Here is a 54,682-nt window from a genome sequence, read left to right on the forward strand (position 1 = left end):
TCCTCATCGACGGCCAGCCGGTTCGCTCCTGCATCACGTTCGCCGTCGCCTGCGAGGGCCGCGACGTCACCACCGTCGAGGGCTATGACGACGACCGGCTGATGCAGTTGCTGCGCGCGGCCTTCACGCGCCACCATGCCCTGCAGTGCGGCTTCTGCACCCCCGGCATGCTCGCCACCGCGCGCGACATCGTGCTGCGCCTGCCGCAGGCCGACGAGGCGCGCGTGCGGCTGGAGCTGGCCGGCAACCTGTGCCGCTGCACCGGCTACCAGGGCATCGTGAACGCCGTGCTCGACGTCCTGCAGCAGCAGCGCGACGAGCCGGACGCCGAGGTGCTTCGGCTGCGCGAGAACCTCCGATCGGCCCCCGAGGCGGGTCCACGCCCCCGCGTGGTGGCCCGGGCCGAGGCGGCCGACGCCGTCGCTTCGGCGCAGGTCCAGGCGCCGTCGGCGTCCGTCGGCATCCCGGTCACCACGTCCGCCATCGGCGCTGCGCACCAGATGGTCGGCCAGGCCCCGGCCAGCGCTCCCGCGGCCTCTCCAAGCGCGGGCGCGAGTGCGGGCGCGAAGCCCAAGGGCAACCAGATCGAGGCCGCCTTCGACGTGCCGTTCCCGCTGGACGACGTGTGGCGTTTCATGGGCGACCTGCCCGCCGTCGCCTCGTGCCTGCCGGGTGCGTCGATCGAATCGCAGGAAGGCGACAAGGTGAAGGGGCGCATCGCGGTCAAGTTCGGCCCGATGGCCGCGGCCTTCGCCGGGGCGGCCCGCCTCGAACGCAACGATGCGACCAAGGAGGCCGTCCTGCGGGGGGCGGGACAGGACACGCTCAGCCAGTCACGCGCCCAGGGCGACATCGCCTACCGCCTCGAAGGCATCTCGGCCGACAACACCCGCGTCCACGTGGACATGGTGTATTCGCTGCAAGGTCCGCTGGCGCAGTTCTCCCGCTCGGGGCTGGTGAAGGATTTCGTCCGCCGCATGGTGGCCGACTTCGGCCGGCAAGTGACGGTGCGGATGCGCGGCGGCGACGGCGCCACCGAACCGCCGCGACCGATTCCGATGGCGCGCATGGTCTGGGAGCTGCTGTGGGGGCGGCTGCGGTCCCTGTTCGGCGCCCGCCGCTAGCGCCCTGCCTTCGAGCCGACACCCGTGCCGCCCCCTGCCCGATCCTTCGGCACATGCCCGCCCGGGTGGGCAAGGAGCGGGGGGACCGCCCTTCCTGCGCACGCCTTCAGCCACGACCGTCCAGCCCAGCTGCCAGATCGACGATGCAATTCCTACTGAAGCTTTCAAGACTCATCGACCGCGTGAACCAGCGCATCGGCCGATGGGTGGCCTGGGCCATCCTGGCGGCCGTGATCGTGAGCGCCGGCAATGCCATCGCGCGCAAGTTCTTCGGCAGCGGCTCCAACGCCTGGCTCGAACTGCAGTGGTACCTGTTCGGCGCGATCTTCCTGCTCTCGTCGGGCTACACCCTGCTGAACAACGGCCATGTGCGCGTCGATGTGCTGGCCACCAAGCTGACCCGGCGCACGCAGGTCGGCATCGAGGTCTTCGGCACGCTGTTTTTCCTGCTGCCAGCCGCGGTGTTGATCATGGTGCTGGGCTGGCCCATGTTCTGGGAATCATTCACCTCGCAGGAGGTCTCGTCGAACTCCGGTGGCCTGATCCGCTGGCCGGCGAAGTTGCTGGTGCCGATCGGGTTTTGCCTGCTGATCGCCGCGGCGTTGTCGCACCTGGTCAAGTGCATCGCCTTCCTGCGCGGGCAGGGTCCGGACCCGGTGCCTGGCCATGCCGCCACGAGCGCGGAGGAACAACTCGCGGCTGAATTGCGCGCGCGTGCCGAGGCCGAAACGGCCAAGGTCGCCCGCACGCCGCTCACCGACAAAGGGGAGCGTTCCTGATGGAATTCCTGGCGCAAAACCTCGCCCCGGTGATGTTCGCGACGCTGATCGCGATGCTGCTCCTCGGCTATCCGGTCGCCTTCGCCCTGGCTGCGAACGGCATCTTGTTCGCCCTCATCGGCATGCAGCTCGACCTGCTGACCCCCGCGCTGTTCCAGGCCTTGCCCCTGCGTGTCTTCGGCATCATGACCAACGACACCTTGCTGGCCCTGCCCTTCTTCACCTTCATGGGGCTGATCCTGGAGCGCTCGGGCATGGCGGAGGACCTGCTCGACACGGTGGGCCAGCTGTTCGGCCCGGTGCGCGGCGGCCTCGCGTTCGCCGTGGTGGGCGTGGGCGCCCTGCTGGCCGCCACCACGGGCGTCGTCTCGGCCTCGGTCATCTCCATGGGCCTGATCTCGCTGCCCATCATGCTGCGATACGGCTACGACCGGCGCATCGCCACCGGCGTCATCGCGGCATCGGGAACGCTCTCGCAGATCATCCCGCCCTCCTTGACGCTGATCATCCTGGCCGACCAGCTCGGACGATCCGTGGGCGACATGTACCGGGGCGCCCTGGTGCCGGGGCTGCTGCTGACGGGCCTGTACATGCTGTACGTGGCCCTGCTGGCCTGGAGCCGACCCCACCGGCTGCCGGCGCTGCCGCCGGAAGCCCGCCAACTTCGCGAGCCCGACGGCTCCAGTGGCGTCTCGTCGCTGCTGGTGCTGATGTCGCTCAGCCTGGCGGTCGCGATCGCCACCAACGAGGCCATCGCCGGCAGCCGGGCCGCCGTCGACGAGAAGTTCGTGGTGGGCATGCTGACCTGGGGGCTGGTGGCCTTCGTCGCGGCGGGCGTGAACCGCGTCTTTCGACTGGGGCTCCTGTCCAAGGCCGCCGAGCGCGTCACCTTCGTCATGTTCCCGCCCTTGTTCCTGGTCTTCCTGGTGCTGGGGACGATCTTCATCGGCATCGCCACACCGACCGAAGGCGGTGCGATGGGCGCCGCCGGCGCACTGATCCTGTCGCTGGTGCGCCGGCGCATGAGCCTGAAGCTGCTGCGCCAGGCCATGGAATCGAGCACGCGCCTGACCTGCTTCGCACTGTTCATCCTGGTCGGATCGACGGTCTTCGCGCTCACCTTCCGCGCCGTCAACGGCGACCTGTGGGTCGAACACCTGCTGTCCAGCCTGCCGGGCGGGCAACTCGGCTTCCTGATCTTCGCCAGCATCTTCATCTTCGTCGCCGCCTTCTTCCTCGACTTCTTCGAACTGGCCTTCATCGTGGTGCCGCTGCTCGGGCCCGTGGCCGACAAGATGGGCATCGACCTCATCTGGTTCGGCATCCTGATCGCCGTGAACATGCAGACCTCGTTCATGCACCCGCCGTTCGGCCTGGCGCTGTTCTACCTGCGCTCGGTGGCGGCCAACCAGGACTACCGCGACCCGGTCACCCGGCAGATGATTCCCAGGGTGACGACCGGCCAGATCTACTGGGGCTCCATCCCCTTCATCGTCATCCAGCTGGCGATGGTGATCGTGGTGATGAGCTTTCCCGGGATCGTGCTGCACTACAAGGACGACGGTCCGCAGATCGACCCGTCCAAGGTACGCATCGAGGTGCAGGGCGGCGGCAACGGCGACCCCTACGGGATCAGCTACCCGGGTGGCCCGGCGCCAAGCGCCCCGCCCAACGACGTGCCGGGTGGACCGCAGGGCGCACCCGCCGGCGGCAATCCCTACGAGCTGGCGCCGACCTCGCCCGCGGCGCCGGCCCCCACGCGGTAGCCGCGTGCCAACCCGTTTCATTTCAGCAGGAAACCAGACATGAAGAACTACCGAGTCGGGCAGATCGTGCCCAGTTCCAACACCACCATGGAGACCGAGATCCCGGCGATGCTGCGTGCGCGCGAGGCGATCGCTCCCGAGCGCTTCAGCTTCCATTCGGCGCGCATGCGGATGAAGCACGTGACCCAGGAAGAACTCGCCAGGATGGACGGCGACTCCGGCCGCTGCGCGCTGGAGCTGTCGGACGCCAACGTCGACGTGCTGGGCTATGCGTGCCTGGTCGCGATCATGAGCATGGGCCGCGGCTACCACCGCAGCTCCGAGCAGAAGCTGCACGCGCTCACCGTCGAGAACGGCCACCCGGCCCCCGTCGTCACCAGCGCCGGCGCGCTGATCCAGGGCCTGCAAACCCTGGGCGCGCGCAAGATCGCGGTGCTCACGCCCTACATGAAGCCGCTGACGGCACTGGTCGTCGACTACATCGAGCACGAAGGCTTCGAAGTGCTCGACGCCGTGTCGCTGGAGATCGCCGACAACCTGGCCGTCGGAGCGCGCGACCCCCTCGCGCCGATCGAGCTGTCGAAGAAGCTCCATACCGCCAACTGTGACGCCGTGGTGCTGTCGGCCTGCGTCCAGATGCCCTCGCTGCCCTCGATCCAGCCGGTGCAGGACCGCATCGGCCTGCCGGTCGTGTCGGCCGCCGTCTGCACCGTGCACAGCATGCTGCGCAGCCTCTCGCTGGACCCCGTCGTGCCGAACGCCGGCGCCCTGCTGTCGGCGCCCTACGCGCGCCCGGGGGCTGCCGCCCGATGAGCGCGCCCTTGTACGGCTACCACGTTCGCGCCAATGGCGTGCGGCTCCACCTTCTGCGCTACGGCGGCAGCGGGCCGACGATGCTCCTGCTGCCTGGGATCACCAGCCCGGCGATCACCTGGGGATTCGTGGCGCAGCGGCTGGCGCGCCACTACGACGTGCACGTCCTCGACTTCCGGGGACGCGGACTGTCGCAGTCGGGGCCCGGCCTCGACGCCAGCCTGGACGCCATGGCCGCCGACGTGATCGCCTTGCTGGAGGCGCAGGGCTGGCAGGACACCTGGGTGCTCGGCCACTCCATGGGCGCCCGCGTGGCCATCCGGGCCGCGGCGCGCCAGGCGCAGCGCATCGCACGGCTGCTGCTGATCGACCCGCCGGTCACCGGTCCCGGGCGGCGCAGCTATCCGGCCCCCCTGTCCTGGTATGTCGATTCGATCCGGCTGGCGACCCAGGGGACCGACGCCGAGGGCTTGCGCGCCTTCTCGCCGACCTGGACCGAGGAGCAGCTGCGGCTGCGTGCCGAATGGCTGCACACCTGCGACGAGGCGGCCATCGTGCAGGCCTACGACGGCTTCCACGAGGATGACATCCATGCCGACCTCGCCCGCCTGGACACGCCGGGGCTGCTGATGGCCGCCGGCCGCGGCGGCGTGATCCTGCCCGAAGACCTCGCCGAGATCGCGCGGCTCGCCCCCGGCCTCGTGCAGTGCACGGCCGACCATGCCGGACACATGGTCCCGTGGGACGACGAAGAGGGCTTCTTCGCGTTGCTCGGGCGATACCTCGGCTGCAGCTTCCCCGCTGCATGAACGCACCGGGCAAGGTCAAGGCGGGAGCAAAGGTGGCCCAAGCCAGGACGAAGTCGACCGAGGCACCTGCGGCATCGCGCCGAAAGGCGGCGCCACGGCCCGCCAGCGCCGGTGCGGCCGGCGAGCCGCAGGCGACATCGGCGGCCGCGGCGGCCCGAACCCGCACCCGCGCGGCATCGCGCAACGTCAACGGTTCGGCGCGCGGCGGCTTCAATCCCCTCAAGCAGGTGCTCTGGGCGCGGCCGGGCTTCCTGATCCGGCGCCTGCACCAGGTCCACGACGCGCTGTTCTTCCGCGAATGCCAGACCCGCAACATCACGCCGGTGCAGTACGGCATCCTCACCGCGCTGTCGATGAACCCGTGGCTGGACCAGAAGGCGATCGGCCAGGAACTGGCGCTGGACCGCACCACCACGGCCGACGTGCTGAAGCGCCTGGAAGAAAAAGGCCTCATCGAACGACGCGTCAACCCGGACGATCGCCGCTCCCGCTTGTCGGTCATCACCAAGGCCGGCCTGAAGACGCTGGAGAACCTGGGCCAGGGCATGCAGACGGCGCAGGAGGACCTGCTCGCACCCCTGTCCGAACTGAACCGCCTCGCCTTCTCGAAACTGCTCGGGCTGCTGGTCGAAGCCCACGAAAACGTCGACGCGGACGAAGCCTGAGCTGCCGGGCGGCCTGCCGCCGTGTCGGTGAAGCGGCCGGTACACTGCGCGGCGCCGCCACGACGATCCTGCAGAAATTGACCACCAAGCGCGCCCCAGCGACCAAGAAACCGTCCGCACCAGCTCCCAGATCGTCGCCACCCGAGGCGCTCGGTTCGCTGCGGCAGGTGATGTGGTCACGTCCGGGGTTCCTGATCAGGCGGCTGCATCAGATCGCGGACTCGTTGTTCTTCGAAGCATGCCGGACGAAGAGCATCACCCCCGTGCAGTTCGGCATCCTCACCGCGCTGTCGACCAACCCCTGGCTCGACCAGAAGGCGCTCGGGCGTGAGCTGGCCCTGGACCGCACCACCACCGCCCAGGTGCTGAGGCGGCTGGTCGAAAAGGGGCTGGTGGAGGTGCGCGTCAACCCGGATGACCGGCGTTCACGCCTGTCGGTCATCACCAAGGCGGGGTTGAACGTCATGCGCGGCCTGCAAGACAGCATGTGGGACTCGCAAGCCCGGTTGTTGGAGCCCCTGTCCGAAGCTGATCAGAAGAAGTTCATGAACCTCGCGGCGAGCATCGTGCAAGCCCATGAGGACATGGACCGGGAGAGTTGAAGGCGGGGTTCGCATCGCGGCCAGTCACACGAGGCGGAACGAACCCGATCTCGGCGAAGTCTCTGGCGGACAGCACCGCTTGCATCCAGCGCCACAGAAAGCGGCGCAGGCGCACGGCCAGCGACGAGTCCAGCACTTCTAAACGCCGTTACTCATCGTCCATGCCAGATCTCCCTTCCAATCTGGCTTGCGCAGCGTGCCCGCTCAGCGGCGTGTGCGCAGGGCCGCCTCGTAGAAGCTGCCGTCGTAGTAAGCGGCCGCGGGCTTCAAGGTGACGCCAGGGGAGGCGAACTTCTGGCGAAGCTTGACGACCGTCTCGGCGCCACGGATGTCGAGACGCGCCCGGCGCTGGAAGCCGTCGCCGTCTGTCAGCAGGACCCGGTAGGCAGTTTCCGCAGATTGCTGGCTGGTATTGGGCGGCATGTTGGCAAGGTAGATGCGGATCGCTTCGGCCTTGTTGGCTGGGTCGTGGATCCATTCCACGGCATCAGCGTAGGCCCGGATGTAGCCCTGAAGTCGGGGCGCGTTGGATCGGGCCCAGCCTTGCCGGACCGCCGCGACATACCCCTGGTAGCTCCCGAGTGCCTGGGTGGCGTTGGCCAGCACACGGAAGCCCTGGGCCTGCGCGGCGATGTCCAGCGGCGAAATCAGCATGGTTCCAGCGTGTTTGCGCTCCATCAGTGCGTTGAACCGCTGCATGCCACCGCCAGCGCGTTCGGTCTTGTAGTCCCGGTCCAACACCAGGCCATTGCGCTCCAGCATCTCGCGAAGCACGAACGCGTAGCCGGTGGTCAGGGCATCGACCGACAAGGTCTTGCCGCGCAAGTCCGCCGGACTGCGAATTTCAGGGGCTGCCACCAGCCGCAGGAATCCGTTGTCGCCCCCCATGACCACCACAAGATCAGGCCCGTCGATGCCGGCTTCTCCCTGGCCTTCACGATAGGCAATCACGTTGTCCATGGCGGTCATCGCAAGGTCGAATTCCCCCTGGATCAGACCTTTCATCTGGAAGGTCGAATTCGGAGTCGGAGTGACTTTCACGGCAAGGCCTTCGCGGGCGAACAGGCCCTTGGCCTCCGCCACCCACAGCGGCCAGTTCCAGCCGCCCGGGAAGACGATCACGCTCAGGGGCTGCGGCGTTGGTGGCGAAGCCGTGGATGCCGTGGGGGACGCGGCGCAGCCGGCCAGCAAGGCTGCCATGGCCAGGACAAAAACCGATCTTCTAAGCAATGTTGTCTCCTCGTCGGTGTATCGGGATCACCATTTCCATCCGCATCAGTCGACCGACATGCCTTGGCGGCTTTGCAACGTCGACTGCCGGCCCGCCCTTTGCGGGGATGCGGAACTCGCGGGATTATTCGTCCCGCTGCGCGACGCCTTGCATCAAAAAACGCAATTGCCGGCATTCAGCACAGTGATGCGGACACGAGGATCACGCGATTCCCACGGCACTACCGTGCAGCGAGTCACGGCCCCCTTTGGCCCGCCATCAGCTCAGGCACGCCCTGCCTGAACAGGTGTCCGCAGGGGCCGTTCCCACGGCCCGTCGGCGGCCCGCCAGGCGTAGCAGGTCAGGAAGGCTGGAAGCCACCCGGTTCGTTCGGCACTGTGGGCCCACACGCGCCCATTCCGGGTGAACCACCTACTGAGACATCACAACTAGTCCAGCAGATCCGGCTGCTCGGCAATGACCTTGTCGACCAACGGCTGCAGGCCAAACCAACCCGCCTTGGGCGAGCCGACCTGCTTGACGGTCATCTGTGCGGTGGCCGGGTCGACTTCGATCGGGTTGCCTGCCATCCATGCGGTCAGCGTCTGTTCGAATGCCCGCTCCATTCGCAGGAACCAGAACACGGCTTCCTCGACGGTGCGGCCCACGGTGAAGTGGCCATGGTTGCGGCAGATGACCGCCTTGCGCGGACCCAGCGCATTGGCGATCGCTTCCCCTTCAGATAACTCGCTCGCGATGCCGTTGTAGGCCTGCATGACCGCGTGGTCGTTGTAGAAAGCGCGGGCCGAGCTCAGTCCGGAGTGTGTGCCGACACGGGCAGGCACATGCCGGCCAACTAATCGCGCCGATGGAATTCGCCATCTGGTCCACGCTCGTAGGCGTGTTGCTGATCCTGATGGCGCTCAGCGCCACCGTGCTGGCGCGCTCGCCGCTCTCGACGGCACTGCTCGATCTACTAGTAGGCGTGGCTGTAGGCCCGATCGGCTTCGGCCTGACCCTCAGTCGGAGGTTAAGCGACCGCAGTTGGCTGCTTCCGCTTCGGCCTGCCGTTTCCTCGATGGTGATCACCGTGGCTAGCGTGGGCATGTTGGTCATCTGCCAAGCATTGCCCCCGCCGTCAAGGCGTGGCGCCATGCGGATCTGCAGCAATGGCACGCAGCCTCTAGCGCGTCGACCTGCCCTAACCAGGATCGTCCTCCAAGAGCAGGTGAGCGGCAGTGACATTACCATCGAGAAAGGGAGCGGTATGCGTAAGGTGAGTCACTTTTGCGAGCACGGCGATGGGATTGGTGCCCGTTAAGTGCAACCCCAGGTAAACCAGCGACACCCTCCTAGACCATGAAACTGAACCAGCTCCAGATGGTCCTCGCGATCGCGAGCAAGGGCAGCCTGCGCGCAGCGGCCCGCGAACTCGGCGTCCCTCAACCTTCACTCACCCGCAGCATCGGCGAACTGGAGCGCGAACTCGGCGGCACGCTGTTCGAGCGGTGTGCGCGCGGAATGGTGCCCACTCCGGTGGGGAGAATCTTCCTGCGCCGGGCAGCGGTGATCGACAGCGAAGCGCGCCGCGCCCGCGAGGAGGTGTCGCAGTTCCTGGGGACAGACGAAGGTGAGGTGGTGATCTGTCTATCGGTGGTGGCCCATCTCGCGCTGCTGCCGATGGCGCTGCCACTGTTTCGCAAGCGCTTTCCCGGCGTGCGACTGCGTATCGTCGAAGGTGCCTTTCCCGCGGTGGAGCCCCGGCTGCGCGACGGCGGCATGGACTTCTATATCGGTCCTGCCCCGGAACCGACCCCTACCAGCGAGTTCTTGGTGGAAAAGCTGATGGACAACACGCGTGCCGTCTTCGCGCGGCGTGATCACCCGCTGGCGCAGGCCCAGTCTTTGTCCGAATTGAAGGACGCCAACTGGATTACCACCGGGATCACCGACAAGGCCGAAGCTGAGCTGCGAGAGCTGTTTGCGACGCATGGGTTGCCACCCCCAAAGGCAATTGTGCAAGCCGAGTCGATGCTCACGATGCTCACGATCCTGATGTCATCGGACACGCTGGCGATCACGGCGCGGCAGTATGAGGAGTCCCCATTGACGCGCAATGCGCTGCAGCGCGTCAATGTGCGTGAACGACTCGAGGCTCCGCCGATCGTGCTCGTCCGGCGCGTCGCGTTGCCGCTTGCGCCGGCGGCAGACTATTTCAGCGACATGTTCCGGCGGGCGACGTTGGCGTACCGGGGGCGCGTTGCGGCACCAACGCACAGTGACAGTGAACGTTTCTGACGCATGGGGCGTCCAGAGCTCGTTCAGACCTCCAGCTTGGTGGTGAACGCCGCGAAGTGATCCAAGTCGTCAGGCGCGATCGCCTGGGCTGGCGTCCGGTTGATCGACTCGCGCCGCAGACTCCCCTGCCCCCCACCATGCCCGCGACATCGTAACGGGACATCCTTGACCAGGCGCTCAGCCTTCTTGCGCCAGCCAAGCGGCGCTAGCGGCTTCGAGATGGACCAATGCGGTGCTGTCGGGTGTCGGCAGGCCGGGCGTGATGGCGGCACCGACTTGCGACTGCAGGTAGGCCAGGTGACGATAGCCCACAGGGTTGCGGGCCAGCAGGTCAGGATCAAGGTGCAGCGTGGCTGCGGGATTTACCGGGTCGAGCCGATCCTTCTCGTACACCGGCACGCGCTGCTTGATGCGCCACACCCCGGCGTCGCGCACGAAGCGGTCGTGAAAGCGCCCCCAGCAAGTGGCGTCCACCTCCTCGCCGGCCAGCATTGCCCGCAACATGAGGATCATGCGCGTCTCCACGACCGCCTTGTTCCCACGCAGTGTGATGGTGGCGGCTCCAATGAAGTGCTGCGACCGCACCCCGGCCAGCGCGGCCTGGATGGACCGTTCGACGAACTCGGCGGCACTTCCGACGAACCAGGTGGTGTGCATGGTGGCATCGGCTGTGAAGCAGGCACGCAGCTGGCTCCAACGACCGGCGTCGCGCGCAAGGCCCCAGTCCTGCACCACCCGGGTAATGGCCGCCCGGTCCAGCAGCTCCTGCAGTGCGGCGGCCTGGGTCGCACCCACCCCGTCCGAAAGTAACGTGCTCATGTTCAGTCCATCTTGATGCCGAGTCTGCGGATCTCCGGCGGCCACTTCTCAAGTTCGGCCTTGATGAACCGGTCGGTCTCGGCGCCGCTCATGACCATCGGCCGGGTGCCGGACGCTTCGAGGCGTTGGCTCACATCCGGGTTGCGCACGACCTTTTCCATCGCCATCCTCAGCCGCTCGATCGCGGCGTCAGGCGTCTTGGCCGGTGCGAACACGCCGATCCACGTTTCCAGCACCAGCGCCGGCACGCCGGCTTCCTGCGCAGTCGGCACCGTCGGCAGCATCGGCTCGCGCTTGGAGCTGGAGATCGCCAGGGCCTTCACTCGGTCACTGTCCACGAGCGGCCGCACCGTGGACGTCGCGTCGAAGAACAGGTCGATGCGCCCGCCGAACAGGTCGCTGTACGCGGGCTGGGCGCCCTTGTAGGGCACGACCACCAGGTCGATGCCGGCCTGCTTCATCAGCATCGCGGCCGCAATGTGCTGGCCGGAGCCGGGACCGGCCGTCGCCACCGCCAGCTTGCCGGGATTGGCGCGGGCGAAAGCCACCACCTCATTCAGGCTGGACTGCGCCAGGTCCTTGCGCGCGACCAGGGTGTAGGAGAACACTCCGACCAGGGCAACCGGGCGGAAGTCGGTGGCCGGGTCGTACGGCAACTTGCTGTATAGCCCGGGGTTGAAGGCCATGTTGGCCATGCCGCCCATGACCAACGTGTAGCCGTCCGGCGCCGCGTTGGCTACCAGCTGGGTTCCGACGACGCTACCGGCGCCGGTGCGGTTCTCGACCATCACGCTCTGGCCCAGTTCGGCGCTGAGCTTCTCCGCCACCAAGCGGCCGACCGTGTCGTAGCCGCCGCCGGCCGCGCTGGGCACGATCAGACGAATCGGCCGCGACGGATAGGTCTGGGCGTGGGCCGGAACGGCGGCCACGATCGCAGCTAGTAGTGCCGCGCCGAAAAAAGCAGAGGCGAGGAATTTCACGTTGTCTCTTCCGTGGGTTTGAACGAGCATGCACTGTAGAAAGAAGGTGGCCCGAAACGAAGATGGCAAGTGCGCACCAGCGATAGCGTGCGCTGATCACATGCAAGCCGCGCACGCAGCGAGTTCACTGTCGCAGTGCTACAGCAGGCGGACCTGGTCGCGACCTTTTAGCCCGAGCATTGCCCGCGCTTCAGCCGGCGATGCGATATCGAACCCGAGCGACTCGAGCACGGCGCGGATCGTGCGCACCTGTTCGGCGTTGGAGGTCGCGAGACGCCCGCGGCCAAGCGAAAGCGCATCCTCGAGGCCGACGCGCACGTTGCCGCCCATCAGCGCGGCTTGCGTCACCAGCGGCATCTGATGGCGTCCCGCGCCCAGCACCGACCACTAATAGCTGCTCCCGAACAGCTTGTCGGCGATCCGCTTCATGTGCATCAAGTTCTCCGGATCAGCGCCGATGCCACCCAGGATGCCCAGAACGAACTGCAGAAAAATCGGGCCGTTCACCAGGCCGCGCTCGACGAAGTGCTTTAAGTTGTACAGGTGGCCCACGTCATAGCACTCGAATTCAAACCGGGTGCCTATTCGGACATGCTCGGCGTGTGCACCAAACCTGTCACCGCGCAGGTGATGATGACTTTGCGTGCTGGCATGGCTTCAGACGGTTTCGGCGACGACGGGGTTCTCGATGTGGCCGATATTGGCGATCCCGACGCACACGTTCAGGAACTGCGGCGGCTGCCTCGCGGCAACCAACGCCAGGGGCATGCTGGTGGCGATTCGGCCGCCCGGCTCCAGCGTCATCACCGTGGGCTGGTAGGCGATCTGGTCCCAAAGGTTGTAGATCATGAGGTTGGAGTCGACCTGCTGGCGCACCTCACCGTTGACCTGCGGATCTCCAGCATCGGTCGCGCACTCGTCGTTGGGTCTCATCGATCGGCGTCTGCTAGAAATTCGCGCCCGGCCAGTCCAGGATCGCGGATCGCAACGGCGGCAAGGATCTGACGCGCTCGGCGAAGCTGGCGACGGCGGGGCGTTTGCCATTTGTCCAGAAGCTTTGCGCTCCCAAGTTCTGCATCCGTAGCAATTCGATGGCCCAGTACAGGTCGGCCATGGTGAAACGGTCGTCGAGCAGCCATTCCGTCGACCGTCCGCGCAACAGCTGTTCCAGGTCGGCGCACGCTGACTCGGCCTTGTCGTATGCGGCGCGCATCGCGTCGACACCGAACAGCCGTTCGGCTGCGGTCAACTCCTTGGCCCGTTTGGCCGAATAAGCGCGCACCATCGTCGGGTCGTCCGGATACTCGGCCAAATACCGTTCACAGCGTGCAACCTTGCCGCGCGCCAACTCGATGCCGGTCTTGCCATGCTGTGACGCAGGCCGGGTGTCTATTCCCGGCGGCTTACCGCCCAGCATCTGGTAGTTGGGCAGGTTGTCGACAATGCCCAGTTGTGCGTCTATCAGGTCCTCCAGGTGACGCGGGCGCAATTGCCGACTTGGTTCGATTTCGGCGTCGAGGTATAGGCAGATGCGTTTCGAATCCACGATCACCTGGCGGGTTTGCCAGTCGACCAATGTGGGTACCACGGCGGGGTCGCAACCGCCGTGCGATACGGATGTGCTACCGGTGTGGACCTCCATCAAGGGTCCGCCCAAAGAGTCGCAACCATGCATGCGCAAACGCACGTATGGGGGAAGATACGTCTGCCCAGCAAACATGTCCATCGAATGGCTGAGGTACGGAATCTGGTGCTGCGCCAGCACCGCTCGTACCTTTTGCGAACAGATCGAATTGGGGCCGTTGAAGAGCTCGAAGCGCGGTGCCGCGTCGGTTCTAGGCCCGATGCGATCCGCTGGGGTACCCAGTGCATTGCGGGCATCGGCAACGAGTGATTCAAGAGATGGCGCTGTCATGCTGTACCTGTGTTCAACGTAAGCGGTGTACGCAAGCAGCTTGCCGCCCGCTCCAGTTGCTTGACAAGATTCGGGCACCGGCTGCCTTTCGAAACTGCGGCTTGCTGGCCGTCGGTGCAAACGTCACCCCAGCGACAAAATCGACAATTGGCCGCGTATGGGTACATGAGTCCTCCTTGTTCGGGCGTCGTCCCGGATCGGCACGAGCGCCGAGTGGGTTGGGATCGTAGAGACGCGTTTCTGATGTGGGGAGATGGCAGAGTCCATTGACCGATACCGTAATCGCATCGCGTTCTTTTCATGGACCCACTCGGCCGCCGCGAGTCGTTCGGGCATGCGGGCCGTGCGTGTCATTCAGGCCACCTTGGGCGGTTTCAGTGACGGTTCCCCCGCTGGCACTCGTTCGAGGTCGCGAGGGAGGCGGGTGCGTTTCAGCGGGTTGGCACGTGCAAACGTGCCGATGCATCCGATGAGCTCTGCCATGCCGAGCCCCGGGGGGGTCGATGTGGGGCGAAGTCCAGGAACGCGTCAATCAGGTATGAGACGCCGGTCACGTGTGACCACGACACATCCAAGTATCTCGTGGGTATGAAGAATGGGACGCGAACAGCCGAGGCGGCTCCGCCTGCATCCACAACCATTTGCCGGATTCAAGCGGCCTCGCCGGTCAACGACTTGGATTGGTACCTTGCATGGTGGTCCACGAGACGGGCAGGAGCCGGTACTGTGGTTTCGAGCCAGACGCCGCCTGGCCCTATGCTTCGGCTGCGCCGCAGCGCAAGACCACCTGCTTTCTTGCTACGAGCGCATCGAGTCGCACTACGAGCAACTGCGGTCCTGGATCGAGCAGACGGAACAGGCTCGCCAGCTCGCAGCCTCGCTCATGCAGTCGCCCGTCTACGACGAGTTCATGGTCAACGGGATGACCCCGGATGGCGTGGTGCACTGGGCTGCCGCTGGATGCGTCACTGTGCTGCTCGAAGCAAGTCGGCAGCTCGCGGTCGATGGCTGGACGCCGCTTGACGCAGCCGTTCAATGGATCTGCGCCCAGCATCCGGAGCAGACGCCAGAAAAGTATCGGTGCCGCTCTTGGCCGCAGGTGCTCTTCGAATCCGGCCGTTTCGATCTTTGCTATCGCGACGATGGCGGGCGAAAGCAGCCCTGGTATCGGGAACGGCTACCTCGGAATAAAAGGTAGCTTGGGGCTCTCGTGAATGGGACTATCTGCCCACCCATCGGCTCTTGCGCGGTCCGCTTCCGGACCCGAAGCAGACTAAACCGTGGGAACCGTCCCGCCATCGATCACGTGTTCTGAGCCCGACACCGATGCCGCGCGCGGAGACACAAGGAAGGTGATCAGGTCTGCGACTTCCTGCGGCTTAGCGGGCCGACCAACTGGGATCCCGCCGAGCCAGTCCATGACCATCTTCTTGCCACCCTCGTAGTCCGTTCCTGCCCGAGCCGCCATCCGCTCGGCAAATGCAACCGAAGCCTCGGTCTCGATCCAGCCCGGGGAGACGCGCAGGACGCGAACACCCTTTGGCGTGACTTCCTTTGACAAGGACTTGCTGTAGGTCGAGAGGGCACCTTTCGCTGCGGCGTAGGCGGTGGTGGACTCCGGCAGCGGCAGAACCCGCTGGATCGAGGTCACGTGCAGGACGACGCCCGCGCCCTTTGCCAACATCGCGGGCAGCAGTGCACGGTCAAGACGAACAGCGGACATGAAATTCAAGTTCAGTTCACTGAACCACACGTCGTCGTCAAGGGACGCGAAACCACCGGCCGGCGCACTCGAGCCGCCGAGGGAATTGATCAGGATATCGACCCCGCCCCATTGCTCGGTGACGGCGTGTGCAACCGTTGCTACGCCTTCAGCAGTCGTCAAGTCGGCCTGGACGTATGTCACGCCTTCAAGAGGCTTCGAGGGAGCCGTGCGCGCTGTCGTCATCACCTGCACGCCCGCGTCCTGGAGACTCTTGACGAGAACAGCGCCCAAACCCTTTGTGCCGCCCGTGACCAGAGCCCGCTGGCCCTTCAGTTGGAGGTCGAAGGTCATGCCGCGATCTCCAGCGAGGCGATCAGGCCGCGTTCAAGCCGGAAGCGATAAGACAGGTCTAACGGGCTGCCGGGAAACTTGCCCGTCACCCTGGCCCGGACGACTTGAAGGCCGCCCTCCCGCTCCAGCGCAAACGGCACGCTGGTCGCGCTGTACTTGGCCGACGCCGAGGCCATGAAAGCCAGGATGGCAGGGACGCCCCTGTACGTGTGGCCGTCGTCCTTCATGACGGCCTGCCCCGTGAAGCAATGGGCCAGCTCCTGCGGGTTGTGCTCGGCCGCGAAGTACGCGGCGATGGGCTCGGGGAGGGCCAGGTCGGTCATCGATAGCTCCTTGTGGTGAGTGGGAGCCCGAGAATGCGCGCCGCGGTGAAGTTAGTGAATATCCTAGAATCCGAATGAACTGTTTAGAAACAAATACATAATGCGCGGATACGAATTCGCCGAGCTGAAAGCCTTTGCTGCCGTGGTCGAACGGGCGAGCTTTGCCCGGGCGGCGGAACATCTGGGCGTGTCGCCATCCGCACTCAGCCAGACCATCCGGCAGCTCGAAGGCCGGCTCGGCGCGCGCCTCCTGAATCGCACGACACGCAGCGTCGCACCATCGGCGAGTGGAGAATTGCTCTACAGGCGCATAGCCCCGCTCTTTCGGGAGATGGATGACGCAGTTGCCGAAGCCCGTGAAGCTACGGGGCAGACGACCGGCACGCTTCGCATCAACACGCTGGGGATCGCGGCGAGAACCATCATCGCGCCCAGGCTTGCACGCTTTCACAAGGCGCACCCTGACGTGGTGCTCGACATCGTGGTTGATGACGCGCTGGCCGATATCGTCGTTGGCCGCTTTGACGCGGGCATCCGGGCCGGTGGACGGCTCGAGAAGGACATGGTCGCCATCCGCCTCACTCCGGACCTGGACATGGTGGCCGTCGCATCTCCCGACTACCTGGCTCGTCGCGGCATGCCCACGACACCCGCCGATCTGCATGGCCACGCATGCATCAACTGGCGGCTCCAGATGGACGGCCGGCACTACCGCTGGGAGTTCGAGAAGAGAGGCAAACGACTCGAAGTCGCAGTGGACGGCCCTGTCGTCACCAATCACGCCGACATTGGCGTTGCCGCGGCGCTGAACGGGCTTGGCATTGCGTACCACCTCGAACGGGATGGGGTGGCCGACCACCTGGCTCAGGGACAGTTGGTCCAGGTCTTGGCGGACTGGTCGATCGCGCGCCCCGGACTGTTCCTGTACTACCCAAACAGGCAGCATCGACCAGCCCTCCTCGGTGCCTTCATCGACTGTCTATTGGACAAGGACTTGAAAGGCGCCCCTCGGAAGCCCTCGCACCCCAGATCCGCTTCGCGATAAGAGGCACGCGCCTCTCCAGGAAATCCTGCAGAGGCCTGCAGGGATCACCATGAAGTTTCTGCGTTGACTGAACGTGTTCTCGAGCGCGGCCCGCGGATGAACTTTCATGCGCGTACCCGGCTACACACCGGCTCCATGGCGGCCAACCGCTCTTGGACTTGAACGGCACACGCTACAAGTTACACAGCTCGAGCGCGCGAAAGCTGGCGGAGCAGGAGGGATTCGAACCCTCGATACGGTGAAACCGTATACCGGATTTCGAGTCCGGCGCATTCGACCACTCTGCCACCGCTCCGCGTCGATTGATGGTTTCGCTGTGGTCGCGAAGCCCGCGATTGTAGCGGATGGGACTTGGGGCAGAACCCGCCGGACGGGTTGAAGAACAAGCACGTGCTCATGCGCGGCGCCGGCCTTAGCATGTGAGGCTGCTCGTCCCACTCAAGGAGCCTGGCAACCATGCAGATCGAGTCTTATCTCTTCTTTGGCGGCAATTGCGAGGAAGCGCTCAACTTCTACAAGCAGAGCCTCGGCGGCGAGATCGTCACCTTGATGCGCTACGAGGGCTCGCCCATGGACACCGCGCAGCTGGCGGCCAACTGGAAGCAGAAGGTCATGCACTCGACCTTCGAGTGCGAAGGTGCCCGCTTCATGGCCAGCGACACCATGCCCGGGCAGCCGGCGCCCGACTACAGCGGGTTCGCGATGTCGCTGTATGTGCCGGGGTCCGACGCGGAGAAGGCCCGGCGGGCGTTCAATGCACTGGCCGAAGGTGGCAAGGTGACGATGCCTTTCACACCGCCGTTCTGGGGCGGGCACTTCGGGATGTTGACGGATCGGTTCGGAGTGCCTTGGATGGTGAGTTCCGAGCATTGAGGAAACACTCAACGGCTCCGTTGGTCAAGGCGTGGGTGCGGGCCCTTCGACAAGCTCAGGGCGAACGGGGAGGGGCGGCGTGGGTGCGGGCCCTTCGACAAGCTCGGGGCGAACGGGGGCAGCGGCGTGTGTGCGGGCCCTTCGACAAGCTCGGGGCGAACGGGGGCAGCGGCGTGGGTGCGGGCCCTTCGACAAGCTCAGGGCGAACGGGGAGGCGGCGTGGGGACCTTCGTCGCCCCTTCGATCGTTCAACCAGCTTAGGGCAGGCAAGCTCAGGGCGAACGGCGTGAGCCGCGCGAGCGACCTTTTGAAACCCTAAGCCGCGATCCGCTCCATCCCACCCAGGTACGGCCGCAGCGCCTCGGGCACCGTGACGGAGCCGTCGGCGTTCTGGTAGTTCTCCAGCACCGCCACCAGGGTGCGGCCCACCGCGAGCCCTGATCCGTTGAGCGTGTGCAGCAGTTCGTTCTTGCCTTGCGCGTTCTTGAAGCGCGCCTGCAGTCGGCGCGCCTGGAAGGCTTCGCAGTTGGATACCGAGCTGATCTCGCGGTAGGTACCCTGCGCCGGCAGCCACACTTCCAGGTCGTAGGTCTTGGCCGCGCCGAAGCCCATGTCGCCGGTGCACAGCAGCATCACGCGATACGGCAGCCCCAGCTTCTGCAGGATGGCCTCGGCGTGGCCGGTCATCTGCTCCAGCGCCTCGTAGCTTTGCTCGGGGTGAACGACCTGCACCATCTCGACCTTGTCGAACTGGTGCTGGCGGATCATGCCGCGCGTGTCACGGCCGGCGCTGCCCGCCTCGGAGCGGAAGCACGGGGTGTGCGCGGTCAGGCGAATCGGCAGGCGCGCCTCGGCCACGATCTCGTCGCGCACGAAGTTGGTGAGCGTCACCTCGCTGGTGGGGATGAGGTACAGGGCCGCATCTTCGCTGGCTGCCTCGCCTTCGTGGCCGCCCTTGCGCACCGCGAACAGGTCGGCCTCGAACTTGGGCAATTGCCCGGTGCCGCGCAGCGTCTCGGCGTTGACGATGTAGGGCGTGTAGCACTCGGTGTAGCCGTGCTCCTGCGTCTGCACGTCGAGCATGAATTGCGCCAGGGCCCGATGTAGCCGGGCAATGGGGCCCTGCATGACCGTGAAGCGCGAGCCGGCCAGCTTGACGCCGATGTCGAAATCCAGCCCCAGGCGCTCGCCGATGTCCACGTGGTCGCGCACGGCGAAGTCGAATTCGCGCGGCGTGCCCCACTGGCGCACCGGGACGTTGCCCTGCTCGTCGGCGCCCACCGGCACGCTGTCGTGCGGCAGGTTGGGCACGGCCAGCAGCAGGGCCTGCAGTTCAGGCTGGATCTGCTCCAGGCGAGCGGCCGACTGGTCGAGCTCCTGCTTGATCTCGGCAACCTCGGCCATCACCGCATCGGCCGACTCCCCCTTGGCCTTGAGCTGTCCGACCTGGCGCGACAGCTGGTTGCGCCGGGCCTGCAGGTCTTCGGTGCGCTTTTGCAGGCTCTTGCGTTCGGATTCCAGGCGGCTGAACGCCTCGATGTCGAGGAAGGGCTGCGGGTTCTTGCGCGTCTGCAGGCGGCGAACCACCGCGTCGAGATCCTTGCGAAGCAGGCTGATGTCAAGCATCGGGCGATTTTAGGCGGGGGGTTCCTGGCCGCTGAGTCATGCACTGTTCCGTAGGCCGCGCCGTACAGGCGACCCCGCCCCTGGCCGGCACGCAGCAGCCGACCATGCGCCTAGTCTGGACTCCTCGATTCACAAACCGAAGGAGCAGATCATGAACAAGGACCAAGTGAAGGGCGGCATCAAGGAAGCAGCGGGCAAGGCCCAGAAGAACCTGGGTGACGCCATGGACAGCCACGAACAGGAAGCCAAGGGCGCGGCCAAGGAGGCCGAGGGCAAGGTGCAGAAGAACGTGGGTCATGCGAAGGAAGACGTGCGCGAAGCGACCAATCCGTCGCCGGCGGACAAGCGCAGCCATTGATCGCGTTCGTGCACCGCATGGAATGCCCCGCCTAGGCGGGGCGTTTTTTTTGACGCGCCCCGCTCGAGCGGCGCAGGTGCCGTTGTGATCCAACGGCCCAGGACCGAAGCAAGGCGCTCAGTCGTTGAGCTGCGCCAGCAGCACCCGCGCCATCTCCTGCAGGCGCTCGGTCGCCGCGCCGGCGACCTCGGGATCGCCCGGCGGGGTGGCGCGGGCGCGCTCCCACAGCGCGCGCAGTTCGCTGCGGCGGGTCTCCACCACCGCCACGACCGCGCTGCGCCAGGCGGCAGGCGGCTCGCTCGTCTCCAGCGGTTCGCGCATCGCCACGGCCAGGTACTGCATCAATGCCAGCTCGCACAAGGCCTGCAGCATGTCTTCGCTCAGTTGCACCTGGGTGGCGCCGCCAGGGGCCGAGCGGTTCTTCAGGGCCGCTGCCACCAGGGCCGCGCCGCCCCCCACCATCGCGCCCAGCGCCGCACCCGCGCCCAGCGTGAGGCCACCGGTGATGAGGTCGATGCCGACCCCGGCCGCCGCGCCGCTGGCCGCGCCGGCCATGCCGGCCTGCGAGGCGTTCACGCCCTGGCGGACGACGAAGCGGGTCGACGCGAGCGTGGTGTCCACCGGCCCGCTCGGCACATCGAGGCCGTGCAGCCGGTGCAGCTGCACCCAGCTGTCCTGCTGCACCGGCGCCAGCCGCGACAGCAAGGTAGCCATGGCCTGCTGCCTGGCTTGCTGCTCGGCCTCGCGCTCGATGCCGTCGACCAGCCGGCGCAGCGACAGCCGACCGGAGCCGACCTCCTGCACCTCGCGCGCAGCCTGCAGGAGCGGCGCGGCCAGCAGGCGCATGGCCAAGGCCAGGCGGTCGTCGTGGTGGATGGTCCAGGCGACCAGGAGGCGCTGGCCGCCGGCCGACTTGTGGGCCGGCAGGTGGCGGGCGATCGCGTCGCGCAGCGGTTCCTCCCAGGCCCAGCACCCGGCGACATCGCGCAGGGGCAGCCACTCGACCGGCTGCAGCCGCGCCGCCTCGACGGCGTGCCGCAGGTCCTGCACCTGCGTCTCGTCGGCGCCGTGCAGCACCACCACCGGGCGCGGCAGCGCGTGCAGCTGCGGCAGGAACGCGGACAGCTGGCGCGGCGACTCCAGCGCCAGCAGCCAGAGATCGGCGTCGGCCTGGGACGCATCGGCCACAGCCAGCGGCGGCGGCTCCCACCAGGCCCGCAGGCGGGTCAGCCAGCGGCCCGGCGAAGACCCCTCGGCGCCGGCAGCGGGCACGGGAGCCGGCGCGGGTGCGGCAGGGGGCACCGCCTGCGGCGTTGCCTCCCAGACCACCAGCTCGTCGCCGCGCGAGGTTTGCAGCGGCCGGGGACCGAAGCCCACGGCGTCTTCCGGCTGGCCGGCATCGCGCCAAAGGCGCCGCATCAGCGCGCGCTGCGAACCGGGCGCCGCGGCCCAGGCGAGCACCAGCCGCGCGGGGCTGACACGCGCCATCAGCTCGGCGAAGTAACGCTCGCGCAAGTCGATGCGCAGGCCCCGGCCCGCCCACCGCCGGCGGGTGGCGCACCAGGCGGCCAACAGCACGCGCGGCACCACCACCACGATGCCCAGCAAACCGAGGTACAGCGAGATCCAGTGCCGTGCCTCGGCCGTGCCCACCGCCGCGCCGGAGCGGAAATGCATGCGCTGCACCTGGTCGATGCTGAAGCCTTCCAGCGGCAACAGCGCCACCACCGGCGCGAACAGCACCTGCAGCAGGGTGTGTACCTGGGCCAGGTCGAGCAGCGTGCTTTCCCAGCCGACGCGGTATTCGCGCACCAGGCCGCCGAGCACGATGGACAGCCCCACCCCCAGGCCCCAGGCCGCGGCCGACACGTGCAGGATGCCGGCGATGCGCCAGCCTTCCAGCGCGCCAGCCACGCGCCACCAGTTCAGGCGAAAGCGGGTGGCGACGGCGGCGCGCAGTTGGCGGCTGCCGCGCGGCGGGCTGCGATGCCCCATCCAGTCGCGCAGGGCCGCCGCCAGTCCGCCCGGCCCGGCCGAGCCGCGGCCGCGCCGCGCCCACAGCGGCCGCAGCAGCAGGCCCAGGTAGATCACCAGGTTCCACAGCACGAAAGCCAGCAGCGGCGGCGACAGCATGTTGACCTGGCCGGGGTTGTCGATGCGCTCCACCAGCAGCCCCGCCACCAGCGCCAGCGCCGGCAGGCCCCAACCCAGCCAGCGCTGCCAGGGCTCGGCGCGCTCGAGCGACGCGATGCGGGCGTCGCGCTTGTCCACCGTCTCCAGCACGCGGCGGGCCCGCTCGTCGAGGTAACGTCCAGGGTCGGGCGGGCGCGAGACCTCGGGTCCTGCCACCGCCTGCAGCGCCTGGCGCTCGATCTGATCGCGTTCGGCCTCGCCGACCAGCCGGCCCTGGCTGTCGGATTCATCGATGGCCTGCACCAGCATTAGGCGGCGCGCCCGCGCCGAATCCAGCGTCAGGAAGGTCTCGGGCGGCAGATTCACGCGGCAGCCGGCGGCTGGGGCTTGAGGCCCTTGGGCAGCGGGAACTTGATGGTCTCCTGGATGCCGTCCATGCGGCGAACCGCCACCGCGCCCAGGCTGCGCAGGCGCGCGATCAGCTCCTGCACGAGCACCTCGGGCGCCGAGGCTCCGGCGGTGACGCCCACCCGCGGACGCCCCTCCAGCCATTCGGGCCGCAGCTCCTGCGCCGAATCGACCATGTAGGCGGGCACGCCCCGCTTGCGTGCGACCTCGGCCAGGCGGTTGCTGTTGGAGCTGGTGGGGCTGCCCACCACCAGCACCACATCGACCTCGGCCGACAGCAGCTTCACCGCGTCCTGGCGGTTCTGCGTGGCATAGCAGATGTCCTGCTGCTTGGGCTCGCGCACGCTGGGAAAGCGCGCCCGAACCGCCGCCATGATCTCGGCCGCGTCGTCCACGCTGAGCGTGGTCTGCGTCACCACGGCGAGCTTGTCCGCCTGCGCCGGCTGCACGCGGGCGACGTCGGCCACGTCTTCGACCAGGTGGATGCCCTCGTCCAGCTGGCCCATGGTGCCCTCCACCTCGGGATGGCCCTTGTGTCCGATCATGATGAATTCGTAGCCTTCGCGCGCGAGCTTGGCCACTTCGACGTGCACCTTGGTCACCAGCGGGCAGGTCGCGTCGAACACGTCGAAGCCGCGATCGTGCGCCTCGCGCTCCACGGCCTTGCTCACGCCGTGCGCCGAGAACACCAGCGTGGCGCCGGGGGGCACGTCGGCCAGGTCCTCGATGAAGATGGCGCCCTTGGCCTTGAGGTCGTTGACGACAAAGGTGTTGTGCACGATCTCGTGGCGCACGTACACGGGCGGGCCGAACTTGGCGAGCGCCGCCTCCACGATGTCGATGGCGCGGTCGACACCGGCGCAGAAACCGCGCGGTTCGGCCAGCAGGATGTCCGAGGGTCCGTCGTTCATGGTCATAGCACCCCGATAACGCGCACTTCGAAGGTGACGGGCTGGCCCGCCAGCGGATGGTTGAAGTCGAACAGCACGGCGTCCGAGCGGCCATCGCCGTCACCATCAGCGCCCACCTGGCGCACCGCGCCGGCATAGCTGCCCAGGCCGTCGGGCGTGGGGAACTGCACCACGTCGCCCACGCGGTACTCCTCGTCGGGGTCGCCCATTTGCGCGAGCAGGCTGCGCGCCACCCACTGCAGCATCTCGGGGTTCCGATCGCCGAAGGCCTCACCGGCGGGGATATCGAAGGTCTCGTGCGCGCCCTCGGGCAGTCCGATCAGGCGCTGCTCCACCGCCGGCGACAGCTCGCCCGAGCCCAGCGTGAGCGTCGCCGGCTTGCCGGCGAAGGTGTTGATGATGTCCCCTGCGGGTCCGGCCAGCCGGTAATGCAGGGTGAGGAAGGAGCCCGCTGCGACACGGGGCTGAGAAGAGGCCATGGATGTCCCGATAAACTGACCGCCATTCTAGAAACGCGGCCACTCCCGGCCGGCCTGGGGCAGTAATGGGCCGGTTCGACGCCAGCCCTTCCCATGCCCCTGCAGCACCTGCCGCCCGATGCCCGCCCCCGCGAGAAACTCCTGTCGCACGGCGCCGCCGCCCTCTCCGACACCGAACTGCTCGCCCTGCTGCTGCGCACCGGCATGGCCGGCAAGAGCGTGTTCGCGCTGGCGCAGGAACTGGTCGACACCTTCGGCGGCCTGGCGGGGCTGCTGAACACCGGCGCGTCCGAACTCAAGCTCATCAAGGGGCTGGGCGGAGCGGCCAAGCGCACCCAGCTCGTGGCCGTGCTCGAGCTGGCCCGACGTGCGATGGCCCAGCAGCTCAGGGAACGCGAGATCTTCGATTCACCCGGCGCGGTCAAGCACTACCTGCAGCTGCACCTGGCCCACAAGGGACACGAGGTGTTCGCGGTGCTGTTCCTGGATGCGCAGAACCGGCTGGTGGCGATGGAAGAGCTTTTTCGCGGCACGCTCACCGAGACCAGCGTGTACCCGCGCGAAGTGGTGCTGCGGGCGTTGCACCATCGGGCCAGTGCGGTGGTGCTGGCGCACAACCACCCCAGCGGCTCGCTGCAGGCGTCGACGGCCGACGTGCAGCTGACGCGCACGCTGTGCGCGGCCCTGGGGCTGGTGGACGTGCGCGTGCTCGATCACGTGATCGTGGCGCCGGGCGGGGCGACGTCGATGGCGGAGCAGGGATTGGTATGAGCGGTGCGCAGCGCACTGTCGCTTGCCGAGCACCACAAGCTCACTCGGGCTGAGCTTGGCAAGAGCCGGCGAGCCCTTCGACAAGCTCTCATCAAACAGCCCTCACGAGACGACAAAGCTCCCGTTCGGGCTGAGCTAGTCGAAGCCCCCCATATCCTTCGACGGGCTCAGGGCGAACGGATGTGTAGGCGCGCCAGCTGTGAGTCCCCTCATGTCTTTCGTCGCCTCGGCGGCGATTGCAAGCCTGTCCTTTGCTGGTCGAAAGGCTCAGGGCAGACGATGGGGCGGCAACCGTCGGTAGGTCCGTGCCCTTGCGCCTCACGCCCGCCCCGCCGTCAACACCAGCTCGTTGGGCCCGCTCCACCCCTGCGCGGTATCGAACGCATGCAGCTGCCGCTCCATGTCGTCCCAAGCTGCCTGCTGAGCGGGAACGTCCAACCTGGACAGGATCTGCTGGATGGGACTTGCCGAGCTGCGGATGAAGCGCAGGTAATGAGCCGCCGAAGGCATCTCGAACGGCGCGGCCAGCCGGGTGCTGGCGACCTGGCTGAAGCCGGCTTCGCTGAACAGCTCGTCCAGCCGACCGGGGCGACCCAGGCTGAACAGCGAGCCCGGCTGATGGGGGTCGCGCGGCGGCAGGCCGGCATGGCGCAAGGCGGTGGCCAGCAGCCGCGACACGCAGGGATTGGCCGCCGGCTCGCCGAACACGAGCACCGCCACGCCACCCCCGGGACGCAACGCGCGGTGCATCTGGCGCAGGCCCTGCAGCGGATCCGGAAAAAACATCAGGCCGAGCCGGCTCACGGCGGCGTCGAAGCTGGCCGCCTCGAGGTCGAGCGCTTCGCCATCGGACACCTGCACCTCGACTTGCGCCAGCCCGGCGCGGCGCGCATTGTCCTGCGCCAGAGCCAGGATGGCCGGCGAGATGTCGGTCGCCAGCACACGCCCTTCGGGACCGACACGGCGGGCGATGTCCAGCGTCTGGTCACCGGCGCCGGCCGCGACATCGAGCACCCGGTCGCCCGGCCCGATGCCGGCCATGTCGAGCATGGCCCCGGTGGCGCGGCCCAGCCAGGTGCGCAGGGCAGCCGTATGATCGTTCCAGCCCGGCGCGGACTGGTCCCATTGCTCGCGCATCGCGGCCTTGAAGGTGGCCGGATCGAACTGGATGGCAGCTTCCATGATGACTCTCCTTGCGGGCGGTTGGCGGTGCTTGCCATCTTGGGCGCCCGTGCTGCGTGCCGGAAGCCGCGAACGTGCAAGAGGGGGCCGCGCGCATGCATAGCCCGCTGGCCTTCGACTGGGACGACGTGCGGATCTTCCTGGCCGTGGCCCGGCACGGCAGTACCGTGTCGGCGGCGCGCGCGCTGGGCGTGAACCAGTCCACCGTGCACCGGCGCATGCTCGCCTTCGAAGAGCGCATCGGCCGCAGCCTGCTGGTGCGCGAGCCCAGCGGCTACCGACTCACCGAATTCGCGCAGAGCCTGCTGCCGCTGGCCGAACGAATGGACGAAGCCGCGCAGGCCCTGCAGCACCAGATGCAGGCCGACGCCCGAAGCGCCGGGGGCGTGGTCCGCCTGACCTGCCCCGAACCCATGGTCTTGCGCATCACCCGGTCGGGGCTGCTCGAGCGGTTCCAGCAGCAGCATCCCGGCTGGCGAGTCGAGTTCGTGGTGAGCGACAGATACCTCGACCTCGCGACGGGCGAGGTCGACGTGGCGCTGCGCTCGGGCGATACGGATGCGCCGGATGTCATCGGCAGCAAGATCGCCGACTCGCTGTGGGCGGTGTACGCCAGCCGCTCCTACGTCGAACGCCACGGGCAGCCCCGTTCGATCGACGACCTGCGCGGGCACGACCTCGTCGGCTTCGACGACAGCCTGGCCGGGCACCGCGCCAGCGTCTGGCTGCTGCAGGTGGCGCCGCAGGGACGCATCGCCGCGCGCAGCAACAGCGTGCTCGGGCTGCTGTATGCGGTGAAGTCGGGCCTCGGCGTGGCGCCGCTGCCGACGGCGCTGGGCGACGCCGAGCCGGAGCTGGTTCGGGTGCTGGGCCCGGTGCCGGAGTTGTCGCGCATCTGGCGCGTGCTGGCGCACAAGGACCGGCGCCACCTGCCGGGCGTGGCCGCGTTCTTCGACTTCATGGTCGGCCAGCGCGACCAGCTCAAGGCCATCTTCACCGGATGAAAACCCACGCGACGGGCGCGGCCCTATCCTCCAGCACCCCATCCACCCGGCCGTGGCACATCCTGCCGGTGATCGTGCTGGCGCAGTTCGCCGGCACCTCGGTCTGGTTCTCGGGCAACGCCGTCATCGCCGAACTCGATCGCGTGCTGGGCCTGGGCGGGCCGGCCCATGGCGCCGTCACCTCCGCGGTGCAAGGAGGCTTCATCGCGGGCACCTTGGTGTTCGCCCTGTTCAACATCGCCGACCGCTGGCGGCCGCGCGACGTGTTCCTGGCCTGCGCGGTGCTCGCCGCGCTGGCCAACGGCGCGATGGCGCTGCTGCCGCAGCTGGACAGCGGCCGCTACCCGGCGCTGCTGGCGGCGCGTTTCGCGGCCGGTTTTTTCCTGGCGGGCATCTACCCGGTGGGCATGAAGATCGCCGCCAGCTGGTACCGCGAAGGCCTCGGGGCCGCCCTGGGCTGGCTGGTGGGGGCGCTGGTGGTCGGCACGGCGCTGCCGCACCTGCTGCGCGGCAGCCTGCCCGCCGGCGGCTGGGTGCCGGTGGTGCTGGCCGTCTCGCTGCTGGCGGTGGCCGGGGGCGTGCTGCTGCATCGGGTGGTCCCCGAAGGACCCTTCCTGCAGCCGGCGCCGAAGTTCGATCCGGGCGCGCTGGTGCGGGCCTTCGCCGCGCCGGACTTCCGCGCCAGCGCCTTCGGCTACTTCGGCCACATGTGGGAGCTGTACACGCTGTGGGCCTTCGCTCCGCTGATGCTGGCGGCGTACGCGCAGCGGCACGGGGTGGGCATCGACGTGCCGCTGTGGTCGTTCTTCATCATCGGCGCGGGCGGGCTGGGCTGCGTCGCGGGCGGGCTGGTCTCGCGCCGCGCCGGCAGCGCGCGCGTGGCCTTCGGCCAGCTGGGGCTGTCGGGCCTGTGCTGCCTGGCCTCGCCGCTGGCCTATGCACTGCCGCCCATCGGTTTTCTCGCGTTCATGGTGTTCTGGGGCGTGGTGGTGGCGGGTGACTCGCCCCAGTTCTCGGCATTGAACGCGGCGACGGCACCCCGTGCCTTCGTCGGCTCGGCCCTCACCATCGCCAACTGCATCGGCTTCGCGATCAGCGTGGTGAGCCTGCAGGCCATGAGCCTGGCGGCCGATCGCCTGCCGGTGGCCTGGTGGTTCGTGCCGGTGGCCATCGGCCCGGCGCTGGGCTTGCTGGCCTGCCGGCGCCTGGCCGCGCGCGGCGCCTGAGCTGGACTATCAGCCAGGGCCCGGCGGGCCCTCGATGTCCGCGACCACGCGCGCCGATCGTTGCGACGTCCAGTAGGCCCAGGCCCAGTCGGTCATCACCATCAGCCGGCTGCGAAAGCCGATCAGGAAGTAGATGTGCGCGAACAGCCAGAACAGCCAGGCCAGGGTGCCGCGCATGTGGAAGCGCCCGAGCGGCAGCCACAGGTCCACCACCGCCGACCTGCGCCCGATGGTGGCCAGGTTGCCCCAGTCGCGATAGCGGAAGGGCCGGCCCGCTTCGCCGCGCAGGTGGCGCACGATGTCTTGCGCCACGTGCCGCCCCATCTGCTTGGCCGCCGGCGAGACGCCGGGCACCGCCCGCGGCGCCCGGTCCCTCTCGTGGCTGTGGGCCGCGGCCAGGTCACCGATCACGGTGATCTCGGGGTGCCCGGGCAGGGTGAGGTCGGGCAGCACCGGCACCCGGCCGCCCCGGTCCACCTCGATGCCCAGGCGGCGGGCCAGCAGCGCGCCCAATGGGGAGCCGCGCACGCCGGCCGCCCAGACGACGCAGCGGCTCTCGATGCGGCGGCTCTCGCCCGAAGCCGCTCGCAACTCCACGCCGCGCCCGTCGATGGCAGTGACCTTCGTGGACAGCTGCACCTGCACGCCCAGCCGTTCAAGCTGGCGCCTGGCGCTCTCGCTGAGCGACCCGGGCAGCGCGGACAGCAGGCGCGGACCGCCCTCGACGAGCAGGATCTTGGCCCGCGCCGGGTCGATGTGGCGAAACTCACCCGGTAGCGTGCGGTGGGCGATCTCGGCCAGCGTGCCCGCCATCTCGACGCCGGTGGGCCCGCCGCCGATCACCACGAAGTTGAGCCAGGCGGCACGCTGCACCGGATCGGCCTCGCGCTCGGCGGCCTCGAAGGCCATCAGCACCTTGCGCCGGATCCCGAAGGCGTCATCCAGCGTCTTCAGGCCGGGCGCATGCCGGGCCCAGGCGTCGTTCCCGAAGTAGCTGTTGACCGCACCGGCGGCCACGATGAGGCGGTCCCAGGGCAGCGTGCCACCGTCCGCCAGGCGCACGGTGCGCGCGATCGGATCGATGTCCACCACCTCGCCGAGCAGGGTGGTGAGGTTGGCCTGGCGCCGGAACAGGTGCCGGATGGGCGCGGCGATGGCCGGCGCAGACAGGCCCGCGGTGGCCACCTGGTACAGCAGCGGCTGGAACAGGTGATGGTTGGTGCGGTCGACCAGGGTGACCTCGACCGGCGCATCGCGCAGGGCCTTGGCGGCCTCCAGCCCGCCGAAGCCGCAGCCGATGATCAAGACCCGGGGTTGGTGCACCGGCAGCCCGTCCGCCTCAGAAACGCCAATCGCCGCTGACCGCCTGGCCCACGCGCAGCAGCTCGCCGTCGCCCTCGCGCACGATGGCATTCATCCCGAAGGAAATGGCGCCGTCCAGGCGTCGGTCGGCGCGGTAGGCCTGCAGGGCATCGGCCACGGCCGTGCCCGTCTCCCCCGTGGCGGGGTCCACATCGGGGATGGAGCAGCGCGGGCAGGGCTTGACCAGTTGCAGCTCCACGGCTTCGTCGGCCTGTACCCGCAGCCGGTCGAGCCGGTCTTCGTCGTGCGCCTCCAGGCCCGACAGCACGAGGTTGGGCCGGAAACGCTCGATGCCGACCGGGCCGTGGCCGCCGGCCACGAGCCGGCGGTTCAGCTCGTCGAGCGACGCCTGGCCCAGCACCAGCAGGGGAAAGCCGTCGCCGAAGGTGTTGGGCGCCTCCACCCCGCCGGTCCACTGCAGGCTGGACAGGCGGCGGTGCTCGGGGTCGAAGCGCACCAGCCGCAGGCGTTGGCCCAGGAAGTCGCTGAACCATTGCGCGGCGATCGGCCCCATGTCGTAGGCCGGCAAGTCGTCGTCCCACAGCCGCACCCGCACCGGCTCTTCGGCCGCATCCACGCGCAGGTGCAAGGGCAGCATGCCGGGGGCACGCAGGATCACCTCGCTGTGCTTGAGGCGCGTCTGGATCAGCGCCATGCGCGGCAGCTCGCGCTGCGACACGAACTCACCCTGCTCGCCCACCACCATCCAGGTGCGGTCGAGGTCGAGCCCGGCGTCCGTGAGCAGGGCCTGCGGCAACTCGATGCCCGCGCAGGACTTGACCGGATAGATGAACAGGCGGGCGATGCGCGCGCTGGCCACGGGGGCATGGGGCGGGGTGATGCTCATGGGTGGGACTCCAGGGCCGCGATTGTGCCCCGCCTCCTACAATGCGCCGATGGCTGCGCCTCTCGATGTCTGTATCCGCGGCGACGGCGTGGTCGGCCGCACGCTCGCCCTGCTGCTGGCCCGCGACCGCCTCCGGGTGGGCCTGGTCCAGGGGCCCGAAGCGGTGGCCGGCGCCGACGCCGGCGCCCCCGAAGTACGCGCCTATGCGCTCAACGCCGCTTCGCGCGAGCTGCTCACTCTCCTGCGAGCCTGGCCCGACGAAGCCCATGCCACCCCGGTGCTGCGCATGGACGTGCATGGCGACGAAGGCGGTCTGGTGCAGTTCCGCGCCGAGCAGCAAGGCGCCGAGGCACTGGCCTGGATCACCGAAGCCGGCGGGCTGCTCGAGCGCCTGGGCGAGGCGCTGCGCTTCCAGCCCTTCGTCGAACTGCTGCACGAGCCGCGCGCCGCCAGCCTCACCGCCGTGTGCGAAGGCCGCGCCAGCATCACCCGCGCCGAGTTCGGCGTCGACTACGAGGTCACCTGGTACGCGCAGCACGCCATCGCGGCGCGGGTGCGCACCGAGCAATCGCACGGCCAGGTGGCGCGCCAGTGGTTCATGGACGGCGACATCCTGGCGCTGTTGCCGCTGGGCGGGCCGCAGGGCCACTCGGCCGCGCTGGTGTGGTCGGTGGCGCAGGACCGCGTGGGCGAGCTGATCGACCTGCCCGTGGTGCCGTTCGAGGACCGACTGACCGAGGCCAGCCACGGCTGCCTGGGACGGCTGAGCCTGGAGAGCGAGCGGGTGCGCTGGCCACTGCAGCTGGCGCGCGCTTCGCGCTGGTGCGGGCCGGGCTGGGTGCTGGCGGGCGACGCGGCGCACACCGTCCACCCCCTGGCCGGGCAAGGCCTGAACCTGGGCCTGGCCGATGCGCGCGAACTGGCCCGCGTGCTGCACGAACGCGAGTACTGGCGACCCCTGGGTGACGAGAAACTGCTGCGCCGCTACGAACGCGCGCGCAAGTCGCAGGTGGCCGCCATGCAATGGGCCACCGACGGACTGCAACAACTTTTCGCGCAGGACTCGCGCGCCTTCAGCTGGGCGCGCAACTGGGGCATGCGCGGCTTCGACATGAGCGGCCCGCTCAAGGGCTGGGTCGCGCGGCAGGCAGCCGGGCGGCTCTAGGCAGCCGCTTTTCACCGATTTCAACGACACACACATGAACCACATCCAACGCGTGCTCGGCGCTGCCTTGCTGGCCGCCGGCCTGTGCGGCGCGGCGCTGGCGCAGTCGCCCGAGGCCACCATCCGCAAGAACCTGATCGAACGCGTGCCGCAGATCGGCAAGATCGACGAAGTCAGCAAGACCGCCATGCCGGGCCTGTGGGAGGTGCGCATGGGCAGCGACATCCTCTACACCGATGCCAATGGCAACTTCCTGATCCAGGGCGCACTGATCGACACCCGCGAGCGGCGCAACCTGACCGAGGAGCGCATGGAGAAGCTGCTGGCGATCGACTTCGACAGCCTGCCGGTGAAGGACGCCTTCACCATCGTGCGCGGCAACGGCAAGCGCAAGATGGCGGTGTTCCAGGATCCGAACTGCGGCTATTGCAAGCGCTTCGAGCGCGACCTGCAGAAGGTCGACAACGTCACCATCCACATGTTCCTGTACCCGATCCTGGGGCCGGACAGCACCGACAAGTCGCGCAACATCTGGTGCGCCAAGGACAAGGGCAAGACCTGGACCGACTGGATGGTGCGCGACCAGGTGCCCACGCAGGCCAGCTGCGACACCGCCGCCCTGGCCCGCAACGTGGAGTTCGGCCGCAAGCACAAGATCAGCGGCACCCCCACCGTGATCTTCGGCGACGGCACCCGCGTGCCCGGAGCCATCGCCGCCGCGCAGGTCGAGAAGCACCTGGCGGGCAACAGCCGGTGACGGCGGGGCGCAGCGCCGCCATCTCGTACCGGGTCGAGGCGGCGGACCTGCATGCCCACCTGTGGCGCGTCACGCTGGTCATCGACCAGCCGTCCGCGCCGCAGCGGCTGTCACTGCCGGCATGGATCCCCGGCAGCTACCTGGTGCGCGAGTTCAGCAAGCACCTGCAACGCCTGGCCGCCCGCCAGGATGGCCGGCCGGTGCCGCTGCACCAGCAGGACAAGGCCAGCTGGACCGCCGAGTGCATGGCCAGCAGTCCGCTCACGCTCACCTATGAGGTTTATGCCTTCGACAACTCGGTGCGCACGGCCTGGCTGGACGCGCACCGGGGCTTCTTCAACGGCACCAGCCTGTGCCTGCGGGTGCATGGCCAGGAGTCGCACCCGCACCTGATCGAGCTGGTGCCGCCGCTGCCCCACTGGGAAGCGGCCACCGGGCTGTCTGCGCACAAGCCGCTCAAGCGGGGCTTCGGCACCTACTACGCCGCCAATTACGACGAGCTGGTGGACTGCCCGGTGGAGATGGGCACCTTCTGGAGTGCCGAGTTCAAGGCCGGCGGCATCCCGCACCGCTTCGTGGTCGCCGGGGCCACCGAGTCCTTCGACGGCGAGCGCCTGGTTGCCGACACCCAGAAGATCTGCGAGACCGAGATCCGCTTCTGGCACGACCGCAAGAAGGCGCCCTACGGCAGCTACCTGTTCATGCTCAACGTGGTCGATGACAACTACGGCGGCCTGGAGCACCGCAACTCCACCGCCCTCATCGCGTCGCGCCGCGACCTGCCGCGCCTGGGCGAGCCGCGGGCGTCGGAGGGCTATACGACGCTGCTGGGCCTGATCAGCCACGAGTATTTCCACACCTGGAACGTGAAGTACCTGCGGCCGGCGGAGTTCGCCCGCTACGACTACGCCGGCGAAAACTACACCCAGCTGCTGTGGTTCTTCGAGGGCTTCACCAGCTATTACGACGACCTGCTGCTGCGCCGCGCGGGCCTGATCGACGACACCACCTACCTGCGCCTGCTGACCAAGACCGCCAACCAGGTGCTGCAGGCGCCGGGGCGCGAGCTGCAGTCCGTGGCGCAGGCCAGCTTCGATGCCTGGGTGAAGTACTACCGGCAGGACGAGAACACGCCCAACGCCACCATCAGCTACTACACCAAGGGGGCGCTGGTCGCCCTGTGCTTCGACCTCACGCTGCGCGCCGAGGGCCGCACCACGCTGGACGACGTGATGCGCGGGCTGTGGGCGCGCTGCAAGGGCGGCCCCATGACCGAGGCCGACTTCGCCGCCGTGCTGCGCGAGCTGTCCGGGCGCAGCTTCACCCGCGAGATCGCGGCCTGGGTGCACGGCACGCGCGAGCTGCCGCTGGAGGAATTGCTGGCCACGCGTGGCGTGAGCGTGCTGCACGAGCCCGCGCAACTGCAGCAACGCCTGGGGCTGCGCAGCACCGAGGCCGGCGGCACCGTGCAGGTCAAGACCGTCCTGCGTGGCGGCGCCGCCGAGCAGGCGGGCCTGGCCGCCGGCGACGAATGGCTGGGCGTCGAGGTGGGCGGACAGGGCTGGCGCATGGCCAAGCTGGACGACCTGCTGCTGTATGCCGGCAACCACCGCCGGGTGATCGCGCTGGTCTCGCGGGACCGGCGCTTGCTGCGGCTCGAGCTGAACCTGCCGCCCGGTGTGCAGACCTGGCGGCTGGTGCTGCGCGACGCCGCATTGGCGCAGCCATGGCTGGCAGGACCGGCCTGAAGGGAACACGCTCCCGGCCCGCCCGGCTGCCCGTGGTGGTGCTCGCCGTGCTGCTGCTGCACGTGGCGGGCCTGGAATGGCTGGCACGACACCGGCCGCAGGCCAGCGCGCTGAAGACGCTGGACGAGCCGCTGTTCACGCGTGTCCTGGTGCCCGAAGCGCCACCGCCGCCGGGGCCTTCCGCGTCGATGGTGGCGACCGCGCCGGCCGCGCCCGAACGTCCGGTGCTGCGATCGATCGAGCCCCAGGTGGCGCAAGTCGAGCCGAAGCCGGACCCCCGGCCCGAGCCCGAGCCCAAGCCCGAGCCGCCACCAGCGCCAGGACCCGAGCCCGAGCCCGAGGCCACGCCCCCGGCGCCCGAGCCGCAGGCACCCGCGAGTGCCGACGAACCCGTGGCACAGGCGCCTGAACCGGTGGCGGATGCGACCCCTGCGACGCAGCCCGCCGTCGATCCCACCGCGGAGCCCGCGCCGCCCTCCGAGCCCGCGCCAGCGGCCAGCGCCGAACCTGCGAACGCCGGCTCCGACCCGGCGGCGCTCGACCGCTGGCCACGCGACTCGCGCCTGAGCTATGCACTGACCGGCCAGTACCGCGGCGGCCCTCTCTACGGCAGCGCCCAGGTGCAATGGCAGCGGGAGGGATCGACCTACCAGGCGCGGGTCACGCTGGACATCAGCCTGGCCGGGACGCGCGTGATGACCAGCCAGGGCGAGGTACGGCCCGACGGCCTCGTGCCCGAGGTGTACGAAGAGACGCGTCGCGGCAACCGCCGTGCCGTGCAGATGGAACGGGAGCGGCTGGTGTTCGACAACGGCAGCACCGCACCGCGCCCGCCGAGCGTGCAGGACACCGCCAGCCAGTTCGTCGAACTGGGCCACCGCTTCGCGAGCGGGCGCGAACGGCTCGAACTGGGCGGCTCGGTTCAAATCTGGCTGGCACGCCCCAACGCGGCCGACCTCTGGACCTACGACATCGTCGAAAGCACCCTGCTGCAGACGCCGCGCCACGGCGAGGTGGAGGCGTTCCGCCTGGTCCCGCGCGCCCTGCCCAAGCCGCGCGGCAACATCACGGCCGAAATCTGGATCGCCCCCGCGCTGCAGTACCTGCCGGTGCGCATCCGCGTGAGCATGGGTGACGAAGCCTTCGTCGACCTGATGGTGGACACCATCGAACAGCGTTAGTCGATCCCGGGCGAGAGAGACTGGATGTTCCCGCGCCACCGCGCAGCGGCAGGCCCTTCCAGTGCCACCGCGGAACCGGCTCGGCCGGGCCGCTGATGGCGCCCCCCAGGGGTGAGGCGCCGAAGCCGCTTCGGCGGGGCCTATCATCCTTCATGGCTTTTCTTCTGGACAACGCGTCCATCACCCACGGCATCCAGCTTGCCGTCGCACCCGTGTTCCTGCTCACCGCCGTCGCTGGGATGATCGGCGCCGTCGCCGGTCGGCTCGGCCGCATCATCGACCGCGGCCGCAAGCTTGAAGAAGACGCCGAGCACCTGTCGGACCCGGCTCACCTGGAGCGCGTGGCGCAGGAGCTGCGCTCGCTGCGGGTGCGGGGCCGCTTGTCCAACGGCTGCATCGGGCTGCTGACCACCTGCGCCTTCCTGATCGGCGTGACCATCATCCTGCTGTTCCTGGGCGAGGCCGCCTCGCTGCGCACCAGCCAGTACGCCATCGCGGGCTTCCTGCTCGGCGTGGTGTCCTTCCTGCTCGCGCTGCTGTGCTTCCTGGCCGAGACGCTGATCGCGACCCGGGTGCTCAACTTCCGCATCGCCGCGAAGGCTCCTCTTCAGGGAGCCTCGACATGACCATCCCGCGCCTGCCCGCGCTCTTCGTTCCGCACGGCGGCGGCCCCTCGTTCTTCATGACCGGCGAACGCAAGCGCCTGTACCAGCCCACCGAGGACTTCCTGCGCGGGGTCCACACCCTGCTGCCGGCGCGGCCCCGCGCCATCCTGCTGGCGACCGCGCACTGGGAGACGGAGATCCCGAGCTTCACCGGTGGCGAGCGACCCGGGCTGATCTACGACTACTACAACTTCCCGCCCGAGACCTACGAGCTGACCTACCCGGCGCCGGGGGATCCCGCGCTGGCGCAGCGTGCCGCGTCGCTGCTGCAGGCGGCCGGCGTCGAGTCCGCGGTCGACCCCGCCTACGGCTGGGACCATGGCGTCTTCATCCCGTTGAAGGTGATGTTCCCGGCTGCCGACATTCCGGTCGTGGCGATGTCGCTGCAGCACCGGCTCGACCCCGCCTTTCACTGCCGGCTGGGCGCAGCGCTGCGGCCGCTGCGAGACGAGGGCGTGCTGATCGTGGGATCGGGCATGAGCTACCACAACCAGCGCCACTACCCCGAAGCCGCCCCGGCCTCGCAGGCCTTCCACGACTGGCTGGACCAGGCGCTCGCGGGCGGCTGGTCCGCGCGCACCGACCGACTCGCGCAGTGGAGCGAGGCCCCGGGCGGCCGCGCCTGCCACCCGCGCGAGGAACACCTGCTGCCCTTGATGATCGCCTGCGGCGCGGGGTCTGACCTGCCCGCGCGCCGCCTGTGGCGTGGCGCGGCGGGAACCGGCACGCTCGCCGCCTGGGCGTTCGACTGAAGGTCAGCCGACGGGCACGTTGGTGATGTCGGCGCCCACGTCGTCCGGCAGGCGCCAGAACGACACCGTGGCCAAGGCACAGAACAGGCCCACCACGATGAACACCACCTGGAACTCGGCCATGCCGAGCCGGGTGTGCCCATACGCCAGCTGGGCGGTGGCCAGCACCATCGCCCCCACGGCCACCCCCAGCGCACTGGACACCTGGAAGGACATGCTCGAAAGCGACGATGCCGGTGCACGCTGCGGAGCTGGCACGTCGACGAACATGAGCGTGTTCAGCGTCGTCATCAGGATCGAGCGCAGGCAGCCCGCGAACAGCAGCAGCAGCACCAGCGGCGCCCAGGGCGTGCCCGGATCGATGAAGCCGAAGCCGCCGATCGCCAGCGCGCAGGCCAGCCCGGCGCCCACCAGCACGCGACGGAACCCGAAGCGCATCAGCAGGAACGTGGTGACCGGCTTGATCGCCAGGTTGCCGAAGAAGTAGGGCAGCAGCAGCAAGCCCGAATCGACCGCGCTCAGTCCCAGCACCAGCTGGAACAGCAGCGGCAGCAGGAAGGGCGTGGCCTGCAGGCACATGGTGGCGAAGGTGCCGCCGGTGAAGGTCGCCACCCGGAAGGAGCGCAGCGACAGCGGCGCCAGGCTGACCACCGGATGCGGCGTGCGCCGCAGATGGGCGACGGTGCCGCCGAGCACGAGCAGGCCCGCGGCCACGGCCGTCAGCGCCGGCAGGCGTGCCTGCAGGTTGCCGGTCGCATGGGCGCTCCATTCAAGCCCGCCCAGCAGCAGGATCAGCCCCGCGGCGGCACCGAGCGCACCGCCGATGTCCAGTGCCGGCACCAACGTGCGCTGGTCGCGCGGCACCCACCGGAGAATCAGCGCGATGGCCGCCAGGCCCAGCGGCACGTTGATGAAGAAATTCCAGCGCCACGAAAAGTAGGTCGTGATGAAACCGCCCAGCGGCGGCCCGATCACCGGCGCGAAGAGGGCCGGCCAGATCAGCACCGCCGTGATCCGGATCAGGTCTTCGCGGCGCGCGCCGCGCAGCGCCAGCGTGCGCCCCACCGGCATCATCAAGCCCCCACCGGCACCCTGGAGCGCCCGCGCCAGCACCAGCTCGGTGGCACTGTCGGCCAGGCCGCACAGCAAGGAGGCGACGGTGAACAGGCCGATGGCGAGCGCGAACACCCGGCGCAGGCCGAACCGTTCACCCAGCCAGGCCGCCAGGGGCAGCACGGCCGCACCGGCCAGCAGGTAGATGGTGATGGCCGCGCTCAGCGTCAGCGGCGGCACGCGCAGCGCCTGCGCCATGGCCGGCAGGGAGGTGTTGAGGATGGTGGTGTCCAGCAGCAGCATGAACAGGGCTGCCGACACGGTGAGCGTCACACGCTGCAAGAAATACTCCGGGGTGGGAAGGTGCCTTCCGAACCGCATTCTAAGAACGCTGACTACACCGGCGCCGGGCGCTGCGTCACACTGCCGGCATGAGCGCCCTGCCACCTTCTTCCCGCTGGCTGCAGCACAGTCCCGCCGTCACCGCCGCGCTCGAGGCAGGCCGGCCGCTGGTCGCGCTGGAGTCCACCCTCATCGCCCACGGCATGCCCTACCCGCAGAACGTGCAGACGGCGCGCGAGGTCGAGGCGCTGGTCCGGGCCCGCGGCGCCGAGCCCGCCACCGTCGCGCTGATGGGCGGGCGCATCCGCATCGGCCTGTCCGATGACGAGCTCGATCTGCTGGGCCGCTCGCGCGATGCGACCAAGGTCAGCCGGCGCGACCTGCCCGGCGTGCTGAGCCGCGGCGCCGTGGGCGCGACCACCGTCGCGGCCACCATGATCTGCGCCGCCCTGGCGGGCATCGAAGTCTTCGTCACCGGCGGCATCGGCGGCGTGCACCGGGGCGCCTGCGAAACCTTCGACATCTCGGCCGACCTGCAGGAGCTGGCCCGCACCTCGGTGGCGGTGGTCTGCGCCGGGGCCAAGTCCATCCTCGACATCGGCCTCACGCTGGAGTACCTGGAGACACACGGCGTACCGGTGCTCAGCTGCGAGCAGGACGATTTCGCGGCGTTCTATACGCGCGAAAGCGGCTTCCGCGCCGACCTGCGACTGGACACGGCCGACGCACAGGCGCGCTTCATCCGCACCAAGTGGGACCTCGGCCTGGCCGGCGGCGTGGTGCTGAGCACGCCGGTGCCGCAGGCCGCGGCGATGGAGCGGGGCGAGATCGATGGGCTGATCGCGCAGGCCCTGGCCGGGGCCCGTGCGCAGGGCATCACCGGCAAGGCTGTCACGCCCTTCCTGCTGGACCGCCTCAGGACGCTCACCGGCGGTCGCAGCCTGGCCACCAACATCGCCCTCATCAAGCACAACGCCGAGGTCGGCGCCCGGCTGGCGGTGGCTCTCGCACGCATCGGGCCGGCCGACCTGCTGGAGTAAAGTGCCCCGCTTTCGCAACCCGAGGAGACGCGATGGCTCATGAGTTCATCCAGGTACGCACCGAGGCCGGCAAGGTCGGCATCGTGCAGCTCGACCGGCCCAAGCAGCTCAACGCGCTCAACGAGCCGCTGATGGACGAGCTCGGCGCGGCGCTCAAGGCCTTCGACGCCGACCCGGCCATCGGCTGCATGATCGTCACCGGCAGTGAGAAGGCCTTCGCGGCCGGGGCCGACATCGGCGCCATGGCCGGCTACAGCTTCGCCGACACCTATGGCCGCGACTACATCACCCGCAATTGGGAAACCGTGCGCACCATCCGCAAGCCGGTCATCGCGGCGGTGAGCGGCTTTGCCCTGGGCGGTGGGTGCGAGCTGGCCATGATGTGCGACTTCATCATCGCCGCCGACAACGCCCGCTTCGGCCAGCCGGAGATCAAGCTGGGCATCATTCCCGGCGCCGGCGGCACCCAGCGCCTGCCGCGCGCGGTGGGCAAGGCCAAGGCCATGGACATGGCCCTCACCGGTCGCATGATGGACGCCGCCGAAGCGGAACGCTCGGGCCTGGTGAGCCGGGTGGTGGCCGTCGACAAGCTCATGGATGAAGCGCTGGGCGCGGCCCTGGTGATCTGCGAGTTCTCGCAGCTGGCCACGATGGCGGCCAAGGAATCGGTCAACCGGGCATTCGAAAGCGGGCTGTCGGACGGGGTGATGTTCGAGCGGCGCCTGTTCCACGCGCTCTTCGCCACGGCCGACCAGAAGGAAGGCATGGACGCCTTCGTGAACAAGCGCAAGCCCCACTTCCAGAACCGCTGAACCGCTTTTTGCTTGGTCTATAATCGCGGTCTTCTCGGCGCTTTAGCTCAGTCGGTTAGAGCGATGGAATCATAATCCACAGGTCCGCGGTTCGAGTCCGTGAAGCGCCACCAAATCAAACCCCTTGCAGGTTGCCCTGCAAGGGGTTTTTCGTTGGGTCAGAACGATCCGAACACCGTCCCCAGCGTGACGACCAGCGCCAGCGCGGCCAGCGGCGAGAGCACCGCCACCACCAGGATGTCGAGGTACGACTGGCGGTGCGTGAGGTTGCAGATCGCCAGCAACGTGATCACCGCCCCGTTGTGAGGCAGGGCATCCAGACCGCCCGTGGCGATGGCGGTCACCCGGTGCAGCAGGTCCGGGGCGATGCCGGCGGCGCGGCCCATCTCCAGGTAGGTGTCTCCCAGCGTCTGCAGGGCGATGCTCATGCCGCCCGAAGCCGACCCCGTGATGCCCGCGAGCAGGTTGACCGCGATGGATAACGAGATCAACGGGTTGCCCGGCGCGATGCCCAGGACGGCGTCGCGGATCAGCGCGAACCCGGCCAGGGAGGCGATGACCGCGCCGTAGCCGACCTGGGACGCGGTGTTGAAGATCGGCAGCACCGCGGCGCTGGCACCCGCGTCGAGCGTCGCCTTCAGGGTCGCCAGGCTGCGGTGGGCGAGCAAGACCAGCAGCAGGTTGGACAGGGTCAGCGCGGCGATGATGGCCCACGTCCCGCGCACCGTTTCCAGCCTCGTGGCGCCGTAAAGCGGACTGGCCAGGTAACCGGTGTCGATCCGGGGCAATAGCTGGACACTGAAAAGCCAATTGAGCACCACCACGGCCACGATGGGCGCAATGGCTTGCCCGAAGCCCGGCAAGTGGGCCGGCGGCGCAACGCCGCCCACGTGGCCCAGTTCCGCGATGTCATGGCCCTTGCCCTGCGCATGAGGTCGCACGTTGCGGGGAACGGCCGCGGAAGCGTCGGGAGCGTCGGGAGCGTGGCCATAGCCTTCGCCGGCGATCGACGCGCGTCGAGCCCGCCACAGCAACCATGCCGCGCCCAGCCCCAGCATGACCACGCCGGCGATCAGCCCCAGCCCCGGCGCCGCGAACGGCGTGGTGCCGAAGTACGGCATGGGGATCGCGTTCTGGATGGCCGGCGTGCCGGGCAGCGCCGTCATGGTGAAGGTGAAGGCGCCCAGCGCGATGGTTCCAGGGATCAGGCGCTTGGGCACGTCCACCGCGCGAAAGAGTTCCACCGCGATCGGGTAGACGGCGAACGCCACCACGAAGAGCGACACGCCGCCGTAGGTGAGCACCGCGCAGGCCAGCACGATGGCGAGCACTGCGCGCCTCGAGCCCAGCCACTGCACGATGCGCTGCGCGATCACGCGTGCCGCGCCGGAGTCCTCCATCAGCTTGCCGAAGATGGCCCCCAACAGGAACAGCGGAAAGAACAGCGCGACGAAGTTACCCAGTCCTGTCATGAACACTTGGGTGTAGCTCGCCAGCAGCGGCGCCCCCGGGCTCAGGAGCACGGCCAGCAGCGCCATCGCCGGCGCCAGGATCAGCACGCTGATGCCGCGGTAGGCCAGGACCATCAGCAGCACGAGTGACAAGAGGATGGCGGCGATGCTCAGCATGGGCCCGCCGCGCGAAAGCCGCAGTCGACGGCAGGCGCGATCCGTGCGGCTGCCCTGCGGCCCGGACAGCATCGACAGGCTGCGCGAATGAGGGGCTGGAATCCGTCCATCCCCACATTGTGTGGTGCCGGTCGAGCCACAGCGGCGTCGACCGTTCCAGCCTTCAGTCGATCGGCTCCGGCAGACGGAGGGTCGATCGTCGGCCCAAGTGGGTGAAGTTCGCGTCCAGCCACCCGCACGCGGCTTGATAACCGACGCCGTGCAGGCGAGTGAGGAAGGACCACGCGGTGTTGACCTTGCTGCGCGCGCCAAGCCGCGAGAGCTCGGCGTCCGCATGGATGCGATGCAGCTTCAGCCTCGCGATCTGTCCGAACAGTGTTGCGCGTCCGCCCGCCGGTGGCACGCCTTCCTGTTCCAGCACGCGCTGCAGCAGGGTCAAGGTGCGCAGTTCCTTGACCAGGCTGCTGTTGAACGTGATCTCGTTGATCCGGTCCAGGATGTCGGGCACCCGTAGCGGCAGTGCGTCGCGGCGCGACGGATTGATCTGCACCAGCACCAGGTCGTGTGCCGGACTCTCCGCCACCAGTGGCAGCAGGGACGGGTTGGCCACATAACCGCCATCCCAATACGCCTCGCCGTCGATCTCCACGGGCCGGAACAGCAAGGGCAGGCAGGCCGATGCCATCACGGCGTCCGTCGACAGTTGCGGCTGGCGGAACTCCTTCAACTCGCCGGTGCGGACGTTGGTGGCCGAGACGAACAGGCGCACCTTGTCGCAAGCCCGCACGCGATCGAAATTCACCTCGCTGGCGACGATGTCGCGCAGCGGGTTCAGGTCCAGCGGGTTCAACTGCTGCGGGCCCAGTGAACGGCCCAGCCAATCGAGGTAGAAGTGCAGGGGTGAGCCTTCGATCGGCCAATGACCGAACAGCGCGGCCACGCTATGGACGTGCCCCGATGCATTGCTCACGCGGCTCCAGAAGCGCGACAGGGCCTGCCGCGCTCCCTTGCGCCCGGCGATCATCAGACCGTCCGCGAGCACCACGGCGTTGAGGGCGCCGGCGCTGGTCCCGCTGATTCCGCGAATCTCGATGCGCTCGTCCTCGAGCAGGCGCTCGAGCACGCCCCAGGTGAACGCGCCGTGCGCACCACCACCTTGCAGTGCCAGGTCGATGTGTTTGCGGGCCCTGGTAGCCATGGGCCCAGCTTAATGGAGCGTGCCGCCGCGTGGGCCGCTCCGCCTGCGAGCTGCGAAATCAGCCCATCAACTTCGTCCACTGTCCGGTGTCGGTGAACCCCTGAAAGGTCACCACCTTGCCTTCGCTGAACCGGTAGATGTGGCAAAACGGCGCGTCGAGTTTCTGCCCGCCGTCCTTCGCCGTGCCACCGAAGCGGCCCAGCACCACCACCTGGTCGCCGCCGTCGATGAACGTGTGGGGGGTCGCACTGAAATCGTCGAACGCCGCGACCACTCGACCCAACACACCCTCGCCCACCGCTTGCGCACTCCGGTAGGGGTTCCGGTCGGCCAAGGGCATCCCCTCCGGCTCGTTCCAGGCCACGGACGCATCGAACGTGCCCAGGAGCACCGATGGGTCATTTCTGCCGAATGCGGCGTACGCGTCCTTGATCGTGTCGACAGGCGTCATGTGAGCCTCCGGGGCTGGTGCGGGGACATGCAATATGGCACGCCGACTCGACCGCCCCGCGGTGTTTTGTGTCCAAGCGTCAACGCCCGTCGGCCGCGGATGTCCGAACCTCCAAAAAGAAAAAGACCCCTTGCAGGGTTGGCCCTGCAAGAGGTCTCGCACGGGATCCGATCCGGCCGTTACTGCGGCTCGATCCCGGCGTCCTTGATGGCCTTGGCCCACTTGGCTGTCTCGCGCTTGCTGCGCTCGGCCAGGGCCTGCGGCGAAGCCGGCTCCACGGTGAAGCCGATGGCCGCGAACTTCTCCTGGATGTCCTTGCTCTGCGCGGCGGCGTTCACCGCCTGGTTGAGCTTGTTCACGATCTCGGTCGGCGTGCCGGCCGGGGCGAACACCGCGAAGTAGGCGATGAGTTCGTAGTCCTTCAGGCCCAGCGCCTCGTTGACCGTGGGCAGCTCGGGGACGGCCGGCGAGCGCTTGCTGGACGTCACGGCCAACCCGCGCACCTTGCCGGCCTTGACCTGCGGCAGCATGACCGCGAAGTCGGCGCTGAACATCATCACCTGGCCACCGATCAGGTCGGTCATGGCCGCCGGGCCACTCTTGTAGGGCACGTTGGTCATCTTGATGCCGGCCATGCCGTTCAACATCTCGGTGGACACCAGCTGCGAGGTGCTGGCGCTGGCGAAGGTGACGTGGCCGGGCTTGCCCTTGGCCAGGTCCACCAGCTCCTTGAGGTTCTTGGCCGGCACGTCGTTGTTCACCGCCATGATCAGCGGCACCGAGCCCATGTAGGCCACCGGGGCGAAGGCGGTGTCCTGGTCGTAGGGCAGCTGCTTCATCAGGCTTTTCAGCGCCGCGTTGGTGCTGTTGGTGCCGATCAGGATGGTGTAGCCGTCCGGCGTGGCCTTGGCCACGTCCGCGGCGCCCAGCATGCCGTTCACGCCCGGCTTGTTGTCGATGATGACGGGCTGGCCGAGTGTCTCGGCCATCTTCTGCGCGAAGGCGCGGCCGATCTGGTCGGTGGCGCTGCCGGCCGCGAAGGGCACGACGGCGCGAATCGGCTTGGCCGGGTAACTCTGCGCGGCGGCCGATCCGGCCCACAGCAGGGCGGCGGACAGGACGGCGAGTCGGCGGGTGATGGGCATGCAAGTCTCCTTTGTTGAAGTGAGCGAGTCTAGGGAAGCTGGATGGGCAACTGCAACAGCAGGAACGACAGTCCCTTGCCGTGCGCGTCGATGTTGAGCGAGCCGTTCACGCCGCCGTCCAGCACCTCGTCGATGACGAAGTTCATGGCGTGCAGGCGGGGCAGCAGGTAGCGCTTGACGGCACTCGGGCGGCGGTGCGCGAACAGCTGCGCGACCCGGGCTTCATTGACCTGCTCGATCAGCAGCGGCCAGTGCGCCGGGTCGTAGGCGATGACGCTGATCGAGCAGCGGTTGCCCTTGTCGCCGGTGCGACCGTGGGCCAGCTGGTGCAGGGCGACGGTGTTCATTGGACGAAGCTCCAGCGCGGGGCCAGCCACTCGCGTGGCACGTAGCACGAATCACTGGACAGGCGCGGCGTGACCTGCGTGCGCACGCCGCCGCCACCGGCAGGGCCGCAGGTGTAGAGCGCGGTCACCTCGCGCACCAGGGCCTCGGCCTGTTCGCGCGAGCCGCAAGTGGCCGCCACGCGCAGCCGCACCTCGGGCGCTCCGGCCGGCAGCTCGGCGCCTTCCCACCAGCGACCGGCGTCGTCGGGGAAGACGCTGGCCACGCCGATCAGGTCGCAGCGCAGGGCCGCCGGCGGGGCGGGCAGGCGCCGCGCGCGTTCACGCACCACCTGTCCCGCCAGCTGCGCGCGCGCCGCCGCCTGCGGACCGGCATAGGAAATCCCTCCCTCGGCCAGCCAGCCGCCTTCGTAGCAGACGGTGGCTTTCAGGGTGGCCGGCGCGGGATGGCCGCGCACGCCGCGCACCTCGACGCGGTCCTTGCCGAGCTGCGTCAGTTCGACCTCGCGCAGATCGGCCACCACATCGGGCGTGAGATAGGCGAAGGGATCGTGGATCTCGTAGAGCAATTGCTCGGCGACGGTGCGCCGGTCCACCAGTCCGCCGGTGTCGTCGGCCTTGGTCACGACCAGGCGGCCATCGGCCTGCACCTCGACGATGGGAAAGCCGACATCGGCCAGCCCCGGCACATCCTTGAACCCCGGATCGGCGAAATAGCCGCCGGTGACCTGCGCGCCGCATTCCAGCAGATGGCCCGCCATGGTGCCGGCGGCGAGGCGGTCCCAGTCGTCATCGGACCAGCCGAAGTGGGCCAGCAGCGGCCCCAGCGCCAGCGCCGGATCGGCCACGCGGCCGGTGACCACCACCTGCGCGCCGGCCCGCAGCGCAGCCGCGATCTCCTGCGCACCCAGGTAGGCATTGGCGCTGACCAGTTCACGCCCCTGCAGGGGCAAGGGCAACAAGCCCTGCAGGGCGCCGGGTGCCAGCGCGGACAGCAGGTCGTCGCCCTCCACCACCGCCACCTTCAGCTTGCCCAGGCCCAGCTCGCGCGCCAGCGCCTGCACCTGGCCGGCGGCACCCGCCGGGTTGGCGGCGCCGAAGTTGCCCACGATGGGAATTCCGGACTGCACGCACAGGGCCAGCACCGGCCGCAGGTACTCGGCCAGGGACGGCTCCCAACCCACGTCGGGCCGAGAGCGACGGCGAAGCTGGGCCAGCGCGAGCGTGCGCTCGGCCAGTGTTTCGTACATCAGCACCGCCGGACCGCCGCGCGCGACGAGCGTGCGCGCGACGGGCAGGCCGGCGTCCCAGCGGTCGCCCGAGAAGCCGGCGCCGCAGCCGATGCGAAGCAGGGGTGGGTTGTCCATGGGGCGCATCCTCCGGCGGCCCGGCCGATTCGTAAAATGGATTTTTCGGATGAATTCATCCGCCACGCCAATGAATCTGTCGGATCGTGACCTCGAGGCCTTCCTGGCCCTGGCGGACACCCACCACTTCACCCGCGCGGCCGAGCGCTGCCATCTGTCGCAGAGCGCGTTCAGCCAGAAGATCGCGCGCATCGAGGCCGCCGCCGGGGTGCGCCTGTTCGAGCGGTCCACCCGGCAGGTCGCGCTCACGCCCGAGGGCGAAGCCTTCGCCGAGGAGGTGCGGCGCATCCGCAGCGACCTGCAGCACGCGCTGGCCCACCTGCGCGACATGGCCACGCGGCGCATCGGCAAGGTGGCCGTCGCCGCCCTGCCCTCGGCGGCCGCGGTGTGGATGCCACCCGTGATCGCGCGCTACGGCGCCGCCTGGCCGCAGGTGCGGGTGCAACTGTTCGATGCGCTGGCCGATCACGGGCTCGACCTCTTGCGGGCCGGCACCGTGGACATGGCCATCACCGCCGGCGCCGACCTGCGCGAATTCGACCTGCTGCCGCTGAAGAAGGAAGGCTTCTGGCTGGTGTGCCCGCCCGACCATGCGTTGGCCGGCAAGTCCCGCGTCACGCTGGCGCAGCTGAAGGGCCAGCCCTTCATCCACCTGGCGCGCAGCAGCAGCGTGCGCCAGCGCCTGGAAGCAGCCTGGCCCGGTGCACTCGAGCAGCCCGGGGCGCTGGAGGTCGAGCACCTGGCCACCGTCGCCGCGCTGGTGGCGCACGGCGTGGGCGTGAGCGTGGTACCCGGGCTCACGCTGTTCCACTTCCAGCGCGCGGGGCTGGCCTGCGTGCCGGTGCGTGATACGGGCCTGGCACGGCCGATCTGGCTGGCCAGGCGAAAAGGCAAGGCGCTATCGGCAGCGGCGCAGGCGATGACGGCGGAGATCGTGGCGCAGGCGAAGAAGCGCTGATCCGCGGCGATCGGCACCCTGGTCCGTGCCGGTGGTTGTTGTCCGGCCCTTCCATAATCCGCTGCTCCAACCACGAAAGCACTCGAACCATGCCCAAGGCCTACTGGATTGCCGTGTACCGCTCCATCAACGACCCCGCCGCACTGCTCGAGTATGGGAAGCTCGCAGGCCCGGCCCTGCAGGCGGCCGGTGGCCGCTTCCTGGCGCGCGGCTTGCCCGCCATTGCCTATGAGGCGGGCTTGAAGGAGCGCACCGTCCTCATCGAGTTCGACAGCGTGGAACAGGCGATCGCCGCCCATGACGGCGCGGGCTACCAGGCCGCGCTTCAAGCCCTGGGCGACGCGGCGGAGCGGGACGTGCGCATCATCGAATCGATGCCATCACGGTGAGGGGGCCAGCGGCGGCGAGGCGCCTCACCGCAGCGCTTCGAGCACCTTCGACGCCACCAGGCTGCTCACCCGCTCGTTCGCCTCCACGCTGAGTCCCGCGATGTGCGGCGTCAGCAGCAGATTGGGGCACCCCCTGAATTGATCGGCCCGCACCAGCGGCTCTTCGGCGAATACGTCCAGCGCGGCCCCTGCGAGCTGGCCGCTTCGCAAGGCCGACACCAGCGCCTGCTCGTCGACGATGCCGCCGCGCGCGGTGTTGATCAGGATGGCACCCTTCTTCATGCCCGCGATGCGGCGCGCATCGAGCAGTTGCCGCGTCGCGTCCGTGAGCGGGACGTGCAGGCTCACGACGTCGGCTTCGGCCAGCAGGTCGTCGAGCGAACGTGCCGGCACGCCTGCCGCGCGCAGGGCCTCCTCGCCGCCCGCCCGGGTGAAAGCCGCCACCCGCATGCCCAGGGCCCTGGCCAGCCGCGCGGTCTGCTGGCCGATGGAGCCGAAGCCGACCAGGCCCAGGGTCTTGCCGGCCAGCTCACGGCCCTGGGAGAGCGCATGGCGCGGCCACTGCCCGGCGGCGACCGATTCGGTGGAGCCATAGGCGCCTCGCAGCAGGAGCATCGCGGTGGCGACCACGTACTCGGCGACGCTGTGCGCGTTGGCGCCGGTCGCCGGGATGACCTGGATGCCCCGTGCGGCGCAACCCTCGACGTCGATGTTGTCCAGCCCGACGCCCAGGCGGCCCACCACCTTGCAGCGGCCCAGGGCGGCCAGCAGCTCGCCTCTCACCTGCGTGCGGTTGCGAACGATGAGGGCATCGCAGGTGGGCGCCTCGTCCAGCAGGCGGGTGGCGTCGTCCACCAGTCCGGGGTCGTAGGCCACCTCGTGGGCCGCACGCAGGCCGTCGACGGCGGTGTCGTCCATGAACTCGGTGATGAGGATGCGCATGGGGTGATCCTTCGGGGCAGCCGACCCGATGCGGGTCGCGGTCGTGGCGCTGCCGTCGAAGGAGTTTCGCAGACCGCAGCCTCGTGCTGGTCAGCGTGGCCGAGAACCGGGGACTCACGGCTGACCCCGCTGGACGACGCGGGTGCCGGGCCAGGATGGCTCCGCGGAGGGCAGGCGTCCTACCCCTATCGGCTCATTTCGGAGGCCACGTGCCGCAGTCCTCGGAACGATCATGGCGCCACACGCAGGGCGGCCCCGGACTTTCCTCCACGGCCGCCCTTTTCCCGGACACCGAACAGGAGAGACCCGATGAACCTCAAGAGCATGAAGACGATGACGGCCGCATCCTCCGCGGTCGTGTTGCTGGCGCTCGCCGGCTGCGACCAGCAGAAGGACGTCGCCGAGGCCCGCCAGGACCTGCAGCAGGCGCAGCAGACCGCGCCGCAGAAGGTGCAGGAAGCCCAGCTGGAGGCACGACAAGAGGTCGTGGAAGCCCGCAAGGAAGCCGTCGAGCAGCAGATCGAGGCGCGCGCCGAGGCCCAGCAGGACGTGCAGGGGGCACGCCAGGACGTGCAGGAAGCTCGCCAGGAACTGCAGCAATCGCAGCAGGAGTTGCAGCAGGCCAGGACCCAGGTGCCGGAGCAAGTCCAGCAGGCCGGGCAGGAAGCCCGCAAGGAGGCGCGGCAGGACGTGAATGAGCTGCAGCAGAAGGTCCAGCAGGCTCGCGAGGAGCTGCAGCAAACGGAGCAGAAGCTGCAGCAGGCACAGTCGCGTGTCCCGCAGGAGGTCCAGCAGGCCGAGCAGCAAGCCAGGACGGAGGCGCAGCAAGAGGTGCAGCAGGCCCAGCAGGAAGTCGCGGCGGCGCGCAAGCAGCTGGACGAGGCGCAGCAGGAGCTGCGGCAGGCCCAATCCCAGGTGCCGCAGCAAGTGCAGCAGGCGCAACAGGCCGCGCAGCAGAACGTGCAGGAGGCGCGCCAGGAGGCCCAGCAGGAGGTGCAGCAGGCCCGCCAGGAGGCGCAGCAGGACATCCGCGAAGCCCGCCAGGACCTCGCCGAGGCGCGTGCCGAGCGGCGCGAGGAGCAGCAGCAGGCTAGCCAGGCGACCACCGGCACCACGCCGGCCGCCTCGTCCAGCAGCCTCGCGGCTTCCGCGGGCGCAGGTTCCGGCGACAGCATGAGCGACAACACCCGCTCGATGGGCGCCGGTTCGTCGCCTGCACCGCTCGAGGTGAAGGAGCAGTCGGCGGCCAGCGGCTCCGGCTCCACCCCGAGCACGAGCACGAGCACGAGCACGAGCACGATGGGTGCGGCGAGTGCCCCGGCCACGTCCTCGGGCGCGGCCACGGGCAGCTCCAGCTCCTCGAGCCCATCGTCGACCGGCTCGCAGGGATCGGCCGGCCTGCTCGGCGACCCCGGCATCACCGCCAAGGTGAACACGGGGCTGTCCCTCGACCGTCGCCTGAGCGCCGCCGGCATCAACGTGGACACCAAGGACGGTGTCGTCACGCTCAAGGGCAACGCGCCCACCGAAGACGCGAAGCGACAGGCCGGCGAGATCGCCCGCTACATCGAGGGCGTGAAGGAGGTCAAGAACCAGCTGGAGGTGAAGCAGGCCAGCGCCGCGGGCTCCGGCGCCACCGGTGGCACCTCTTCGATGGGTGCGGGCGGGAGCGCCAGCAACCGCTGATGCGGCTGCGCGGCGGCGATCCCGAGCCGCGCGAGCGGCAAGGCCGGGTCATCGGACCCGGCTTTTTTTCGCCGGGACCGGCGGCGATGCATCCGGCTTCGGGGCTGCGGGCACGGCGAAGCCCTTGTCGAACCACGCCCGCAGGTGGCGCACCAGCGCATCCACCGCGCGCGGCACCTGAGGCGCATACGGCCGCAGCGCGTAGATGCGGTCGGCGAAGGTGCCGGTGGGGCGCCAGGCCGGCAGCACCCGCACCAGCTGCCCCGACTGCAGCAGCGTCATCGCCGAGAAATCCGGAATGAGCGCGATGCCCAGCCCCTCGAGGGCCGCGTCGCGCAGCACCTCGCTGTTGTTGGCGGCCAGCGGCCCCTTCACCGCCACGGACACGCGCCGGCCCGCCTTGGTGCCGGCGCCGCGCTCCAGCGACCACACCGCCTCGTCGCGCCCGCGCGGATAGTGCAGGCAGGCATGCGCCGCCAGGTCCTCGGGCCTGGCCGGCGGCGGGTGCCGCTCCAGGTACGACGGCGAGGCCACCAGCACGGACGTGGTGCGGCACAGCTCCCAGGCGACATGCGTGTCGGGTGCGGCGGCGGCATGGCGGATGGCCAGGTCGAAGCCTTCCGATGCCATGGAGCTGAGCCGGTCCGACAGTTCGAGCTCGACGCGAATGCTCGGGTGCCCGGCCAGGAACCGCGCGACCGCCGGCACCAGGTGCTGGCGGGCCAGCGCCACGGGCGCCGTCACCCGCACCAGGCCCTGCGGCTCGGCGGCGGCGTCGCGCGCGCCGGCGAAGCTCTGCGCGATGGCGTCATAGGAGGCGCGGATGCCGCTCACCAGGTGCTGCCCCGTCTGCGTCAGCTGCATGCTGCGGGTGGTGCGGCGCACCAGCGGCACGCCCACCGCCTTCTCCAGCTCGGCGATGCGCTGGCTCATGGCAGCCTTGCTCACCTGCAGCCGCGCCGCCGCCGCGGTGTAGCTGCCCTGCTCGGCCAGCACCGTGAGCCAGTGCAGGTGGTTCCAGAGGCCTTCGACTTTTCTGCTTTCCATCGACGCATTGTTCACGATGGCGAACAGTGATTTCAAGGCAGGCGCCTTGCGCGCTCGCCTGACATCCATAGACTGGCAGGTCTTCCAACCCACGATCCTCCAAGGCATGACGCAAGCTTCCTTCATCGGCAATCACGTCGCCGGCCAGCGCCTGCAGCGCCCGGCATCGGGCCGCCACCAGCCCGTGACCAACCCCGCCACCGGCGCGGTGACGGGGCAGGTGCACCTCTCCGATGCGGCCGAGGTGGACCAGGCCGTCGCGGCGGCGGCGGCCGCCTTCCCGGGCTGGGCCAGCACGCCGCCGATCCGGCGTGCGCGCGTGATGTTCGCCTTCCTGGAGAAGCTGCGGCAACACCAGGACGAGCTGGCCCGCGCCATCACCGCCGAGCACGGCAAGGTGTTCACCGACGCGCAGGGCGAGGTCGCGCGCGGCATCGACATCGTGGAGTTCGCCTGCGGCGTGCCGCAGCTGCTCAAGGGCGACTACACCGACCAGGTGTCCACCGGCATGGACAACTGGACGATGCGCCAGCCGCTGGGCGTGGTGGCGGGCATCACGCCCTTCAACTTCCCGGTGATGGTGCCGATGTGGATGTTCCCCGTGGCCATCGCCACCGGCAACACCTTCGTGCTCAAGCCCAGCCCGCTGGACCCGACGCCCTCGTTGATGATCGCCGACCTGCTCAAGCAGGCCGGGCTGCCCGACGGCGTGTTCAACGTGGTGCAGGGCGACAAGGCGGCCGTCGACGCGCTGATCGCGCACCCGCAGGTGCAGGCCGTCTCCTTCGTCGGCTCGACGCCGGTGGCCAACCACATCTACGAAACCGGCGCCAAACTGGGCAAGCGGGTGCAGGCCCTGGGCGGAGCCAAGAACCACATGGTGGTCATGCCCGACGCCGACCTCGACCAGGCGGTCGACGCCCTGGTCGGCGCCGCCTATGGCTCGGCGGGCGAGCGCTGCATGGCCATCAGCGTGGCCGTGCTGGTGGGCGACGTGGCCGACCGCATCATGCCCAGGCTGGTGGAGCGCACCCGGCAGCTGAAGGTGCTGGACGGCAACCGCCTCGAGGCGGAGATGGGCCCCATCGTCACCCGCGCCGCGCACGAGCGCATCTGCGGCTACATCGAGGCCGGCGCCGCCGAGGGCGCCAAGCTGCTGGTGGACGGGCGGCGCTTCGATGCGGCCGGCACCGGAGAGGGTTGCGCCGACGGGTTCTGGATGGGCGGCACGCTGTTCGACCACGTCACGCCCGACATGCGCATCTACCGCGAGGAGATCTTCGGGCCGGTGCTGTCCTGCGTGCGCGTGGCCACCCTGAAGGACGCGGTCGACCTGATCAACGCGCACGAGTTCGGCAACGGCACCTCCTGCTTCACCCGCGACGGCAGCGTGGCCCGCGAGTTCGCCCGCAACATCCAGGTGGGCATGGTGGGCATCAACGTGCCCATCCCGGTGCCCATGGCCTGGCACGGCTTCGGCGGCTGGAAAAAGAGCATGTTCGGTGACATGCACGCCTATGGCGAGGAAGGCGTGCGCTTCTACACCCGGCAGAAGTCCATCATGCAGCGCTGGCCCGAGAGCATCGGCAAAGGCGCGGAGTTCGTGATGCCGACGGCGCGCTGAGGACGGACGCGCTGGCGGCCTGCCTGGCCCTCCGCTCGCCAAGCCACGGGGATTGACGCGGACCGGTCGAGCAAGAGCCCTACTCCGCCCAGCCCACCGTCTCCCGGTAGGCATGCCAGGTCGCATGCCCCAGCACCGGACCCACCACCAAAAGGCCCAGCGCCCAGGGCCACAGCGCCAGCAGCGTGAGCGACACGACCAGCAGGCCCCAGAACCCCATGGCCACTGGGTTGATGCTCACCACGCGGAAGCTGGTCAGGGCGGCGGTGATGGCATCGGTGTCGCGATCCAGGACCATCGGAATGGCCACGACCATGCTGCAGAACACCAGGCCAGCGAAGACGCTGCCCACCGCCACATAGGCCGCGACGAAGGGCCAGTTGCGGGGGTTGAACACCGCTTCGAGCACGCCCGCGGTGGAGGGCATGCCGGTGTCGAAGAAGACCGCGAACACCACCAGCGAGGCGCGGCCCCAGAGCAGCTCCAGCACGACCAGCACCAGCACCAGCAACCCCATGCTGCCGAGGCGGCGGTCCCAGCAGGTGAGCGACTCACCCAGCGATTGCGGCAGGCCCTGTTCCCGCCGGCGGCTCACCTCGTACAGGCCCATGGCCAGGAAGGGCCCGAGCAGCAGGCAGCCGGAGACCACGGTCATGGTGTAGGCCGGGCTGTGCCGGAACACGGCGCCCAGGGTGGCGGCCATCGCCCAGAAACACAGGCCGTAGAACAGCGCGATGCCCGGGGCGGCCGCCAGGTCGCGGGCGCCAAGCAGCAACCAGCGCAGCGGCGACGCGAGGGCCACGGGCTTGACTTGCGCACGGGCCGTGGCCGGGCGGGCGTCGGTGACGGGGGTTGGCGGAACCGGGGCTTCCATGGTCGATCTCCTCGCCGCGCAGGGTACGGCGTTGTCCGCGGCCACGGCAGGGGGAATGCCCCGACTCGCCGGGCTCAGAACTCGAGGTCGTCCCTGATGGCCGCGATGCCGGCCTGCGCGCACACGTGGTCGGCGTCGCCGCCCGGCGCACCCGAGACGCCGATGCCGCCCACCTGGGCACCCGCCGATTCGATGGGCAGGCCGCCGCCGATGGCCACCACGCGCGGCAGTTGCCGGATGCCAGAGGCCGGCTCGCTAGCCTGGGTGACGCGGGCAAAGGCCAGCGTGTCCATCTTGAAGGTGACGGCCGTGTAGGCCTTGTTCATCGCCGTCTCGGGGGTATGCGGGCCGGCCAGCCGGTCACGCAGCATGACCAGCGGATGCCCGGCCCGGTCGGTCACGGCCACCGCCACCTGGTAGCCCGTCTTGCTGCAGTTCTGCAGGGCCGCCTGCGCCGCGCGAAGGGCGGCCTCGGGCGTGATCGAACGCGCGTTGAACGTGGCGGCCTGCTGCGCCAGGGCGGCGCTGCCGAAGGTCGTCGCCAGGGCGACGATGCAGAGCCTGGAAAACATTTTCATCGGGGTCTCCTCAGTGCGCCGCCACGGCGTACGACGCACGACGTGAACAAGTGCCCAATACCAGTGCCGCCGCGCAGCGGCCGGCCCTTCCAGGGCTACCGCGGAACCGGCTTCGCCGGGCCGCTGGTTGCGCCCCCTCGGGGGGAGGCGGCCGACAGGCCGCTTCGGGGGGGTCACTGATACCCGGGATTCGGCAAGGCACCGCCCAAGACCCGGGGCACGTTGGGCTTGCGGGCGGCCACCTTGCCGCCGCGCGCCTTGAGCCAGGGCTCGACCAGTTCCCACACCGGCTTGTTGCCGGCCCGCGCCGCTTCCTCGGCCACCGGCGCCCAGCCGGCGACCTTGTAGGTGCGCGAGGCTTCGAGGGGCTTGCCGTTGAGCCGCATGTCGCTGATGCGCCGGCCCATGCCGGCGGTGGGATCGATGGCGTATTGCAGGCCGCCGACACGCACCATGTCCCCGCCCTGCTGGTAGTACGGGTCGGGGTTGAAGAGGTTGTCGGCGACGTCCTCCAGCACGGTCTTGATCATCTCGCCCGACATGTCGGTGACC

Annotated in this window: 55 protein-coding genes, 2 tRNA genes and 1 pseudogene (2 of these 58 only partly in view); 29 read left to right on the top strand and 29 right to left on the bottom strand. The window is 69.0% G+C overall.

Features of this window, described 5'->3' with window-relative positions:
- The 7 genes from JI739_RS14375 to JI739_RS14405 all read left to right on the top strand — a co-directional run.
- Nucleotides 1–1,124, top strand: partial view of a xanthine dehydrogenase family Fe-S subunit gene (locus tag JI739_RS14375; protein ID WP_201684618.1) — the 3' portion only. Its footprint begins 148 nt before the window's first position; the window shows 1,124 of its 1,272 coding nt (coding positions 149–1,272); the start codon falls outside the window, past its left edge; its stop codon occupies nt 1,122–1,124.
- Between the two features lie 143 nt (nt 1,125–1,267).
- On the top strand, nt 1,268–1,903 hold the full coding sequence (locus JI739_RS14380; RefSeq protein WP_201684619.1) for a TRAP transporter small permease subunit: 636 nt from the start codon (nt 1,268–1,270) through the stop codon (nt 1,901–1,903).
- On the top strand, nt 1,903–3,669 hold the full coding sequence (locus JI739_RS14385) for a TRAP transporter large permease (RefSeq protein WP_201684620.1): 1,767 nt from the start codon (nt 1,903–1,905) through the stop codon (nt 3,667–3,669). Before JI739_RS14380 ends, JI739_RS14385 begins: the two co-directional genes overlap by 1 nt.
- A 39-nt stretch (nt 3,670–3,708) precedes the next feature.
- Nucleotides 3,709–4,482, top strand: a complete 774-nt coding sequence (locus JI739_RS14390; protein WP_290428775.1) for a maleate cis-trans isomerase family protein — start codon at nt 3,709–3,711, stop codon at nt 4,480–4,482.
- Nucleotides 4,479–5,291, top strand: a complete 813-nt coding sequence (locus tag JI739_RS14395) for an alpha/beta fold hydrolase (protein WP_201684621.1) — start codon at nt 4,479–4,481, stop codon at nt 5,289–5,291. Before JI739_RS14390 ends, JI739_RS14395 begins: the two co-directional genes overlap by 4 nt.
- 227 nt (nt 5,292–5,518) lie before the next feature.
- A complete protein-coding gene (locus tag JI739_RS24475) occupies nt 5,519–5,956 on the top strand; it encodes a MarR family winged helix-turn-helix transcriptional regulator (protein WP_354003735.1) in 438 nt (145 codons plus the stop codon).
- A 170-nt stretch (nt 5,957–6,126) separates the two neighbouring features.
- Complete coding sequence (locus tag JI739_RS14405) at nt 6,127–6,558, top strand: MarR family winged helix-turn-helix transcriptional regulator (protein ID WP_201684848.1); 432 nt, start codon at nt 6,127–6,129, stop codon at nt 6,556–6,558.
- 204 nt (nt 6,559–6,762) lie between these two features.
- Here the strand turns inward: JI739_RS14405 and JI739_RS14410 are convergent, their stop codons facing one another.
- Nucleotides 6,763–7,680 (bottom strand): ABC transporter substrate-binding protein, encoded by a 918-nt coding sequence (locus tag JI739_RS14410; protein ID WP_201684623.1) that lies wholly within the window; start codon nt 7,678–7,680, stop codon nt 6,763–6,765.
- A 537-nt stretch (nt 7,681–8,217) separates the two neighbouring features.
- Nucleotides 8,218–8,613, bottom strand: coding sequence for a class II aldolase/adducin family protein (locus JI739_RS14415; protein WP_354003731.1), 396 nt, complete (start codon nt 8,611–8,613; stop codon nt 8,218–8,220).
- A 23-nt stretch (nt 8,614–8,636) separates the two neighbouring features.
- On the opposite strand from JI739_RS14415, the gene JI739_RS14420 reads away from it, so the two are divergent.
- Entirely contained in the window at nt 8,637–9,089 is a 453-nt protein-coding gene (locus tag JI739_RS14420) for a hypothetical protein (RefSeq protein WP_201684625.1), read from the top strand.
- A gap of 38 nt (nt 9,090–9,127) precedes the next feature.
- The gene (locus JI739_RS14425; RefSeq protein WP_201684626.1) at nt 9,128–10,066 is read left to right on the top strand and encodes a LysR substrate-binding domain-containing protein; all 939 of its coding nucleotides are present in this window, start codon (nt 9,128–9,130) and stop codon (nt 10,064–10,066) included.
- A gap of 177 nt (nt 10,067–10,243) precedes the next feature.
- Here the strand turns inward: JI739_RS14425 and JI739_RS14430 are convergent, their stop codons facing one another.
- The 5 genes and pseudogenes from JI739_RS14430 to JI739_RS14450 all read right to left on the bottom strand — a co-directional run bounded on the left by JI739_RS14430 (nt 10,244) and on the right by JI739_RS14450 (nt 13,780).
- Nucleotides 10,244–10,885, bottom strand: coding sequence for a nuclear transport factor 2 family protein (locus tag JI739_RS14430; RefSeq protein ID WP_201684627.1), 642 nt, complete (start codon nt 10,883–10,885; stop codon nt 10,244–10,246).
- Between the two features lie 2 nt (nt 10,886–10,887).
- Complete coding sequence (locus tag JI739_RS14435; RefSeq protein WP_201684628.1) at nt 10,888–11,865, bottom strand: Bug family tripartite tricarboxylate transporter substrate binding protein; 978 nt, start codon at nt 11,863–11,865, stop codon at nt 10,888–10,890.
- Nucleotides 11,866–12,003: 138 nt separating this feature from the next.
- Nucleotides 12,004–12,447, bottom strand: a pseudogene (locus JI739_RS14440) (beta-keto acid cleavage family enzyme); the annotation flags it as partial.
- A 75-nt stretch (nt 12,448–12,522) separates the two neighbouring features.
- Complete coding sequence (locus tag JI739_RS14445; RefSeq protein ID WP_201684629.1) at nt 12,523–12,798, bottom strand: fumarylacetoacetate hydrolase family protein; 276 nt, start codon at nt 12,796–12,798, stop codon at nt 12,523–12,525.
- 13 nt (nt 12,799–12,811) lie between these two features.
- On the bottom strand, nt 12,812–13,780 hold the full coding sequence (locus JI739_RS14450; protein WP_201684630.1) for a glutathione S-transferase family protein: 969 nt from the start codon (nt 13,778–13,780) through the stop codon (nt 12,812–12,814).
- 883 nt (nt 13,781–14,663) lie between these two features.
- On the opposite strand from JI739_RS14450, the gene JI739_RS14455 reads away from it, so the two are divergent.
- Nucleotides 14,664–14,978 (top strand): LOTUS domain-containing protein, encoded by a 315-nt coding sequence (locus tag JI739_RS14455; protein ID WP_201684631.1) that lies wholly within the window; start codon nt 14,664–14,666, stop codon nt 14,976–14,978.
- A gap of 75 nt (nt 14,979–15,053) precedes the next feature.
- Here JI739_RS14455 and JI739_RS14460 read toward each other — a convergent pair whose 3' ends face one another.
- Together JI739_RS14460 and JI739_RS14465 are read right to left on the bottom strand one after the other, a co-directional pair.
- A complete protein-coding gene (locus tag JI739_RS14460) occupies nt 15,054–15,836 on the bottom strand; it encodes an SDR family oxidoreductase (protein WP_201684632.1) in 783 nt (260 codons plus the stop codon).
- The gene (locus JI739_RS14465; RefSeq protein ID WP_201684633.1) at nt 15,833–16,159 is read right to left on the bottom strand and encodes a nuclear transport factor 2 family protein; all 327 of its coding nucleotides are present in this window, start codon (nt 16,157–16,159) and stop codon (nt 15,833–15,835) included. Before JI739_RS14465 ends, JI739_RS14460 begins: the two co-directional genes overlap by 4 nt.
- A gap of 100 nt (nt 16,160–16,259) precedes the next feature.
- On the opposite strand from JI739_RS14465, the gene JI739_RS14470 reads away from it, so the two are divergent.
- On the top strand, nt 16,260–17,204 hold the full coding sequence (locus JI739_RS14470) for a LysR family transcriptional regulator (protein WP_201684634.1): 945 nt from the start codon (nt 16,260–16,262) through the stop codon (nt 17,202–17,204).
- A gap of 204 nt (nt 17,205–17,408) precedes the next feature.
- Here the strand turns inward: JI739_RS14470 and JI739_RS14475 are convergent.
- A tRNA-Ser gene (locus JI739_RS14475) sits at nt 17,409–17,499 on the bottom strand.
- A 161-nt stretch (nt 17,500–17,660) separates the two neighbouring features.
- Here JI739_RS14475 and JI739_RS14480 point away from each other — a divergent pair.
- Entirely contained in the window at nt 17,661–18,077 is a 417-nt protein-coding gene (locus tag JI739_RS14480; RefSeq protein WP_236589652.1) for a VOC family protein, read from the top strand.
- A gap of 315 nt (nt 18,078–18,392) precedes the next feature.
- Here JI739_RS14480 and serS read toward each other — a convergent pair whose 3' ends face one another.
- Entirely contained in the window at nt 18,393–19,703 is a 1,311-nt protein-coding gene (serS, locus tag JI739_RS14485) for a serine--tRNA ligase (protein WP_201684635.1), read from the bottom strand.
- 151 nt (nt 19,704–19,854) lie between these two features.
- Between serS and JI739_RS14490 the strand changes: the two genes are divergently transcribed.
- Nucleotides 19,855–20,061 (top strand): CsbD family protein, encoded by a 207-nt coding sequence (locus JI739_RS14490; protein ID WP_201684636.1) that lies wholly within the window; start codon nt 19,855–19,857, stop codon nt 20,059–20,061.
- A 117-nt stretch (nt 20,062–20,178) separates the two neighbouring features.
- Here JI739_RS14490 and JI739_RS14495 read toward each other — a convergent pair whose 3' ends face one another.
- The 3 genes from JI739_RS14495 to JI739_RS14505 are packed head-to-tail and all read right to left on the bottom strand — an operon-like array spanning nt 20,179 to nt 23,992.
- The gene (locus tag JI739_RS14495; RefSeq protein WP_201684637.1) at nt 20,179–22,560 is read right to left on the bottom strand and encodes a DUF3482 domain-containing protein; all 2,382 of its coding nucleotides are present in this window, start codon (nt 22,558–22,560) and stop codon (nt 20,179–20,181) included.
- On the bottom strand, nt 22,557–23,513 hold the full coding sequence (gene ispH / locus JI739_RS14500; RefSeq protein ID WP_201684638.1) for a 4-hydroxy-3-methylbut-2-enyl diphosphate reductase: 957 nt from the start codon (nt 23,511–23,513) through the stop codon (nt 22,557–22,559). The genes JI739_RS14495 and ispH overlap by 4 nt, the downstream gene beginning before the upstream one ends.
- A 2-nt stretch (nt 23,514–23,515) precedes the next feature.
- Nucleotides 23,516–23,992: an FKBP-type peptidyl-prolyl cis-trans isomerase gene (locus JI739_RS14505; RefSeq protein WP_201684639.1), complete on the bottom strand. Its 477-nt coding sequence runs from the start codon at nt 23,990–23,992 to the stop codon at nt 23,516–23,518.
- A gap of 93 nt (nt 23,993–24,085) precedes the next feature.
- On the opposite strand from JI739_RS14505, the gene radC reads away from it, so the two are divergent.
- Complete coding sequence (radC, locus tag JI739_RS14510) at nt 24,086–24,763, top strand: RadC family protein (RefSeq protein WP_201684640.1); 678 nt, start codon at nt 24,086–24,088, stop codon at nt 24,761–24,763.
- Nucleotides 24,764–25,081: 318 nt separating this feature from the next.
- Here the strand turns inward: radC and JI739_RS14515 are convergent, their stop codons facing one another.
- Nucleotides 25,082–25,945: a class I SAM-dependent methyltransferase gene (locus JI739_RS14515; RefSeq protein WP_201684641.1), complete on the bottom strand. Its 864-nt coding sequence runs from the start codon at nt 25,943–25,945 to the stop codon at nt 25,082–25,084.
- 95 nt (nt 25,946–26,040) lie between these two features.
- Between JI739_RS14515 and JI739_RS14520 the strand changes: the two genes are divergently transcribed.
- Both JI739_RS14520 and JI739_RS14525 read left to right on the top strand, forming a co-directional pair.
- On the top strand, nt 26,041–26,949 hold the full coding sequence (locus JI739_RS14520) for a LysR family transcriptional regulator (RefSeq protein WP_201684642.1): 909 nt from the start codon (nt 26,041–26,043) through the stop codon (nt 26,947–26,949).
- Nucleotides 26,946–28,175 carry an MFS transporter gene (locus tag JI739_RS14525; protein WP_201684643.1) on the top strand — a complete coding sequence of 410 codons (1,230 nt, stop codon included), beginning with the start codon at nt 26,946–26,948 and terminating at the stop codon, nt 28,173–28,175. The genes JI739_RS14520 and JI739_RS14525 overlap by 4 nt, the downstream gene beginning before the upstream one ends.
- Before the next feature lie 9 nt (nt 28,176–28,184).
- Here JI739_RS14525 and JI739_RS14530 read toward each other — a convergent pair whose 3' ends face one another.
- Together JI739_RS14530 and JI739_RS14535 are read right to left on the bottom strand one after the other, a co-directional pair.
- Nucleotides 28,185–29,498, bottom strand: a complete 1,314-nt coding sequence (locus JI739_RS14530) for an NAD(P)/FAD-dependent oxidoreductase (protein ID WP_354003732.1) — start codon at nt 29,496–29,498, stop codon at nt 28,185–28,187.
- 16 nt (nt 29,499–29,514) lie between these two features.
- Nucleotides 29,515–30,384: an MOSC domain-containing protein gene (locus JI739_RS14535; RefSeq protein WP_201684645.1), complete on the bottom strand. Its 870-nt coding sequence runs from the start codon at nt 30,382–30,384 to the stop codon at nt 29,515–29,517.
- 49 nt (nt 30,385–30,433) lie between these two features.
- Here JI739_RS14535 and JI739_RS14540 point away from each other — a divergent pair, with 49 nt between their 5' ends.
- The 6 genes from JI739_RS14540 to JI739_RS14565 all read left to right on the top strand — a co-directional run bounded on the left by JI739_RS14540 (nt 30,434) and on the right by JI739_RS14565 (nt 36,652).
- Nucleotides 30,434–31,549, top strand: coding sequence for an FAD-dependent monooxygenase (locus JI739_RS14540; protein WP_201684646.1), 1,116 nt, complete (start codon nt 30,434–30,436; stop codon nt 31,547–31,549).
- Between the two features lie 34 nt (nt 31,550–31,583).
- Nucleotides 31,584–32,306 (top strand): DsbC family protein, encoded by a 723-nt coding sequence (locus tag JI739_RS14545; RefSeq protein WP_201684647.1) that lies wholly within the window; start codon nt 31,584–31,586, stop codon nt 32,304–32,306.
- Nucleotides 32,303–34,054: a M61 family metallopeptidase gene (locus JI739_RS14550; RefSeq protein ID WP_201684648.1), complete on the top strand. Its 1,752-nt coding sequence runs from the start codon at nt 32,303–32,305 to the stop codon at nt 34,052–34,054. The genes JI739_RS14545 and JI739_RS14550 overlap by 4 nt, the downstream gene beginning before the upstream one ends.
- Nucleotides 34,033–35,235 carry a DUF3108 domain-containing protein gene (locus JI739_RS14555; RefSeq protein WP_201684649.1) on the top strand — a complete coding sequence of 401 codons (1,203 nt, stop codon included), beginning with the start codon at nt 34,033–34,035 and terminating at the stop codon, nt 35,233–35,235. Before JI739_RS14550 ends, JI739_RS14555 begins: the two co-directional genes overlap by 22 nt.
- 152 nt (nt 35,236–35,387) lie before the next feature.
- Nucleotides 35,388–35,861: a DUF2721 domain-containing protein gene (locus tag JI739_RS14560; protein ID WP_201684650.1), complete on the top strand. Its 474-nt coding sequence runs from the start codon at nt 35,388–35,390 to the stop codon at nt 35,859–35,861.
- A complete protein-coding gene (locus JI739_RS14565) occupies nt 35,858–36,652 on the top strand; it encodes a DODA-type extradiol aromatic ring-opening family dioxygenase (RefSeq protein ID WP_201684651.1) in 795 nt (264 codons plus the stop codon). The genes JI739_RS14560 and JI739_RS14565 overlap by 4 nt, the downstream gene beginning before the upstream one ends.
- Before the next feature lie 3 nt (nt 36,653–36,655).
- On the opposite strand, the gene JI739_RS14570 is transcribed toward JI739_RS14565, so the two are convergent.
- A complete protein-coding gene (locus tag JI739_RS14570) occupies nt 36,656–38,038 on the bottom strand; it encodes an MFS transporter (protein ID WP_354003736.1) in 1,383 nt (460 codons plus the stop codon).
- A gap of 98 nt (nt 38,039–38,136) precedes the next feature.
- On the opposite strand from JI739_RS14570, the gene JI739_RS14575 reads away from it, so the two are divergent.
- The 3 genes from JI739_RS14575 (at nt 38,137) to JI739_RS14585 (ending at nt 40,012) form a co-directional block, all read left to right on the top strand.
- Entirely contained in the window at nt 38,137–39,087 is a 951-nt protein-coding gene (locus tag JI739_RS14575) for a pseudouridine-5'-phosphate glycosidase (protein ID WP_201684653.1), read from the top strand.
- Between the two features lie 32 nt (nt 39,088–39,119).
- Nucleotides 39,120–39,899 (top strand): enoyl-CoA hydratase, encoded by a 780-nt coding sequence (locus JI739_RS14580; protein ID WP_201684654.1) that lies wholly within the window; start codon nt 39,120–39,122, stop codon nt 39,897–39,899.
- Between the two features lie 36 nt (nt 39,900–39,935).
- A tRNA-Met gene (locus JI739_RS14585) sits at nt 39,936–40,012 on the top strand.
- Nucleotides 40,013–40,057: 45 nt separating this feature from the next.
- On the opposite strand, the gene JI739_RS14590 is transcribed toward JI739_RS14585, so the two are convergent.
- The 6 genes from JI739_RS14590 to JI739_RS14615 all read right to left on the bottom strand — a co-directional run bounded on the left by JI739_RS14590 (nt 40,058) and on the right by JI739_RS14615 (nt 46,032).
- A complete protein-coding gene (locus tag JI739_RS14590; RefSeq protein WP_201684655.1) occupies nt 40,058–41,527 on the bottom strand; it encodes a GntP family permease in 1,470 nt (489 codons plus the stop codon).
- A gap of 163 nt (nt 41,528–41,690) precedes the next feature.
- Complete coding sequence (locus JI739_RS14595) at nt 41,691–42,725, bottom strand: patatin-like phospholipase family protein (protein WP_201684656.1); 1,035 nt, start codon at nt 42,723–42,725, stop codon at nt 41,691–41,693.
- A 58-nt stretch (nt 42,726–42,783) separates the two neighbouring features.
- On the bottom strand, nt 42,784–43,176 hold the full coding sequence (locus JI739_RS14600) for a nuclear transport factor 2 family protein (RefSeq protein ID WP_201684657.1): 393 nt from the start codon (nt 43,174–43,176) through the stop codon (nt 42,784–42,786).
- Nucleotides 43,177–43,355: 179 nt separating this feature from the next.
- Nucleotides 43,356–44,321 carry a Bug family tripartite tricarboxylate transporter substrate binding protein gene (locus JI739_RS14605; RefSeq protein WP_201684658.1) on the bottom strand — a complete coding sequence of 322 codons (966 nt, stop codon included), beginning with the start codon at nt 44,319–44,321 and terminating at the stop codon, nt 43,356–43,358.
- A 29-nt stretch (nt 44,322–44,350) separates the two neighbouring features.
- Complete coding sequence (locus tag JI739_RS14610; protein ID WP_201684659.1) at nt 44,351–44,668, bottom strand: AtuA-related protein; 318 nt, start codon at nt 44,666–44,668, stop codon at nt 44,351–44,353.
- Entirely contained in the window at nt 44,665–46,032 is a 1,368-nt protein-coding gene (locus JI739_RS14615) for an acyclic terpene utilization AtuA family protein (protein ID WP_201684660.1), read from the bottom strand. Before JI739_RS14615 ends, JI739_RS14610 begins: the two co-directional genes overlap by 4 nt.
- A 70-nt stretch (nt 46,033–46,102) precedes the next feature.
- Here JI739_RS14615 and JI739_RS14620 point away from each other — a divergent pair, with 70 nt between their 5' ends.
- Entirely contained in the window at nt 46,103–46,990 is an 888-nt protein-coding gene (locus tag JI739_RS14620; RefSeq protein WP_201684661.1) for a LysR family transcriptional regulator, read from the top strand.
- Between the two features lie 89 nt (nt 46,991–47,079).
- Nucleotides 47,080–47,379 carry a DUF1330 domain-containing protein gene (locus tag JI739_RS14625; RefSeq protein ID WP_201684662.1) on the top strand — a complete coding sequence of 100 codons (300 nt, stop codon included), beginning with the start codon at nt 47,080–47,082 and terminating at the stop codon, nt 47,377–47,379.
- 24 nt (nt 47,380–47,403) lie between these two features.
- On the opposite strand, the gene JI739_RS14630 is transcribed toward JI739_RS14625, so the two are convergent.
- The gene (locus tag JI739_RS14630; protein ID WP_201684663.1) at nt 47,404–48,321 is read right to left on the bottom strand and encodes a hydroxyacid dehydrogenase; all 918 of its coding nucleotides are present in this window, start codon (nt 48,319–48,321) and stop codon (nt 47,404–47,406) included.
- Nucleotides 48,322–48,630: 309 nt separating this feature from the next.
- Here JI739_RS14630 and JI739_RS14635 point away from each other — a divergent pair, with 309 nt between their 5' ends.
- The gene (locus JI739_RS14635) at nt 48,631–50,007 is read left to right on the top strand and encodes a BON domain-containing protein (RefSeq protein WP_201684664.1); all 1,377 of its coding nucleotides are present in this window, start codon (nt 48,631–48,633) and stop codon (nt 50,005–50,007) included.
- A 48-nt stretch (nt 50,008–50,055) separates the two neighbouring features.
- Here JI739_RS14635 and JI739_RS14640 read toward each other — a convergent pair whose 3' ends face one another.
- Complete coding sequence (locus tag JI739_RS14640) at nt 50,056–51,054, bottom strand: LysR family transcriptional regulator (protein WP_201684665.1); 999 nt, start codon at nt 51,052–51,054, stop codon at nt 50,056–50,058.
- Between the two features lie 106 nt (nt 51,055–51,160).
- Between JI739_RS14640 and JI739_RS14645 the strand changes: the two genes are divergently transcribed.
- The gene (locus tag JI739_RS14645; protein ID WP_201684666.1) at nt 51,161–52,678 is read left to right on the top strand and encodes a CoA-acylating methylmalonate-semialdehyde dehydrogenase; all 1,518 of its coding nucleotides are present in this window, start codon (nt 51,161–51,163) and stop codon (nt 52,676–52,678) included.
- Nucleotides 52,679–52,757: 79 nt separating this feature from the next.
- Here the strand turns inward: JI739_RS14645 and JI739_RS14650 are convergent, their stop codons facing one another.
- The 3 genes from JI739_RS14650 to soxB all read right to left on the bottom strand — a co-directional run.
- Nucleotides 52,758–53,552: a DUF2189 domain-containing protein gene (locus tag JI739_RS14650; RefSeq protein WP_201684667.1), complete on the bottom strand. Its 795-nt coding sequence runs from the start codon at nt 53,550–53,552 to the stop codon at nt 52,758–52,760.
- A gap of 74 nt (nt 53,553–53,626) precedes the next feature.
- Nucleotides 53,627–54,130: a GlcG/HbpS family heme-binding protein gene (locus JI739_RS14655; RefSeq protein ID WP_236589655.1), complete on the bottom strand. Its 504-nt coding sequence runs from the start codon at nt 54,128–54,130 to the stop codon at nt 53,627–53,629.
- Between the two features lie 173 nt (nt 54,131–54,303).
- Nucleotides 54,304–54,682: the 3' portion of a thiosulfohydrolase SoxB gene (gene soxB / locus JI739_RS14660; RefSeq protein WP_201684668.1), read on the bottom strand. It continues 1,355 nt past the right edge of the window; only the last 379 of its 1,734 coding nucleotides appear in the window; the start codon falls outside the window, past its right edge; it ends in the stop codon at nt 54,304–54,306.

The organism is Ramlibacter aurantiacus, assembly GCF_016722895.1.
Lineage (GTDB): Bacteria > Pseudomonadota > Gammaproteobacteria > Burkholderiales > Burkholderiaceae_C > Ramlibacter > Ramlibacter aurantiacus.

Excerpts from the sequence above, each read along its gene's own strand:
- JI739_RS14380 (WP_201684619.1), top strand. The coding sequence starts at position 1,268 with ATGCAATTCCTACTGAAGCTTTCAAGACTCATCGACCGCGTGAACCAG.
- JI739_RS14385 (WP_201684620.1), top strand. The coding sequence starts at position 1,903 with ATGGAATTCCTGGCGCAAAACCTCGCCCCGGTGATGTTCGCGACGCTG.
- JI739_RS14390 (WP_290428775.1), top strand. The coding sequence starts at position 3,709 with ATGAAGAACTACCGAGTCGGGCAGATCGTGCCCAGTTCCAACACCACC.
- JI739_RS14395 (WP_201684621.1), top strand. The coding sequence starts at position 4,479 with ATGAGCGCGCCCTTGTACGGCTACCACGTTCGCGCCAATGGCGTGCGG.
- JI739_RS14405 (WP_201684848.1), top strand. The coding sequence starts at position 6,127 with ATGTGGTCACGTCCGGGGTTCCTGATCAGGCGGCTGCATCAGATCGCG.
- JI739_RS14420 (WP_201684625.1), top strand. The coding sequence starts at position 8,637 with ATGGAATTCGCCATCTGGTCCACGCTCGTAGGCGTGTTGCTGATCCTG.
- JI739_RS14425 (WP_201684626.1), top strand. The coding sequence starts at position 9,128 with ATGAAACTGAACCAGCTCCAGATGGTCCTCGCGATCGCGAGCAAGGGC.
- JI739_RS14430 (WP_201684627.1), bottom strand. The coding sequence starts at position 10,885 with ATGAGCACGTTACTTTCGGACGGGGTGGGTGCGACCCAGGCCGCCGCA.
- JI739_RS14445 (WP_201684629.1), bottom strand. The coding sequence starts at position 12,798 with ATGAGACCCAACGACGAGTGCGCGACCGATGCTGGAGATCCGCAGGTC.
- JI739_RS14450 (WP_201684630.1), bottom strand. The coding sequence starts at position 13,780 with ATGACAGCGCCATCTCTTGAATCACTCGTTGCCGATGCCCGCAATGCA.
- JI739_RS14455 (WP_201684631.1), top strand. The coding sequence starts at position 14,664 with ATGCAGTCGCCCGTCTACGACGAGTTCATGGTCAACGGGATGACCCCG.
- JI739_RS14460 (WP_201684632.1), bottom strand. The coding sequence starts at position 15,836 with ATGACCTTCGACCTCCAACTGAAGGGCCAGCGGGCTCTGGTCACGGGC.
- JI739_RS14465 (WP_201684633.1), bottom strand. The coding sequence starts at position 16,159 with ATGACCGACCTGGCCCTCCCCGAGCCCATCGCCGCGTACTTCGCGGCC.
- JI739_RS14470 (WP_201684634.1), top strand. The coding sequence starts at position 16,260 with ATGCGCGGATACGAATTCGCCGAGCTGAAAGCCTTTGCTGCCGTGGTC.
- JI739_RS14480 (WP_236589652.1), top strand. The coding sequence starts at position 17,661 with ATGCAGATCGAGTCTTATCTCTTCTTTGGCGGCAATTGCGAGGAAGCG.
- serS (WP_201684635.1), bottom strand. The coding sequence starts at position 19,703 with ATGCTTGACATCAGCCTGCTTCGCAAGGATCTCGACGCGGTGGTTCGC.
- JI739_RS14490 (WP_201684636.1), top strand. The coding sequence starts at position 19,855 with ATGAACAAGGACCAAGTGAAGGGCGGCATCAAGGAAGCAGCGGGCAAG.
- ispH (WP_201684638.1), bottom strand. The coding sequence starts at position 23,513 with ATGAACGACGGACCCTCGGACATCCTGCTGGCCGAACCGCGCGGTTTC.
- JI739_RS14505 (WP_201684639.1), bottom strand. The coding sequence starts at position 23,992 with ATGGCCTCTTCTCAGCCCCGTGTCGCAGCGGGCTCCTTCCTCACCCTG.
- radC (WP_201684640.1), top strand. The coding sequence starts at position 24,086 with ATGCCCCTGCAGCACCTGCCGCCCGATGCCCGCCCCCGCGAGAAACTC.
- JI739_RS14515 (WP_201684641.1), bottom strand. The coding sequence starts at position 25,945 with ATGGAAGCTGCCATCCAGTTCGATCCGGCCACCTTCAAGGCCGCGATG.
- JI739_RS14520 (WP_201684642.1), top strand. The coding sequence starts at position 26,041 with ATGCATAGCCCGCTGGCCTTCGACTGGGACGACGTGCGGATCTTCCTG.
- JI739_RS14525 (WP_201684643.1), top strand. The coding sequence starts at position 26,946 with ATGAAAACCCACGCGACGGGCGCGGCCCTATCCTCCAGCACCCCATCC.
- JI739_RS14535 (WP_201684645.1), bottom strand. The coding sequence starts at position 30,384 with ATGAGCATCACCCCGCCCCATGCCCCCGTGGCCAGCGCGCGCATCGCC.
- JI739_RS14540 (WP_201684646.1), top strand. The coding sequence starts at position 30,434 with ATGGCTGCGCCTCTCGATGTCTGTATCCGCGGCGACGGCGTGGTCGGC.
- JI739_RS14545 (WP_201684647.1), top strand. The coding sequence starts at position 31,584 with ATGAACCACATCCAACGCGTGCTCGGCGCTGCCTTGCTGGCCGCCGGC.
- JI739_RS14555 (WP_201684649.1), top strand. The coding sequence starts at position 34,033 with ATGGCTGGCAGGACCGGCCTGAAGGGAACACGCTCCCGGCCCGCCCGG.
- JI739_RS14560 (WP_201684650.1), top strand. The coding sequence starts at position 35,388 with ATGGCTTTTCTTCTGGACAACGCGTCCATCACCCACGGCATCCAGCTT.
- JI739_RS14565 (WP_201684651.1), top strand. The coding sequence starts at position 35,858 with ATGACCATCCCGCGCCTGCCCGCGCTCTTCGTTCCGCACGGCGGCGGC.
- JI739_RS14575 (WP_201684653.1), top strand. The coding sequence starts at position 38,137 with ATGAGCGCCCTGCCACCTTCTTCCCGCTGGCTGCAGCACAGTCCCGCC.
- JI739_RS14580 (WP_201684654.1), top strand. The coding sequence starts at position 39,120 with ATGGCTCATGAGTTCATCCAGGTACGCACCGAGGCCGGCAAGGTCGGC.
- JI739_RS14590 (WP_201684655.1), bottom strand. The coding sequence starts at position 41,527 with ATGCTGAGCATCGCCGCCATCCTCTTGTCACTCGTGCTGCTGATGGTC.
- JI739_RS14595 (WP_201684656.1), bottom strand. The coding sequence starts at position 42,725 with ATGGCTACCAGGGCCCGCAAACACATCGACCTGGCACTGCAAGGTGGT.
- JI739_RS14600 (WP_201684657.1), bottom strand. The coding sequence starts at position 43,176 with ATGACGCCTGTCGACACGATCAAGGACGCGTACGCCGCATTCGGCAGA.
- JI739_RS14605 (WP_201684658.1), bottom strand. The coding sequence starts at position 44,321 with ATGCCCATCACCCGCCGACTCGCCGTCCTGTCCGCCGCCCTGCTGTGG.
- JI739_RS14610 (WP_201684659.1), bottom strand. The coding sequence starts at position 44,668 with ATGAACACCGTCGCCCTGCACCAGCTGGCCCACGGTCGCACCGGCGAC.
- JI739_RS14615 (WP_201684660.1), bottom strand. The coding sequence starts at position 46,032 with ATGGACAACCCACCCCTGCTTCGCATCGGCTGCGGCGCCGGCTTCTCG.
- JI739_RS14620 (WP_201684661.1), top strand. The coding sequence starts at position 46,103 with ATGAATCTGTCGGATCGTGACCTCGAGGCCTTCCTGGCCCTGGCGGAC.
- JI739_RS14625 (WP_201684662.1), top strand. The coding sequence starts at position 47,080 with ATGCCCAAGGCCTACTGGATTGCCGTGTACCGCTCCATCAACGACCCC.
- JI739_RS14630 (WP_201684663.1), bottom strand. The coding sequence starts at position 48,321 with ATGCGCATCCTCATCACCGAGTTCATGGACGACACCGCCGTCGACGGC.
- JI739_RS14635 (WP_201684664.1), top strand. The coding sequence starts at position 48,631 with ATGAACCTCAAGAGCATGAAGACGATGACGGCCGCATCCTCCGCGGTC.
- JI739_RS14640 (WP_201684665.1), bottom strand. The coding sequence starts at position 51,054 with ATGGAAAGCAGAAAAGTCGAAGGCCTCTGGAACCACCTGCACTGGCTC.
- JI739_RS14645 (WP_201684666.1), top strand. The coding sequence starts at position 51,161 with ATGACGCAAGCTTCCTTCATCGGCAATCACGTCGCCGGCCAGCGCCTG.
- JI739_RS14650 (WP_201684667.1), bottom strand. The coding sequence starts at position 53,552 with ATGGAAGCCCCGGTTCCGCCAACCCCCGTCACCGACGCCCGCCCGGCC.
- JI739_RS14655 (WP_236589655.1), bottom strand. The coding sequence starts at position 54,130 with ATGAAAATGTTTTCCAGGCTCTGCATCGTCGCCCTGGCGACGACCTTC.